Annotated in this window: 58 protein-coding genes (2 of these 58 running past the window's edge); 30 read left to right on the top strand and 28 right to left on the bottom strand. The window is 42.8% G+C overall.

The window, feature by feature from the left end; genetic code table 11:
* The 7 genes from lptM to ACOSVQ_RS12085 all read left to right on the top strand — a co-directional run.
* Positions 1–85, top strand: the 3' portion of a protein-coding gene (gene lptM, locus ACOSVQ_RS12115) for an LPS translocon maturation chaperone LptM (RefSeq protein WP_491982812.1). The gene continues 32 nt to the left of window position 1, outside the view; 85 of the gene's 117 nt are visible here — the last part of the coding sequence; its start codon lies off the left edge, out of view; it ends in the stop codon at positions 83–85.
* 63 nt (positions 86–148) lie between these two features.
* Entirely contained in the window at positions 149–1,402 is a 1,254-nt protein-coding gene (gene lysA, locus ACOSVQ_RS12110) for a diaminopimelate decarboxylase (RefSeq protein ID WP_491982811.1), read from the top strand.
* A gap of 11 nt (positions 1,403–1,413) precedes the next feature.
* The gene (gene dapF / locus ACOSVQ_RS12105; protein ID WP_491982810.1) at positions 1,414–2,244 is read left to right on the top strand and encodes a diaminopimelate epimerase; all 831 of its coding nucleotides are present in this window, start codon (positions 1,414–1,416) and stop codon (positions 2,242–2,244) included.
* 113 nt (positions 2,245–2,357) lie between these two features.
* Positions 2,358–3,110: a DUF484 family protein gene (locus ACOSVQ_RS12100; RefSeq protein WP_491982809.1), complete on the top strand. Its 753-nt coding sequence runs from the start codon at positions 2,358–2,360 to the stop codon at positions 3,108–3,110.
* Positions 3,079–4,056 (top strand): tyrosine recombinase XerC, encoded by a 978-nt coding sequence (xerC, locus tag ACOSVQ_RS12095; RefSeq protein WP_491982808.1) that lies wholly within the window; start codon positions 3,079–3,081, stop codon positions 4,054–4,056. The genes ACOSVQ_RS12100 and xerC overlap by 32 nt, the downstream gene beginning before the upstream one ends.
* 3 nt (positions 4,057–4,059) lie before the next feature.
* Positions 4,060–4,779 (top strand): 5-amino-6-(5-phospho-D-ribitylamino)uracil phosphatase YigB, encoded by a 720-nt coding sequence (gene yigB / locus ACOSVQ_RS12090; protein ID WP_491982807.1) that lies wholly within the window; start codon positions 4,060–4,062, stop codon positions 4,777–4,779.
* Positions 4,780–4,881: 102 nt separating this feature from the next.
* Positions 4,882–7,365 carry an EAL domain-containing protein gene (locus ACOSVQ_RS12085; protein WP_491982806.1) on the top strand — a complete coding sequence of 828 codons (2,484 nt, stop codon included), beginning with the start codon at positions 4,882–4,884 and terminating at the stop codon, positions 7,363–7,365.
* A gap of 58 nt (positions 7,366–7,423) precedes the next feature.
* On the opposite strand, the gene ACOSVQ_RS12080 is transcribed toward ACOSVQ_RS12085, so the two are convergent.
* The 4 genes from ACOSVQ_RS12080 to ACOSVQ_RS12065 all read right to left on the bottom strand — a co-directional run bounded on the left by ACOSVQ_RS12080 (position 7,424) and on the right by ACOSVQ_RS12065 (position 11,243).
* Complete coding sequence (locus ACOSVQ_RS12080; RefSeq protein WP_491982805.1) at positions 7,424–8,053, bottom strand: tRNA-uridine aminocarboxypropyltransferase; 630 nt, start codon at positions 8,051–8,053, stop codon at positions 7,424–7,426.
* Positions 8,054–8,071: 18 nt separating this feature from the next.
* Positions 8,072–9,097 (bottom strand): COG3650 family protein, encoded by a 1,026-nt coding sequence (locus ACOSVQ_RS12075; RefSeq protein ID WP_491982804.1) that lies wholly within the window; start codon positions 9,095–9,097, stop codon positions 8,072–8,074.
* 167 nt (positions 9,098–9,264) lie between these two features.
* A complete protein-coding gene (locus tag ACOSVQ_RS12070; RefSeq protein ID WP_491982803.1) occupies positions 9,265–10,092 on the bottom strand; it encodes a Cof-type HAD-IIB family hydrolase in 828 nt (275 codons plus the stop codon).
* Positions 10,093–10,241: 149 nt separating this feature from the next.
* On the bottom strand, positions 10,242–11,243 hold the full coding sequence (locus ACOSVQ_RS12065; protein WP_491982802.1) for an alpha/beta fold hydrolase: 1,002 nt from the start codon (positions 11,241–11,243) through the stop codon (positions 10,242–10,244).
* A 296-nt stretch (positions 11,244–11,539) separates the two neighbouring features.
* Between ACOSVQ_RS12065 and ACOSVQ_RS12060 the strand changes: the two genes are divergently transcribed.
* The 6 genes from ACOSVQ_RS12060 (at position 11,540) to ACOSVQ_RS12035 (ending at position 17,334) form a co-directional block, all read left to right on the top strand.
* Positions 11,540–12,766: an EAL and HDOD domain-containing protein gene (locus tag ACOSVQ_RS12060; RefSeq protein ID WP_491982801.1), complete on the top strand. Its 1,227-nt coding sequence runs from the start codon at positions 11,540–11,542 to the stop codon at positions 12,764–12,766.
* A gap of 126 nt (positions 12,767–12,892) precedes the next feature.
* Complete coding sequence (locus tag ACOSVQ_RS12055; RefSeq protein WP_491982800.1) at positions 12,893–13,231, top strand: metalloregulator ArsR/SmtB family transcription factor; 339 nt, start codon at positions 12,893–12,895, stop codon at positions 13,229–13,231.
* A 78-nt stretch (positions 13,232–13,309) separates the two neighbouring features.
* Positions 13,310–14,314: an ArsJ-associated glyceraldehyde-3-phosphate dehydrogenase gene (locus tag ACOSVQ_RS12050; protein ID WP_491982799.1), complete on the top strand. Its 1,005-nt coding sequence runs from the start codon at positions 13,310–13,312 to the stop codon at positions 14,312–14,314.
* Positions 14,314–14,841 (top strand): cyclin-dependent kinase inhibitor 3 family protein, encoded by a 528-nt coding sequence (locus ACOSVQ_RS12045; RefSeq protein WP_491982798.1) that lies wholly within the window; start codon positions 14,314–14,316, stop codon positions 14,839–14,841. The genes ACOSVQ_RS12050 and ACOSVQ_RS12045 overlap by 1 nt, the downstream gene beginning before the upstream one ends.
* 49 nt (positions 14,842–14,890) lie before the next feature.
* A complete protein-coding gene (arsJ, locus tag ACOSVQ_RS12040; protein ID WP_491982797.1) occupies positions 14,891–16,108 on the top strand; it encodes an organoarsenical effux MFS transporter ArsJ in 1,218 nt (405 codons plus the stop codon).
* Positions 16,109–16,320: 212 nt separating this feature from the next.
* Positions 16,321–17,334: an acyltransferase gene (locus tag ACOSVQ_RS12035; protein WP_491982796.1), complete on the top strand. Its 1,014-nt coding sequence runs from the start codon at positions 16,321–16,323 to the stop codon at positions 17,332–17,334.
* Positions 17,335–17,368: 34 nt separating this feature from the next.
* Here ACOSVQ_RS12035 and ACOSVQ_RS12030 read toward each other — a convergent pair whose 3' ends face one another.
* Positions 17,369–17,713: a DUF2500 domain-containing protein gene (locus ACOSVQ_RS12030; RefSeq protein WP_491982795.1), complete on the bottom strand. Its 345-nt coding sequence runs from the start codon at positions 17,711–17,713 to the stop codon at positions 17,369–17,371.
* A 190-nt stretch (positions 17,714–17,903) separates the two neighbouring features.
* Between ACOSVQ_RS12030 and ACOSVQ_RS12025 the strand changes: the two genes are divergently transcribed.
* From ACOSVQ_RS12025 to ACOSVQ_RS12010, 4 genes are all read left to right on the top strand, one after another.
* Positions 17,904–18,272: a DUF4145 domain-containing protein gene (locus ACOSVQ_RS12025; RefSeq protein WP_491982794.1), complete on the top strand. Its 369-nt coding sequence runs from the start codon at positions 17,904–17,906 to the stop codon at positions 18,270–18,272.
* 898 nt (positions 18,273–19,170) lie between these two features.
* Positions 19,171–19,815 (top strand): lysoplasmalogenase, encoded by a 645-nt coding sequence (locus ACOSVQ_RS12020; protein WP_491982868.1) that lies wholly within the window; start codon positions 19,171–19,173, stop codon positions 19,813–19,815.
* Positions 19,816–19,910: 95 nt separating this feature from the next.
* Positions 19,911–20,147, top strand: a complete 237-nt coding sequence (locus ACOSVQ_RS12015) for a YecH family metal-binding protein (RefSeq protein ID WP_491982793.1) — start codon at positions 19,911–19,913, stop codon at positions 20,145–20,147.
* 111 nt (positions 20,148–20,258) lie between these two features.
* Positions 20,259–20,846: a YhgN family NAAT transporter gene (locus ACOSVQ_RS12010; RefSeq protein ID WP_491982792.1), complete on the top strand. Its 588-nt coding sequence runs from the start codon at positions 20,259–20,261 to the stop codon at positions 20,844–20,846.
* A 6-nt stretch (positions 20,847–20,852) separates the two neighbouring features.
* Here the strand turns inward: ACOSVQ_RS12010 and ACOSVQ_RS12005 are convergent, their stop codons facing one another.
* Both ACOSVQ_RS12005 and ACOSVQ_RS12000 read right to left on the bottom strand, forming a co-directional pair.
* Complete coding sequence (locus tag ACOSVQ_RS12005; RefSeq protein ID WP_491982791.1) at positions 20,853–22,553, bottom strand: sensor domain-containing diguanylate cyclase; 1,701 nt, start codon at positions 22,551–22,553, stop codon at positions 20,853–20,855.
* Between the two features lie 295 nt (positions 22,554–22,848).
* Positions 22,849–23,715 (bottom strand): YicC/YloC family endoribonuclease, encoded by an 867-nt coding sequence (locus tag ACOSVQ_RS12000; protein ID WP_491982790.1) that lies wholly within the window; start codon positions 23,713–23,715, stop codon positions 22,849–22,851.
* Between the two features lie 219 nt (positions 23,716–23,934).
* Between ACOSVQ_RS12000 and rph the strand changes: the two genes are divergently transcribed.
* Both rph and pyrE read left to right on the top strand, forming a co-directional pair.
* Positions 23,935–24,657 carry a ribonuclease PH gene (gene rph, locus ACOSVQ_RS11995; RefSeq protein WP_491982789.1) on the top strand — a complete coding sequence of 241 codons (723 nt, stop codon included), beginning with the start codon at positions 23,935–23,937 and terminating at the stop codon, positions 24,655–24,657.
* A 74-nt stretch (positions 24,658–24,731) separates the two neighbouring features.
* Positions 24,732–25,379, top strand: a complete 648-nt coding sequence (gene pyrE / locus ACOSVQ_RS11990) for an orotate phosphoribosyltransferase (RefSeq protein ID WP_491982788.1) — start codon at positions 24,732–24,734, stop codon at positions 25,377–25,379.
* A gap of 43 nt (positions 25,380–25,422) precedes the next feature.
* On the opposite strand, the gene lpxM is transcribed toward pyrE, so the two are convergent.
* The 4 genes from lpxM to coaBC form a co-directional block, all read right to left on the bottom strand.
* Positions 25,423–26,424, bottom strand: coding sequence for a lauroyl-Kdo(2)-lipid IV(A) myristoyltransferase (gene lpxM / locus ACOSVQ_RS11985; protein ID WP_491982787.1), 1,002 nt, complete (start codon positions 26,422–26,424; stop codon positions 25,423–25,425).
* A 16-nt stretch (positions 26,425–26,440) separates the two neighbouring features.
* Positions 26,441–27,388, bottom strand: a complete 948-nt coding sequence (gene lpxL / locus ACOSVQ_RS11980) for an LpxL/LpxP family Kdo(2)-lipid IV(A) lauroyl/palmitoleoyl acyltransferase (protein WP_491982786.1) — start codon at positions 27,386–27,388, stop codon at positions 26,441–26,443.
* 5 nt (positions 27,389–27,393) lie between these two features.
* Positions 27,394–27,984, bottom strand: a complete 591-nt coding sequence (gene slmA, locus ACOSVQ_RS11975) for a nucleoid occlusion factor SlmA (protein WP_042488100.1) — start codon at positions 27,982–27,984, stop codon at positions 27,394–27,396.
* Positions 27,985–28,117: 133 nt separating this feature from the next.
* The gene (coaBC, locus tag ACOSVQ_RS11970) at positions 28,118–29,350 is read right to left on the bottom strand and encodes a bifunctional phosphopantothenoylcysteine decarboxylase/phosphopantothenate--cysteine ligase CoaBC (RefSeq protein ID WP_491982785.1); all 1,233 of its coding nucleotides are present in this window, start codon (positions 29,348–29,350) and stop codon (positions 28,118–28,120) included.
* A gap of 202 nt (positions 29,351–29,552) precedes the next feature.
* Here coaBC and ACOSVQ_RS11965 point away from each other — a divergent pair, with 202 nt between their 5' ends.
* From ACOSVQ_RS11965 to ACOSVQ_RS11935, 7 genes are all read left to right on the top strand, one after another.
* The gene (locus ACOSVQ_RS11965) at positions 29,553–31,232 is read left to right on the top strand and encodes a methyl-accepting chemotaxis protein (protein ID WP_491982784.1); all 1,680 of its coding nucleotides are present in this window, start codon (positions 29,553–29,555) and stop codon (positions 31,230–31,232) included.
* A gap of 152 nt (positions 31,233–31,384) precedes the next feature.
* Positions 31,385–32,059: a RadC family protein gene (gene radC, locus ACOSVQ_RS11960; protein WP_491982783.1), complete on the top strand. Its 675-nt coding sequence runs from the start codon at positions 31,385–31,387 to the stop codon at positions 32,057–32,059.
* Positions 32,060–32,511: 452 nt separating this feature from the next.
* Positions 32,512–32,748 carry a 50S ribosomal protein L28 gene (gene rpmB, locus ACOSVQ_RS11955; protein WP_165312557.1) on the top strand — a complete coding sequence of 79 codons (237 nt, stop codon included), beginning with the start codon at positions 32,512–32,514 and terminating at the stop codon, positions 32,746–32,748.
* A gap of 13 nt (positions 32,749–32,761) precedes the next feature.
* Positions 32,762–32,929 carry a 50S ribosomal protein L33 gene (gene rpmG / locus ACOSVQ_RS11950; protein WP_002535344.1) on the top strand — a complete coding sequence of 56 codons (168 nt, stop codon included), beginning with the start codon at positions 32,762–32,764 and terminating at the stop codon, positions 32,927–32,929.
* A gap of 193 nt (positions 32,930–33,122) precedes the next feature.
* Complete coding sequence (locus ACOSVQ_RS11945) at positions 33,123–33,605, top strand: hypothetical protein (protein WP_491982782.1); 483 nt, start codon at positions 33,123–33,125, stop codon at positions 33,603–33,605.
* 24 nt (positions 33,606–33,629) lie between these two features.
* Positions 33,630–34,442: a bifunctional DNA-formamidopyrimidine glycosylase/DNA-(apurinic or apyrimidinic site) lyase gene (mutM, locus tag ACOSVQ_RS11940; protein ID WP_491982781.1), complete on the top strand. Its 813-nt coding sequence runs from the start codon at positions 33,630–33,632 to the stop codon at positions 34,440–34,442.
* A 61-nt stretch (positions 34,443–34,503) separates the two neighbouring features.
* Positions 34,504–35,505, top strand: coding sequence for an NAD-dependent epimerase (locus ACOSVQ_RS11935; protein ID WP_491982780.1), 1,002 nt, complete (start codon positions 34,504–34,506; stop codon positions 35,503–35,505).
* Between the two features lie 49 nt (positions 35,506–35,554).
* On the opposite strand, the gene coaD is transcribed toward ACOSVQ_RS11935, so the two are convergent.
* Positions 35,555–36,049 carry a pantetheine-phosphate adenylyltransferase gene (gene coaD / locus ACOSVQ_RS11930; RefSeq protein WP_491982779.1) on the bottom strand — a complete coding sequence of 165 codons (495 nt, stop codon included), beginning with the start codon at positions 36,047–36,049 and terminating at the stop codon, positions 35,555–35,557.
* Positions 36,050–36,149: 100 nt separating this feature from the next.
* Between coaD and ACOSVQ_RS11925 the strand changes: the two genes are divergently transcribed.
* Positions 36,150–37,181 carry a glycosyltransferase family 9 protein gene (locus ACOSVQ_RS11925; RefSeq protein ID WP_491982778.1) on the top strand — a complete coding sequence of 344 codons (1,032 nt, stop codon included), beginning with the start codon at positions 36,150–36,152 and terminating at the stop codon, positions 37,179–37,181.
* 38 nt (positions 37,182–37,219) lie between these two features.
* Here the strand turns inward: ACOSVQ_RS11925 and ACOSVQ_RS11920 are convergent, their stop codons facing one another.
* Together ACOSVQ_RS11920 and ACOSVQ_RS11915 are read right to left on the bottom strand one after the other, a co-directional pair.
* Positions 37,220–38,008, bottom strand: a complete 789-nt coding sequence (locus ACOSVQ_RS11920; RefSeq protein ID WP_491982777.1) for a glycosyltransferase family 2 protein — start codon at positions 38,006–38,008, stop codon at positions 37,220–37,222.
* Positions 38,005–39,060 carry a glycosyltransferase family 9 protein gene (locus ACOSVQ_RS11915; RefSeq protein WP_491982776.1) on the bottom strand — a complete coding sequence of 352 codons (1,056 nt, stop codon included), beginning with the start codon at positions 39,058–39,060 and terminating at the stop codon, positions 38,005–38,007. Before ACOSVQ_RS11915 ends, ACOSVQ_RS11920 begins: the two co-directional genes overlap by 4 nt.
* A gap of 105 nt (positions 39,061–39,165) precedes the next feature.
* Between ACOSVQ_RS11915 and ACOSVQ_RS11910 the strand changes: the two genes are divergently transcribed.
* Complete coding sequence (locus ACOSVQ_RS11910) at positions 39,166–39,873, top strand: 3-deoxy-D-manno-octulosonic acid kinase (protein WP_491982775.1); 708 nt, start codon at positions 39,166–39,168, stop codon at positions 39,871–39,873.
* Here the strand turns inward: ACOSVQ_RS11910 and ACOSVQ_RS11905 are convergent.
* Genes ACOSVQ_RS11905 through waaF form a run of 8 tightly spaced genes read right to left on the bottom strand, consistent with a single transcriptional unit; the run spans position 39,870 to position 47,623 of the window.
* Positions 39,870–40,793, bottom strand: a complete 924-nt coding sequence (locus tag ACOSVQ_RS11905) for a WavE lipopolysaccharide synthesis family protein (protein WP_491982774.1) — start codon at positions 40,791–40,793, stop codon at positions 39,870–39,872. The genes ACOSVQ_RS11910 and ACOSVQ_RS11905 overlap by 4 nt on opposite strands.
* Positions 40,794–40,797: 4 nt before the next feature.
* The gene (locus tag ACOSVQ_RS11900; protein WP_491982773.1) at positions 40,798–41,532 is read right to left on the bottom strand and encodes a glycosyltransferase family 2 protein; all 735 of its coding nucleotides are present in this window, start codon (positions 41,530–41,532) and stop codon (positions 40,798–40,800) included.
* A complete protein-coding gene (locus tag ACOSVQ_RS11895; RefSeq protein ID WP_491982772.1) occupies positions 41,529–43,112 on the bottom strand; it encodes a capsular biosynthesis protein in 1,584 nt (527 codons plus the stop codon). The genes ACOSVQ_RS11900 and ACOSVQ_RS11895 overlap by 4 nt, the downstream gene beginning before the upstream one ends.
* The gene (locus ACOSVQ_RS11890) at positions 43,103–43,483 is read right to left on the bottom strand and encodes an HAD-IIIC family phosphatase (RefSeq protein WP_491982771.1); all 381 of its coding nucleotides are present in this window, start codon (positions 43,481–43,483) and stop codon (positions 43,103–43,105) included. The genes ACOSVQ_RS11895 and ACOSVQ_RS11890 overlap by 10 nt, the downstream gene beginning before the upstream one ends.
* Positions 43,484–43,495: 12 nt before the next feature.
* On the bottom strand, positions 43,496–44,764 hold the full coding sequence (gene waaA / locus ACOSVQ_RS11885; RefSeq protein WP_491982770.1) for a lipid IV(A) 3-deoxy-D-manno-octulosonic acid transferase: 1,269 nt from the start codon (positions 44,762–44,764) through the stop codon (positions 43,496–43,498).
* A 2-nt stretch (positions 44,765–44,766) separates the two neighbouring features.
* Complete coding sequence (locus ACOSVQ_RS11880) at positions 44,767–45,543, bottom strand: glycosyltransferase family 32 protein (protein ID WP_491982769.1); 777 nt, start codon at positions 45,541–45,543, stop codon at positions 44,767–44,769.
* 12 nt (positions 45,544–45,555) lie between these two features.
* Positions 45,556–46,587: a glycosyltransferase family 9 protein gene (locus ACOSVQ_RS11875; RefSeq protein ID WP_491982768.1), complete on the bottom strand. Its 1,032-nt coding sequence runs from the start codon at positions 46,585–46,587 to the stop codon at positions 45,556–45,558.
* On the bottom strand, positions 46,568–47,623 hold the full coding sequence (gene waaF / locus ACOSVQ_RS11870; RefSeq protein ID WP_491982767.1) for a lipopolysaccharide heptosyltransferase II: 1,056 nt from the start codon (positions 47,621–47,623) through the stop codon (positions 46,568–46,570). Before waaF ends, ACOSVQ_RS11875 begins: the two co-directional genes overlap by 20 nt.
* Before the next feature lie 191 nt (positions 47,624–47,814).
* Here waaF and ACOSVQ_RS11865 point away from each other — a divergent pair, with 191 nt between their 5' ends.
* On the top strand, positions 47,815–48,540 hold the full coding sequence (locus ACOSVQ_RS11865) for a glycosyltransferase family 25 protein (protein ID WP_491982766.1): 726 nt from the start codon (positions 47,815–47,817) through the stop codon (positions 48,538–48,540).
* Positions 48,540–49,727 carry an O-antigen ligase family protein gene (locus tag ACOSVQ_RS11860; protein ID WP_491982765.1) on the top strand — a complete coding sequence of 396 codons (1,188 nt, stop codon included), beginning with the start codon at positions 48,540–48,542 and terminating at the stop codon, positions 49,725–49,727. The genes ACOSVQ_RS11865 and ACOSVQ_RS11860 overlap by 1 nt, the downstream gene beginning before the upstream one ends.
* On the opposite strand, the gene ACOSVQ_RS11855 is transcribed toward ACOSVQ_RS11860, so the two are convergent.
* The 6 genes from ACOSVQ_RS11855 to ACOSVQ_RS11830 all read right to left on the bottom strand — a co-directional run.
* Complete coding sequence (locus tag ACOSVQ_RS11855; protein WP_491982764.1) at positions 49,717–50,277, bottom strand: acyltransferase; 561 nt, start codon at positions 50,275–50,277, stop codon at positions 49,717–49,719. The two genes, ACOSVQ_RS11860 and ACOSVQ_RS11855, sit on opposite strands and share 11 nt — an antisense overlap.
* Before the next feature lie 9 nt (positions 50,278–50,286).
* Positions 50,287–52,053, bottom strand: a complete 1,767-nt coding sequence (locus ACOSVQ_RS11850; protein WP_491982763.1) for a bifunctional glycosyltransferase family 4 protein/polysaccharide deacetylase — start codon at positions 52,051–52,053, stop codon at positions 50,287–50,289.
* A gap of 93 nt (positions 52,054–52,146) precedes the next feature.
* A complete protein-coding gene (gene rfaD / locus ACOSVQ_RS11845; protein ID WP_491982762.1) occupies positions 52,147–53,088 on the bottom strand; it encodes an ADP-glyceromanno-heptose 6-epimerase in 942 nt (313 codons plus the stop codon).
* Positions 53,089–53,398: 310 nt separating this feature from the next.
* Complete coding sequence (locus ACOSVQ_RS11840; RefSeq protein WP_491982867.1) at positions 53,399–55,315, bottom strand: polysaccharide biosynthesis protein; 1,917 nt, start codon at positions 55,313–55,315, stop codon at positions 53,399–53,401.
* 2 nt (positions 55,316–55,317) lie between these two features.
* Positions 55,318–55,875, bottom strand: a complete 558-nt coding sequence (locus tag ACOSVQ_RS11835; RefSeq protein ID WP_491982761.1) for a sugar transferase — start codon at positions 55,873–55,875, stop codon at positions 55,318–55,320.
* Positions 55,876–55,902: 27 nt separating this feature from the next.
* Positions 55,903–56,385 carry the 3' portion of a class I SAM-dependent methyltransferase gene (locus tag ACOSVQ_RS11830; RefSeq protein ID WP_491982760.1) on the bottom strand. The gene runs 162 nt beyond the window's last position, so 483 of the gene's 645 nt are visible here — the last part of the coding sequence; its start codon lies off the right edge, out of view; its stop codon occupies positions 55,903–55,905.

Genomic DNA, 56,385 nt, shown 5'->3' with positions numbered 1-56,385 from the left:
GTCTGCCCTTGCATTAGCAGGATGTGGGCAAACCGGACCACTTTATATGCCTGATGACGCTCAAAACAGTGAGCTCAATAAGTAACAAACTAAAAAGTAAATAAAGCACTAATAATAAATAACGAATGAAAAAATAAGGGAAAGAATTTTGGATTACTTCAATTATCAGGATGATGGCCAGCTTTGGGCGGAAAACGTCGCTTTAACGCAACTTGCAGAGCAATTTGGCACTCCTTTATATGTGTATTCTCGCGCAACTTTAGAACGTCACTGGCATGCGTTTGATAAATCTGTGGCAGATCACCCACACCTCGTTTGTTATGCGGTTAAAGCAAACTCAAACATCGGTGTGTTGAACACCTTAGCTCGTTTAGGCTCGGGCTTCGATATCGTATCAGGTGGTGAACTTGAGCGTGTTATCGCTGCTGGTGGCGATCCTGCGAAAGTGGTTTTCTCTGGCGTTGGTAAAACCGAAGCTGAGATGAAACGCGCTTTAGAACTGAAGATTAAGTGCTTTAACGTAGAGTCAGAGCCGGAATTAGAGCGTTTAAATAAGGTTGCGGGTGAACTCGGTGTTAAAGCTCCGATTTCACTACGTATTAACCCTGATGTGGATGCTAAAACTCACCCTTATATTTCAACGGGCTTGCGTGATAACAAGTTTGGTATTGCTTTTGACCGTGCAACACAAGCTTATCGCTTAGCACAAAGTCTAGAGAACCTAACGGTTTGTGGTATCGACTGCCACATTGGTTCTCAGCTAACCGCGATTGAGCCATTTATCGATGCGACCGATCGTTTGCTAGCATTAATTGATGAATTAACTGCTGCGGGCATCAAGATTAAGCACCTTGATGTGGGCGGTGGCTTAGGTGTGGTTTATCGTGATGAGCTACCACCTCAGCCTTCTGAGTATGCGAAAGCACTGTTGTCACGTTTAGAAAATCATCAAGACCTAGAGCTGATTTTCGAACCAGGTCGTGCGATAGCAGCTAACGCCGGTGTGCTGTTGACCAAAGTTGAGTTCTTGAAACACACAGAGCACAAAAACTTTGCCATTATTGATGCAGCAATGAACGACTTGATTCGTCCAGCACTTTACCAAGCTTGGCAAGACATCATCCCATTAGTACCACGTGACGGTGAACCAACAACGTATGATTTAGTTGGTCCAGTTTGTGAAACGGGTGACTTCTTAGGTAAAGACCGCTCTCTAGTTTTACAAGCTGGTGATCTGTTGGCTGTTCGTTCAGCGGGTGCTTATGGTTTTACAATGTCATCCAACTACAACACTCGTACCCGTGCGGCAGAAGTGATGGTCGACGGCGATAAAGTGCATCTTGTACGTAAGCGTGAAGAACTGAGTAGCCTTTGGGCTCTAGAAAATATTTTACCGGAGTAAAGTGACTAATTATGCACTTCCACTTTTCTAAAATGCATGGTTTGGGTAATGACTTCATGGTTGTGGATTGCATTACTCAGAACGCCTATTTTTCTCCAGACTTGATCCGCCGTTTGGCGGATCGTCATACTGGAGTGGGCTTTGACCAACTGTTGGTGGTTGAGGCTCCTTATGATCCAGAAACAGACTTTCACTACCGTATTTTTAATGCTGATGGCAGTGAAGTAGAGCAGTGCGGCAACGGCGCGCGCTGTTTTGCTCGTTTTGTGCGTATGAAAGGTTTAACCAACAAATACAGCATTAGCGTCAGCACCAAAAAAGGCAAGATGATCCTCAATGTCGGCGATGGTGATGAAATCACGGTCAACATGGGTGTGCCTGAGTTCGAACCGAGCAAGATCCCATTCCGCGCTAAGCAAATGGAAAAAACTTACATCATGCGTGTCGAAGAGCAAACGTTGTTTTGTGGTGCGGTAAGCATGGGTAATCCACATGTTGTTACTGTGGTGGATGATATCAACACTGCGCCGGTAGAGACGCTAGGTCCATTGCTAGAATCGCACGAGCGTTTCCCTGAGCGTGTGAATGCCGGCTTTATGCAGGTGGTGAGCCGTGAAGAAGTGAAGCTTCGTGTTTATGAGCGTGGAGCGGGCGAAACTCAAGCGTGCGGAAGTGGCGCTTGTGCTGCTGTCGCCGTAGGTATTCTGCAAGGTCTGCTGGATGAAGAAGTTGTTGTTCATCTACCGGGCGGTAGTTTAGAAATTGAGTGGAAAGGTTTAGGTCACCCACTTTACATGACCGGTCCTGCAACTCACGTCTATGACGGTCAGGTTTCTTGCTAATTTCTTTCCCCTGAGTCGCTGATATGATTGGCGACTTAGGAGACAAAGTTTCTAAAAAGAAGTTATTAATGAACTGGTTTTAACGAATCAGTTGCTCTAAGGAAAACATTGTTTTGTCACAACTGGATGCCGATGCTCTGACAGCGGAAGTTGTTGCTGAGTATCTAAAAGATAACCCAGATTTTTTTAAGCACAGACCTGAGTTGGTGGATAGCTTATCTTTACCGAGTCAGCAATCTGGTTCCGTTTCTCTTGTTCACGTTCAAATGGCTCGTCAACGCCAGCGAATTGAAGATTTAGAAGAAGAAATTACTTCCCTGATGTCACTCGCTGCAAGCAATGATCGCACTTTCCATGAGTTCATGGATTTACAAGAACAGATACTAAAGTGTGAATGCTTTGCTGATGTCTGTGCCATGATTGAAGAGAAGGCGCGTACATTGAACCTGATTGGTTATGTCCGCCTACTAAACAACTCAGATACGAAATACAGCCTGACGAAAGAGCAATGGAGTCGTTTTGCGACCAACCATTTCAATGGTAAGAGCGCCTATCTCGGCAGATTGAGAAAAGCTGACCGTCACTTACTTTTTGGCGAGCAGCTTTTTGGGGAACAGCTTTTTGCTGGCAAAGTGGTTGGTGAAGGACGAATTGCGCCGGAAATGGGATCGTACGTTATTCTTCCGCTAGTGAAGCGTAACCCATTGGGTATTTTGGCTTTTGCTAGTGAAGATGGTGGTCACTTCCAGCCATCAATGGATACCTTGTTCTTGCGTCATCTTGCTTTGGTTGTTTCTCATCTAATCGAAATTTTGCCTTGGCAGCAGGAGTCTCATGAACGAATCAGCACCTCATTTATCAACTAGCCTTCATTTGGCAACGAACCCTCAGTTGACTACGAACTTTGCTGAACCGTTAGAACGCTTCTATGAATATCTGCGCAGTGAAAAAGGCTTGAGCCTTTATACGCAGCGCAATTACAAACAACAGCTGGAAACCATGGGCTTGTACCTGATGTCTGTAGGTGTCGACGGTTGGGTCAATGTAGACGCAGGCTGGGTTCGCCAGCTTGCCAGTAAAGGCATGCGTTCTGGAATGAAAGAGAGCAGCATCGCCACACGTCTTTCGTCACTTCGCAGCTTTTTCGATTTCCTGATTTTACGCGGTGAAATGAGCGCCAATCCTGCAAAAGGGGTTTCTGCACCACGGAAAAAGCGTCCTCTCCCTAAAAACCTCGATGTCGATGAAATGGCGCAATTGCTCGAAGTCAACGAAGACGACCCACTGTCGATCCGTGATCGCGCGATCATGGAGTTGATGTATGGTTCTGGGTTGCGTCTGGCTGAGCTTGTCTCTATTGATGTCAAAGATGTTAACTTCAGCGCTGGCGAAATTCGTGTGGTGGGTAAAGGTGACAAAGAACGTGTAGCGCCATTTTCCGGTATGGCGAAAGAGTGGCTCAACAACTGGCTGAAAATTCGTGGTCAGCTTGCACATCCTGATGAAACAGGGTTGTTTGTGTCCAAGCTCGGTGTGCGCATTTCCCATCGCAGCGTACAGAAGCGTATGGCGGAGTGGGGACAGAAGCAGGCGGTACCGAGTCATATTAGCCCTCACAAACTGCGTCATTCCTTCGCCACTCATGTACTTGAATCGAGTAATAATCTGCGAGCTGTACAGGAATTGTTAGGTCACGAAAATATCTCGACCACACAGATCTATACTCACTTGGACTTTCAACATTTAGCTCAAGTGTATGACCAAGCTCATCCGAGAGCCCATAAGCGTAAGCAAAACAAAGATAAGGAGTGAGTGATGCAGATTTATCGCAGCCTTTCACCCATTCATGCGATGTCATTTGATTTGGATGACACCCTCTATGATAACCGTCCAGTCATACGTCATGTGGAAGAGCAAGTCGCCCTTTGGCTGTTTGAACATCATCCTGTGACGGCGACCAAACCTATGGTTTGGTGGAAAGCTCTCAAAGCACAATTGGCAAAGGATAACCTTTGGCTGCCTCATGATGTGAGTTTATGGCGTTTTGAGCAGATTCGTCACGGCTTGATGCAGTTAGGCTATGGTGAGCAAGATGCAAGAATTGCTGCAACGGATGCTATGCAAGAAGTGCATCGCTTAAGAAACTTGGTGGACGTGCCTGACGTAACACACCGAGTACTGCGTGAGCTCGCAGCAAAAATTCCTCTGGTCGCGATCACCAATGGTAATGTTGACCCCGAGAAAATAGGTTTGGCTGAGTATTTCCAATTGATACTCAGAGCAGGTCCGGATGGACATGCGAAACCGTATCCGGATATGTTCCTGCGTGCACAAGAATTTTTAGAACTACCTGCGAAATCAATTTTGCATGTGGGCGACCATCCGATAAAAGATGTCATGGGAGCGAAAAAGCATGGTTTCCAAGCATGTTGGTACAATGACCGAGGTCTCACATTACGTGCAACACGCAAGGCAAAAATCCTTCCAGATCTAGAAATCAATCAAATTGAACAATTATCTCAACTCATAAGATGACTATCTTATGCATCTATGCGGTATAATTATTAACAATAATAATAAGAGATTCATATTGTCTTGATATGAATCTTTCACCTTCAGTTGGGTTAGTCGAAGTCCATGTTCACGTCGTCGTTATTAATCACTGCGCAGCAATCTGTTAAAAGTGTTGTTAATGAAAATGCTGTCGCTAATGATGGCGTTACACTCATACAGCTTTTTTCTAATCAACCGCCCAGTGACGTTGTTGATATTGCCAACCAACTGATAGGGATGTATCCGAATGCTCATATCATAGGTATGAGTTCATCTAATGTGATACATCAGGGTTCTATCCACCAGAATGCCACTTTGCTGGTCTTTACTCAGTTCAAGAATGTGTCACTGACGTCAACGGTGGTGAACTATACCGATCAACTGCTTGTTGATAGCAGTAAGCTTGCACAAAGACTCAAACTTAGGACCGATTCCAAAGCGATCATTTGCTTCACTGATCGTATGGAATTTACTCGTCGTGAGCGAATTACTCAGTTCAGCCAATTTTCAACAGTGCCTATTTTTGGTGGCGCATCATGTCCAACAGACAACGGTCGTTGGGTTCTGCTTGGCAACAAGTTTTATGAAAACGCTTTGGTTGGTGCTGCGCTTCACGGTGAATCTTTGCATATCACGGGTGATAGCTATACCGAATGGAACCCGATCGGGCGTCCATTTAGGGTCACGAAATCTTCCGAGAGAAATTTACAGTGTTTGGATGGTGAACCTGTCCATACCATTTACGATCGTTACTTGGGAGACTCTAAATCCGTTCCGGTCGAGTTACTGCAGCACTTCCCACTGATTAAAGGCGACAGTAAACAGCAAGATGTCTATTTACCGTTAAGCCTGACTGAAGACGGAATTCTACTGAATCGCGAATTGCAGATTGGTGATGAAGTGAGATTTTGTTTCGATCATCCTTCATTAACTTTGGGTCAGGTTCAACTTGGCGCTGAGCGGTTACTTAAATTTCAGCCAGAGCAGATTTTTGTCTATAACTGTTTGTCTCGTCTGCAATTTATGGATGAGAACACGGAGTTACTTCCACTGCAGCGTGTCGCCAGTTCTTACGGTACTTATTGTGCCGGAGAGTTGATTCGTATGGGTGAGCATCAGCAGGTGTTGCACCACAGCATGACTTATTTGGCGTTACGAGAAGGTGATGTGGAGATAAGCGAAGATAACTCTTCGAAAGAGCTTAAAGAGCATAACGTTATCGCCCCTTTATTCTGCCTGATTCGCAATGCGCTGGCAGATGTAGACAGAATGACTCAAAACCTTGAACAGAAGGTTCAGTCTCAAGCCTCACTGCTCACATCGAGTTATCGCGTTGATAAACGAACGGGTTTACCGAACCGCGAAGTGCTGCGCGAACGTTTGTCATTGATGGGCAGTGATGACCATCTTATCACTCTGAAATTAACCAACTTTAGCCGCATTAACGAAAAATACGGTTACCAAGTGGGTGACCAGCTTCTGCAAGATTTGAGTGACCATTTTCAGCAATACATGAATCAAATGCTGGCAGGTCGCAGCAAACTGTACGCAATTGGCGTAGGTGAGTGGGCGTGTGTGTTCCGTAGCGAATTTGACAGCGGTTATATCCACCAGCAATTTTCGATGTTTGTTGAGCAGCTAGAAAATTTCAACTTTGAACCTTATGGTCTGCCGGAGGTGGATTACTTATCGGTTTCTCTCTGTGCAGGTTTTGTCAGCCGCAGAGATTTCCCCGATTTAGGCAAAGATGACTTATTGCTGCGTTCAATTGAAGCGCGCCGTTTCGCGCAAAACCAGAACCGCCATTTCTATTGTGCCAGTGATCTAAGAGCTCGCGATCAAGTAAGGCAAGAGCAGTTAAGTTGGCTCTCGTGTGTGAGCCGAGCAGTGCTTGGTAATAATGTTCAGGTGTTTGCTCAACCGATTGTTAAAGCGAAAACCCACGAGGTTTCCTCTTATGAGTGTCTGGTTCGAATTGAAGATGACGGTGAAATCATATTGCCGGGGCGTTTTCTGCCCATTATCGAAGGAACTCACCTTTACTCTCGCTTGAGTCGTCAGATGATTTCGCGCACCTTTGAGCTCATGCGGTCTCGTAGCGAGTCGTTCTCTATCAACTTGTCACCACAAGACTTTATGAGCGACAGAACACTGAGACATCTCGAAGAGGCGATTCAACAACTAGCAGACCCAACAAGAGTGGGTTTAGAAGTGTTGGAAACAGAACAAATTAAAGACTACGGACACATGATTGAAGTGTGTAACCATTTCCGCTCTTTAGGCGCTTCTATCATTGTGGATGATTTTGGCTGTGGCTATTCCAACATCGATGAGATTGTGAAACTAGAGCCTCAAATTATCAAACTCGACGGTAGCTTGATTCGTAATATCGACAAAGACCTCAAGCAGCGAAAAATTGCTCAACAGTTAGTGAGACTGTGTCAGGTACTAGACGCTAAAACCGTTGCGGAATTTGTTCATAACGAAGAGGTGTGCCGTATCAGTGAAGATATGGGAATCGACTATCTGCAAGGGTTCTATCTAGGTCAGCCAAGCCGTCTACGTTAAAGTTGTAGAGACTACGTTAACGTTTTAGAAGATAAAGCATTACACGATAAAGCGAACATCAAAGGACGTGTCCGCTTTTATCTGCCTGAAAAACCCTGCTGAAATAAGTAAGAAAGTTATTCAATAGTTGCGCTTGGGCAGCATTGCCATGCAGTGCCAGAATTTCACTGGCTACTTCTAACGTACAGAGATGTCCCTCACTTTGATTGCGCCTCAACTGGTAGTTGGAAAGCTGCGTTGGTGTGAGATGCACTCTTGGCAAATTATCAAGCCAAGGGCTTTTACGCTCCATTTTCTTCGCTTCCTGCCAAGTGCCATCAAGAATAATAAAGTGAGCGGTTTTATTGTGTTGTTTGGCTGAATCTAACGCTTGCTGCAAAGGAATACTCTCTTCACTCGGGTAAACCAGAAAAGAGAGATAATCTTTGTTGTGGATTCTCTCATCGAGTGCAGCGCTTTTTTCCACTCGACTCCATTTGAACGCTTGGCACAAAGGCAGGGCTGCAAGCAGCCATTTGCCAGTGTTGGTATCTCGCAGATATTCGTTTTCATGCATCAGCAGCGACAAGGGTAAGTCGCTACTGATTTTGGGGATAGACTGGCAGACACATTGCCATTGCAATCCGCAGCTTGGACACGCTGAGTTTGAAGTCGGTGACGTATTTAGCGACTTAGACGTTGATGACATTCGAAAACCTACTGAGCGCTATTCTTTTGCGGAAAATAGAACTAACCCGCCGTTTGCGATTGGATAGACAACCGTACCAACACGTTCTTTTTCAGCAATAATCTGCTTGTCTTGCTTGGTAAAAATACGCTCTGAGACTAAGTATTGCTGCTGGTGGCGTGTCATGACCACCTGTACCTGTGTTTGGCTGAGTTGTTGCCAATACCCTTTTTCAATGATCGCTGGTTCGCCATTATTGTAGGTGTATTGAGTGGTAGCAGTGTGGTCACTGTCTAATGTAAGCGTGACACTGAAGTTGGTATTTTGTGTAGAGCTGGCAAAGTAGTCTCCAACCCACGATAGCGTTGGGTCACTGTTACCTAAAGTTGCACAGCCTGTGTAGCTGCGATTTGCTAATGTAAGGTTTGAAGACCAACCGTACAAACTGTCGCTCATGCTGTCGGTACAGGTTTGACGTGCAAGAGTAAGTTCGCCGCCCTTGAATTGGTAATGGCGGGTGGCTGGTGAAATCTCACTGCCTTTTAAGGTGGTGATCTGCGGCTCTTCGCCCATAGGTTGGAACGATAATTTGTCTTTGCCTATCTTCATTGCCCAGTTAGGTTCATTACCAAAAGCTGTAGTTGGTGCGAGAGGTTTTTGGCAGCGTTTAGGGTTTTCTGCACTGATAATATTGATGTTCTCAACCACAAATTTGGCAATGTAATCACCCTTATAGCTGGTTTTGCTTGGCGGTGTTAAATGCCCAATCAGCTCTCCATACATCGCCTGATAAGGGGAGTTCGATACTTTCATCGCTTCTTGAGTTAATGATGCAGGTATCTCAAGCAGGAATTGTTGATTGCTTCCGCAAGGCGTGAATGTTCGCGTGTCATTTCCGATCACTACTTCGCCACGTACGATGAACGTTTGCGGTTTAATGCTTGAAGGCTGATCTAAGCTGGCTTTCAAGCTATTTTGTGTTGACTCCGGTGCAGAGGATGTTGTTGAACACGCTTGCAAAAGACAAGCGGCGAGAATAGCTATTGGGGTAATCAGCACCTTCATGGTTGCTTTTCCTTGAGACAGAAAACGAACGGACTTGATTATGGCATATCCATGATTGAAATCTGAATAGCAGGCAAAAAAACAGGCAGCGATGGCTGCCTGATTAAAGAGTAGGGGGACTCTTTAAAACGTTTAACTTTCAGAGCGCTTTAAAACAGCTCTGAAAGTTAGAACAGATGATCGTGCAGGTAGTGAGCGACAGCATCATCCGCGTGGCTGCCAATCACTTCGACTTCAGGTAGTGCTTTCATCACTTTTTCATGGGCAGTACCCATAACCAGACCTTTTCCTGCCATTGATAGCATCTCTACGTCGTTCATGCCGTCGCCAAATGCGATACAGTTTTCCAACGTCAGGTTTAAAGATTCCGCCACAGCTTTAAGAGCGTCGCCTTTTGAAACACCAGCGCCCATCACTTCCAAGCAATATGGGGTAGAGAATGCAACGTTCACTAGACCTGCGAATTTTTCGTTGATCAGATTTTCATACACAACAAGCATTTCATGGTCGTGGTCTTCATTAGTGAAGAAGACTTTTGCGATGCCATCGTTAGGCGCATTATTGATATCAAACAGCTGATAATGGAAACCTGATTCGTTGTGGTAAGCGCGTAGCGCCTCGTCTTCACGGCTCATCAACCAAGTATCGTTGCGGTAAATATGAGTGACGATTCGCTCATCATCTTTGACTAAATCAACAATCGCTTGAACCAATTCTTGTGGGACGTTTTTGCTGTACATCTGCGCATCGTTTTGGTCATGCACGCGAGCACCGTTAGAGGTGATCATATACGCCGGAATTCCAGCGATTTCACGAATACCGGCAACATCAACATGGTGACGACCTGTTGCGAAAATGAAAGTAAAGCCTTTTGCATGCAGTTCTTTTAGCGTTTTCTTTGAGAAAGCACTGAGCTTGTGGTCCGGTGCTAGCAGGGTGCCATCCAGATCAGAAGCTACGATTTTGATTGGGTTTTCGTTACTTACTACGCTCATGTTGCTCTCTTTACTACGTCAGATGTTGATATCAGTTGCTTGTTTATTGGGCTTAAGTGTATGTCAAAAAAGATCGAAAAAAGAGGGAAAACCTTTTTATCAGTCATTTCCCTATTTGTTCTCAGACAGACATTTTTATACAAAATTGCTTAATTCGGACTCTTCGCCACTTTTTCGAAGTGTTTCAGTGTTGCGTCCAGTGCTTGGTTACGAAATTCATCTTTCTCAAACAGAATTTCGTGCTTTGCATCGTGAATCATTAACAGCTCACTGTTTGGATTGGTTCTCGCTAGGCGGGTAACGAACTTTATCTGCGCGGCATTACTCACCACGGTGTCTTTACCACCTTGCAACACTAAAGTTGGGATAGTGATTTGTCGTGTCAGCTGAATGCATTGTTTGGCAGCCATCAAGCTTTGCCAGACCCAGCGTGTACTAGGACCACCCAGTTTCAGTTCTGGTTTTTGTTCATATAATTCTCTAAACCAACGGTAGCGCACTTCACATTGAGTCAGTGGGTTATCTTCAAATGGCTTGGGATAGTAGTCACTGTAGCCAGGAGCATAGGTCGGTTTACTTGCTGTAGCTGCGAGTACCTGAGTCAGCGTAATGGCGATTGGTCGAATTTGCCATGGAACGTTAATACCGAACATCGGAGCGCTAAACGCCACCGCATCAAAAGAATGGTTTGGATGGGTTTGTAAATAGCGAGCTGTTACCGCGCCTCCCATTGAGTGCGCCAGTAAGAAACGTTGCTCGTAACGGGTGAGGTTAAAATGCGCAATCAAATCATTCATATCTATCAGATAATTCTGAAATTCTTCCACATATCCCATCTGTTTGTTGTCAATTAATCGAGCTGACAAACCTTGTCCGCGATGGTCAAAAGAATAAATGTCATAGCCTTGTTGGAACAAATCGTAAAACAGTTCTTGGTACTTCCAGCAAGATTCAATTCTGCCATTGACGACAACAATTGCTTTGGTGTGCTGTGGTGATGTGATTTGACACCAAAAAAGTTGTTTTTTATCAAAAGATTGCAGGAAACCTTCTTGTCTTTGTTCCCACAACGTTTTGATTTCATTTTCGATTCGTTGGGAAAAGTTTGACTCTTGAGTATAAGAGTGACAGCTTGTATTTGTTTGGATCATAATTTACGTGCTAGAAAGCCCGTTCTCTCTGAAATTGAATGTTAAGAATAAGGGAGTTAGGCGGAATTGCAATCAATTAGCCTACTTGCTTTTAGGGGTATAGATGTTATTTTTATTGCCCTTGTGGAGAGTAAAAATAAAGCAATTTTGTTATCAATTTTAGCTTCGGTATTAGAGAGTTACTGATTGATCACATAGAGTCGTATCACCCAGCTCGTTTGGTTCTATAGTTATGAGTAGTGATGCAATACTGAGCACTTATTGTGTTTAGCTTATCTGTAATCGTTGAAGATAATATGAATACCACTTATGTAGCACGACAGCCGATTATGAACTCGAAGCGACATACCCTAGGGTATGAATTGCTGTTTCGTGATGGCGAGCAGAATAGTTTTCCTCAGCATGTGGATGCTGACCGTGCTACTTATCGCTTAATTGTTGAAAACTTCCTTTCGATTGGCACCAATCCTGCGATTGAGAATTCTCGTTGCTTCATCAACTTTCCATACAACAGTCTTATCCGTAGATTGCCTCTCACGCTGCCAAAGCAAAAAATCGTTATTGAAGTTCTGGAAACTTGCCGACCAACCGACGAACTGTTGGAAGCGATTATGGAATTGCATGGCAAAGGCTATTTAGTTGCACTGGATGACTTTGTCTATTCCCCAGAATGGGAGCGATTTCTGCCATACGTGCACATTATTAAGCTCGATATCATGGCGATGGGAATTGATGCCGCATGTGCGATGGTGAAAAAGCAACTCGCTAGCGGTAGTCGCAAACGCTATCTGGCTGAGAGAGTAGAAACCGAGCAAGAGTTTCGCACCGCTCGCGAAGCGGGATTTCGCTTTTTCCAAGGTTATTTTTTCAGTAAACCGGAAATCATCAAACAGCGCTATGTAAGTCCAAAGCATGTTATTGCTATGCAGCTTTTCCAAGAAGTGTGCAAAGAGCATGTGAATTTTGATCGCGTTGAACAACTGGTGGCGAAAGATGTGGCGCTTTCTTACAAGTTATTGCGTTTTGTAAACAGCATGACAGAGCGATTAGAAGTGCCTATTTCATCTTTTCGCCAAGCATTGGTTTATCTAGGTCAGGATAGACTTAAGATATTCGTCTCATTGGCGGTCGCTTCGTATATCTCCACACATAAACCGAAAGAGCTTTACAACCTCTCTTTACAACGTGCGCAATTCTGCCAATTAATGGCGATTCGACGTAAGTTCACCGAACATAAAGATCAGGCGTTTTTGATTGGCTTGTTCTCTGTGTTAGATGCGCTACTCGATATTTCACTCGACATTATTGTTGATCAATTGCCTCTCACTGAATCTGTAAAAGATGCGCTCAACAAGCGTTTAGGGCCATTTGGGGAGTTGCTGAACCTTGAAGAATGCTTTGAAAAAGCCGATTGGCAAGGCGTGCAGAATTACTGTGAGTTACTTGGCCTTCAATATGAAGATGTAACTCGTGATCTAAACGAGGCGCAGCGTTGGAGTCACGAAACAAGCAACTTAATCTAAGTAGAAGATAGATCTAAACAGTAATAAGTTGAAACATGAATTTTTGATGACAGTAACGGCACGCGCATTGACGCGTGCTTTTTTATATCTAATATATCTGCATATCCGTATATGTGGGAGATAACGATGTTACCTCATCAGTTTTTCAAACTTCTCGCCGACGAAACACGAATGAGATGTTTATTGCTCATCGCACGTGAGCAAAGGCTATGTGTGTGTGAATTAACTCATGCACTTGACGAGAGTCAGCCGAAAATTTCTCGTCATCTAGCACAGCTGCGTCAGTCTGGTGTCTTGATTGACGAGCGCCAAGGGCAGTGGGTGTATTACAAGGTATCAGATCAGCTACCTGGCTGGTTGAACAAGATTATTGACGGTTTGAAGCAATCAAACTGTTTGCAGCAGCAATACAGCGTCGACACACAGCGTTTGAGTGATATGTCGGACAGACCGTCTTGCTGTTAAACGACTTGCTGTTAAATGACTTGATTTTAAATGAATTGATTAAAAAAGCTTATTTTTACAAGAATTGGGGAAAATAGAATGACGATTAAAGTAGGTATCAACGGCTTTGGCCGTATTGGAAGACTTGCAATGCGCGCAGCGTACGATTGGCCAGAGCTTGAGTTCGTGCAAATTAACGATGTCGCGGGCGATGCCGCAACACTGGCGCACTTATTGGAGTTTGACTCTATCCAAGGACGCTGGCACCACGAAGTTGCAGCAGAAGGCAACGAAATTGTGATTGGTGACCAGAGAATCAAAACCACTCAAGAGCGTGATATCGCTGCGATTGACTGGTCTGGTTGTGATGTTGTGATTGAAGCAACGGGTGTGCATCGTAAGACATCATTCCTGAATAAATACCTAGAGCAAGGCGTAAAACGCGTTGTGGTTTCTGCTCCTGTGAAAGAAGACGGTATTGCTAACATCGTTGTTGGTGTGAACGACCATATCTTTGATGCTGCAAAGCACCGTATTGTGACGGCTGCTTCCTGTACCACTAACTGTATTGCGCCAGTGGTCAAAGTTATTCACGAGAAACTCGGTATCGAGCAATCGTCTTTCACTACCATTCACGATTTAACTAACACTCAAACCATCCTTGATGCGCCACATAAAGACCTACGTCGTGCTCGTGCATGTGGTATGAGCCTAATTCCAACCACAACGGGCAGTGCAACCGCGATTGTTGAAATCTTCCCTGAACTAGCAGGAAAGATTAATGGTCATGCGGTGCGTGTACCACTTGCTAACGCATCACTGACGGACATCATTTTCGACGTGAAACGTGATACCACAGCGGAAGAAGTGAATGCTCTGCTAAAAGAAGCCTCTGAAGGTGAGCTAAAAGGCATTCTAGGCTTTGAAGAAAAACCTCTAGTATCTATCGATTACCGTGGCGACCAACGCTCTACCATCGTTGACGCGTTATCAACCATGGTTGTGGGTACTCGCATGGTGAAAATCTATGCTTGGTATGACAATGAAATGGGCTACGCAACCCGTACGGCAGAGTTGGTACGTAAAGTAGGAGAGGCACAATAATGACGAATTCAACAATGTCTAGTTCAACAAAAGTGCACCCAACTTGGGAGCTATCTGTAGAGTCTTCCGCGCTAGTATTGATGCCGTGTCCTGGCACTAAAGAGTTAGGTTTGACGGAAAGCATTCAGCAGCTAAAAGAGAGTGGTGTAAAAGCGATTGTCACGGCAATTACTCGTGAAGAGATGCATGAAAAGCATGTTGAGGAGCTGGGCAATATCGCACAAACCAACGGTATTTCTTGGATTCATCTACCGATTGAAGATGATGCCGTGCCGGATGAAATGTTTGCAGAGCACTGGCCAAGCGTGAGCCCGCAGCTTCGTAGCCTTCTCAAAAAAGGCGACAAAGTGGCACTTCACTGCATGGGCGGTTCGGGTCGTACTGGTTTGCTCGCTGCACATCTTCTGCTGGATATGAACTGGGAGCTTGAAACGATTATTTCTCAGGTTCAAGCATTGCGTCCGGGGGCATTTACCAAGCCGGAACAACGTGAGTATATTGAACATGTAGCCGCGGTGATCAGCTAATTTAGCTTTGGGATCATTATGATCCCAAAGCTCTCTTTGGATCAGTATTATGTTGAAAGTGATTTCAAATTTGGATTCGTCGATCCGCCAATACATGTTAGTGACGTTTAATTACTGGAACTTCACTCTTACGGATGGCGCGTTGAGAATGCTGGTGGTGTTGTATTTCCATCAATTGGGATACGGCACATTAGCGATTGCCTCATTGTTCTTGTTCTACGAGTTTTTTGGCGTGGTAACCAACCTGATTGGAGGGTGGTTAGGCGCGAGGTTAGGGCTCAACAGAACCATGAATATCGGTCTTGCGATGCAAATCGTTGCGCTGCTGATGCTCGCGGTTCCTGCCACATGGTTGACCATTCCTTGGGTTATGGCGGCTCAAGCTTTGTCGGGCATTGCTAAAGACCTCAATAAAATGAGCGCAAAAAGTGCGATTAAGACATTAGTTCCTGATGAGCAGCAAGGCGCTCTCTATCGCTGGATTGCGGTGTTAACCGGCTCGAAAAATGCTCTCAAAGGCTTGGGTTTCTTCCTTGGCGGTTTATTGCTAACGACACTGGGCTTTAAAGGTGCGGTACTGCTTATGGCCGCCGTGCTAGTTCTGGTGTTGTTCGGTAGTCTTACTGGTTTAAAACAAGAGCTCGGTAAGGCAAAGAACAAACCGAAGTTTTCTGAGATCTTCTCCAAATCTCCTACGGTCAACATTCTTTCCGCAGCGCGCATGTTTCTGTTTGGTGCTCGTGACGTTTGGTTTGTGGTTGCACTTCCTGTTTATCTTGGAACCGTGTTCGAGTGGGATCATCTGTGGGTAGGCGGTTTCCTTGCCTTATGGGTTATTGGTTACGGAGTTGTACAAAGCCAAGCACCGAGAATTACTGGTAAAGCGCAGGGCAGAGTGCCCGATGGTCATGCCGCGTTTCGCTGGGCTCTTGGATTAAGTATCGTAACAGCGGCTGTGGCTTTAGGTATCAGCCAAAACTGGCATCCTCAGTGGGTAATCGTGATTGGTTTGATGTTGTTTGGCGCCGTATTTGCCGTTAACTCGTCTCTGCACTCTTATCTTATCGTCAGTTATGCAAAAGGTGATGGTGTTTCTCTTGATGTTGGCTTTTACTACATGGCCAATGCGATGGGACGTTTAATTGGAACCATTTTGTCTGGTTACCTTTTTCAGGTCAGCGGATTAGCCGCTTGTTTATGGGTATCGTTAGCGTTCTTGGTTCTGACTACCATTATCTCCTTGAGACTGCCAAGACTCGCGAACTAGCGTTGCTGAATGATCTAGTCTTACCATCTCTATTTCATAGCCCTCGTTGGAGGGCTTTTTTACGTCAATGTTCTTGTTACTCAACAAAGTGATATTCAATAAGTGTAACCTTGGCTAATGTTTACCACTGACTGACGTATTATTTTAATTGTGCTTTATAGTTGTAAATGAAAAATGGTTTCGAGTGCAGATTGGCTAGAGAGAATCGTTGAATGAGCAAACGAGTAATATTTTTTGATTTGATGCGCTGTGTTGCTGCGGTGGCAGTTATTGCGATCCATGTTTTAGCGCCTTATCGAGAGCTACAAAACTCAATTCCTTATGGTGAATGGCTCACAGCGGTTACAGTAAACGGGATGACGCGCTGGGCTGTCCCCGTGTTTATTTTGATTTCTGGTGCTCTAATGCTCAGTGATACACGACCTTTTGACTTTGGCTATTATGTAAAACGACGACTAGGTAAGGTTTTGGTTCCGTTTATCGTTTGGTCCCTGTTTTATGCCTATCTTTCAGGCTGGAGTGCTGAGGGTTTCGACTCTGCGATTGCTGCTGATGTCCTGAAAAACAGCCCACATCATGAAACCTATTACCATCTGGGATTTTTCTACTATTTCATTCCTCTCTATTTTGTTATTCCAGTACTGCAATGGCTGATGAAGAGCACCGACGATACAGCGTGGTATGTGTATCTTGGATTATGGCTCATTACCACAACCTTATTCTTGTTCCATATTGATGGGCCTTGGAGTTATGAGATTTGGCTGTACACCGGTTATTTACCACTTGGGTATCTGCTTTATAAAAAGCTACCGATGAATCCTCTCACGGTTGGAGCAGCCGTGATTCTTGGTGGGATCTCTTTCTATTTTACTGTGAATTCTGTGGTGGAACTTAGTCTGGCAAATGGCGAATACAGCGTTGGAAGATGGTTCTCTTACAAAACGCTTAACGTTGTGATAGCAGCAAGTATGGTTTTTGTGGTGTGCAGAGCGGTTGGCGAATCACTGTCAGAAGGGGCTAAGAAAGTGGTCGCAGTGATAAGCCAGCATAGTTTAGGGATTTATTTACTTCACCCAATCTTCCTTTGGCCGATGAAGGAATTTGGATGGTATCAAGGGCACCCTGCTTGGGTTATACCTATGTGGATAATTATTAGTGGAGCAGGTGCTCTGGCTGTGAGTTGGCTACTGTCTCAATCGTCCAAGACTCGCTGGCTGTTACCTTGATAATTATCTTGGACGTTTATTGTTAATCGTTGATTTAACGCTGTAAGGCAAAATGGATGAATTGAGTTCCTCGATAAGTGAGTATGCCTTTGTCGCCCGGATTAATAGCGTGAAAGTAATGAACACCTACTTGGAACTCACGTTTTGGACCGATTCGACCTTTTTGAACGTAAATCCAAAACTCTTGGTCGTCTTCTCCAATGAAAGGATTGTCTACCGCAATAGACTGCTTATCGAGAATAGTCACTAGTGCTTGTTTCTCTGGTGCATTTTCACCTTGCATGTGGCGACGGTAGAATCGAGAACTACAAGCAAGGTGATAAGTGTTGCAAGTAAAGTAATCTGCATAGTGACTCCTAGAACAAAATGACGGTTTCATTGTACGTATTCGTTTGATTTTTGAAGTTGCGTAACGTTATAAAAGGGATGTAGCGCGTTGATTGGTCTTATTTTTTCGGCGCACTTCACACTTTGTTATTGGTCTTTGCTAATACTTAAGTGTCCTACGTATAAATAGAATATGAATAAATGAACAGTCGACTGATGGTGATTTTAAAGGGAGAACTTCGATGTCAGACATAGAACAAGTTGTTCTTCGCACTCGGAAATTAGAAAGACTATTGCGTGAGCAATACCACGCGCGAGGTAAAGGCTTACATCAATTAATCACTAGCTGTGAAGAGCGTTTGCCTCATGATGTCATTGCTAAGCTGCGTTTTGTTGCAACCATCCGCAACAAAGTTGTTCATGAAGATCGCTATAAGCTCGAAGATCGCAGAGCATTTTTATCCGTCTGCAATGAGTGTGAAAAAGAACTCACACCTCGTAGTAGTCGTTTTGTATGGAGAATTGTAATTTCGCTAGTCATGTTCATGACAGTTTTAGCGCTTACCTTCTACTACATCCATTGGGAAGAGTTGAGTAAACACATACAATAATGGTCGGTTTTTCTTGAAAACTGAAAATAAAAAAGGACGCTATGGCGTCCTTTTTTATTTGTATAACATTAGGTTAGTACATCATTGGCAGTGTCATTAAGCCAACGATTACTGCGATCATTACTAAACCTTGTTTCTGAGATGAAGAAATCATAACACTGCTCCTATTCTGTCCTATTCACCTGTGGATTTAGATTAGCACTAATTTATTGGCTTGATCAACACATTCTTTGGTAGTTGCTTAAAATAATAACTTTAACCTGCCAAATGTGCGCTTTTTTGGTGAGGTTTATGTGTGTTTTTGGTGCGTTCATATAATCACCTTTTTGGTTTATTATTGGTCTATTTTGTTTTAACTATATGAAATGTATTAATATATATGTGGTTTATCACTGCTCTATTTATGTTTACTTATTCTGTGGGTAGTTTGGTTTTGATTGTGTTGTCTATCTTACTTTTGTCATGGTTTGTTGTGATTCTTGTTCTTTTGTTGATATTTATTCTCATTAATAATTACAATTTGATGATAATTCTGTATTAATTGGCTCTAACTTTGTGTTTTATCATTATATGGTTTTGTTGTGTGCTTTTTATGGGGTTTGTTTTTTAAGTTATTGTATTTAAATTGGTATATGTTTGTTTTTTTTGTTTTTATTTCAATTAAGCAAACGTTTGCTATATTGTTTTTCTTTGTGAGTTTACTGTTAGGTCTTGTTTATCTTTGTTATTGCCGGAAGTTTGATGTTTAATAGTTCTGAGGGTTATAGAGTGAGGTGGTTGGATTGGATGAGAACTGCATCACGTAGATAATGAATCACAATCAAGATCCAATTTTTGTCTTTCATTTCTGGACATCCGATCTAACCTCTCTACACTGGCGGCAGATTGTTAATGAGGTATAGGCATGTTGGGCTGGATTTCGGCTGTAATATCTGGATTTATCAGCATATCTGCGTTTGAAAGCAATAAAACGAAACTGGCGGTGGTATTCAACACACTGTGTTTAGGTCTGTTATCGTTGATGCTGTTATTGTTGGTAACAGGTAATGATCAGAATGATTGGTCGGTAGCATCCTTATGGATTCTTGCCGGTTTGGTTGTTTCGGTCGTTGCAGATATTTATCGAATTCGACAAAAACAGGCGAAAGCTTGTTTTAGTGCTTTCCTCGTTGTGCAACTCTTTTATAGTAAAGCGTTTTGGATTCAACTAACCGGACCTATGGTTTGGTGGTTACCTGCTTTGCTTATTGCTGCAAGTATCGTTGCTTTTTTTCTCTTATTACCTCAAATCGATACGCTTATTTTCCCTGTCACCATCATGGGGATGATGTTACTGCAAATGACATGGGCTTCTGGAGAGGTGTGGATTACTAATCCATCGCATGCTTCGTTGCTTGGTTTTGTCGGTAGCCTGAGTTTTATCGTCTCTGCCATCGTTTTGGCAATTCATGACTATCGCCAACCGCTGCGCTATGGAAAAGCCCTAATCGGTGGCAGTTATTTGTTGGCTCAATTGCTAATTGTTGCGTCAGTACTGATTTAAGGCTGTTTTAAATCAACACTCGCCATTCATAACAGAGATAAGCTGTTACTCCATTATTTAGATGTTAAATCCTAACAGCCTATTGGAGAATCACGGTGGAACAGCAAGTACATGCCCATAAAATTCTGAACCAGTTGAAGGTTCAGCCAATGACTGAAGAGCAGCTACGTCAATTTGTTATTACAGAATTCGGGTCAAAAGCGCTTTTTCATACTTGTAAGCTCGATAGTATGGATGTCGATGCTCTACTGGCTTTCTTTCAAGCTCAGCAAAAAGTGTTAATAAAAGATGGTGTGTGGTATCTCAATCAGGCAGAAATCTGTCAGCATTAATCAATGTGCTAGTGCCAGAGTTTTCGCTCGTCTGGCTACGATTGTTCTTAATCGTCAAATCTAAGGTACGTTGATATACTGCGCCATTATGCTTATTTACTCTGAGGCACTATGGACATCTTATCTGCAGCAACATTGTTATTTCTAATCATGGATCCATTGGGCAACCTGCCTATTTTTCTGTCGATCCTGAAACACATTGATGCGAAACGCAGACGTATTGTTCTGATTCGTGAAATGCTATTTGCTCTCGCGATTTTAATGTTGTTCCTATTTGCTGGTCAGTCGATCATGGACTTTTTGCATGTCCAGCCAGAAACATTGAGCATCTCGGGCGGTATTATTCTTTTCATCATCGCGATTAAAATGATTTTCCCTAGTGCTGGCAGTATTACTGGTTTAGCCGCAGGTGAAGAGCCGTTTATTGTGCCCCTAGCGATTCCATTAATTGCTGGCCCAACCGTGATTGCGACGTTGTTGCTTCTTTCCAGTCAAAACCCAACGCAGTTGTTCGAGTTATCTGCAGCTGTGATGATCGCTTGGACTGGTACTTCCATTATTCTTATGTTCAATGGCTTCTTCCATAAAATACTTGGTGAGCGAGGCTTGAAAGCGGTAGAGAGACTGATGGGCTTGCTACTGGTGATGATTTCCACCCAGATGTTCCTAGACGGTATTAAAAGTTATGTTGGTATGTAGAGCTACTTAAAGCTCTACAATTTCTCTTGTGCTGACATGGACGCTGTTTCTGCCACTATCTTTGGCTTGATATAGAGCTTCATCTGCAATTTTAATCGATTGTTCTAGCGGTTGACTCAGGGCGACGGAAGAGACTCCCAAACTAATTGTCACAGATAATGTTTGCCCACCTTCATTGACGGTGAGGTGAGAGACCGCTTTGCGAATTCTTTCTGCACAAGTTTCAGCGTCTTTGATATCCGTATTCGGCAGCAACATAATATATTCTTCGCCACCATATCGGGCGGTAATGTCACTTTTACGAGCGTGCTGCTTTAGTATGTTCGCGACTTCAATAATGACTTTATCGCCTGTTGCGTGTCCATGTTGGTCATTTACCTGTTTAAAAAAATCGATGTCACAGATGATGACTGCCATAGGCGATTGATACAATCTTGCCTGAAGATAAGCTTTCTCGGCTTCAAGTCGGAAATGTCGGCGGTTGTATAACAAGGTTAGAGGGTCAGTTGCAGCTTGATGTTTAAGTTCTTCTTGAGAAGCTTTAATCTCTTCGAGCAGACGAATTCGATAAGCAATGATAAGTGCCAATACTAAGGCTTCCAGCATGATACCGATACCCACACCGTGGCTAGTGATGTAGGTAAACTCAATTCTTCCTTGATAGTAGAGAACGGCAACCCCGTTAAAGCCAACGAAACACCCATGACCAATTAAGAAATACCACGCAAGTGGATGTTTTCTAACTACGAGTGAGATACTGACAGAAAGCGTCGTTAATATCATCAAGCCAGCGAGCATGCTTGAATAACGAAGCGCCCCAAGAATATCAATTAAGCCATAAATAAACTCTCCCGCTAGCAAGCACAGGATAACCAACAAGGCTAAATGTTCTTTTCGATATTGCTGACGCGTTTCAAAGATATTCATCATGAATAAAATTAAGAACATTGGCATTGCCATTAACGTTAAATGCCAATGAAGCGTTTTCGAACCGTAAAAGTCGAACAGCTCTGCAAGCAATCCATAGGATAGTGCTATCCATATAGCGGCTGAAATGAGGTAGCACGCATAATAAAGGTTTTCCGTTTGCTTCGAGTAAACATACAGCAGCAGGTTATAGATGATTAGCGCAATCAACATGCCCGTTAATAACGCTATATCTGTAAAGCTGCCTAACAAAGCTCTTTGCGAAAATTCATCATCGTAGAGGTTGATTGAAAACCATTGATGGGAAAATGAAACGCTGTCGACGTACAGCGTTTTTGTTTGTCCAGGTAATAGGTCAATATTGAACACGGCGGCTCCGCCGTATATCCAAACGTAAGTATCCGGATTGTCCAGATCCAAAATGCGCGCTTTTCTTACGTTGTTATCGACCACTTCATAAAGACCAACTTGTCTATTGTGATAGGCGTAAGGGTGATGAAGATAGACAGTTCTTGGACCAGCACTCGTATTGACGATCTTAATTCGAGCCCAGGTATGCTTTGCTTTGGTACCCAAAGAGATTTTGTTTGGTGAAGGAATAAACGTTTGTTGCATAACCTGATTGATGGACATGCTCTCAGAGCTATCAACAAAGTAATCCATTTGAAAGTCAGTGAGCGATGAAGTGGTTTCACTCCATTTAATGATAGAACTTTGAGCATTGGCGGAGAATGCACTGCATATCATCAGCAGTATTAAGAATAGGCGCAGTTCTAGCATCTTGACGTTATTAATAATTTCTTACACAAGTGCCATACAGTATGTCAGAAGTTGCTTACAAGTCACCATTTGAACAATGACCAGCTTTCTAAAGTTTGATCTGGCTGAAATATCCGCTCTCTATTTGACATTCATGTTCTAAGGTATCGTTAATATATTTTGATCCTTAGTCACCAAACGCGTCACCATTTGTAATCACACTACTGGGGTAAAACAAAAGCCTCAAAAAACAAAAAAGCCCCATTTTTAGGGGCTTTGAAGACGGCTTTGAAACCGACAGAAACAATAGAAAGCCTTATTCTATGTTCTGAATTTGTTCGCGCATTTGCTCGATAAGCACTTTCAGCTCAACACCAGAAGCGGTGATATCTGTGCTGATAGATTTAGACGCTAAGGTGTTTGATTCACGGTTGAACTCTTGCATCATGAAGTCCAGCTTGCGACCACAAGAACCACCTTTTTTCATCACATTACGTGCTTCTTTCACGTGAGAATCTAAGCGATCTAGCTCCTCAGCTACATCTGACTTTTGAGCAAGGAGAATAAGCTCTTGCTCGACACGCGTTGGGTCTAACTCAACTTTTGCTTCTTCAAACTTATTGAACAGACGCTCACGTTGCCACTGCAGAATTTCAGGCATGCGAGCACGAACTTTGACGACTTCATCACTGATAGCCACAAGACGCTGCTCAATCAACTCCTTCATGTTTTCGCCTTCACGACCACGAGCTTCAATAAACTCTTTTACCGCTTCGTCGAATGCTTCTAAAAGAGTCTGGTTAATCGCATCCATATCTTGCTCAGGCGTTTCCATCACACCTGGCCATTGCATCACTTGGAATGGGTTAATACGAGTCAGTTCGCCAGTCATGTGCATAACCTGACCTGCAGCTTTGATCACCTGATGTGCCAATGCTTCGTTGATTCTTAGCTCACTTTGCGCTGCTGGATTCGCTTCAAAACGCAGATTACACTCGACTTTACCGCGCGCTAAACTCTGACGAAAACGCTCACGCAATACAGGCTCTAGGCTACGAAACTGTTCTGGTAAGCGGAAGTAGGTTTCTAGGTAACGTTGGTTTACCGAACGAATTTCCCAAACGGCGCTTCCCCAGTCGCCTTTGACTTCTTTGCGTGCATACGCAGTCATACTGTAAATCATCAGTGTTTCCTTGGTATTAAGCTGATTAATTAGCGCTAATAGTAGCATACAAATCTTACCGATAGGTGAGCGCGAATCTCGTTGTTGAAGATTCAAACCTAGGAACTGAATTGGAATTCCTATATAATCTTCGCCCAATAAATTTCGGTTACCGACTGAGTTTTTACGGACTTAGTTTCATTAACACCGCTTTGTTTCCATAACACAGGTAGATACCTTATGCGTCCAGACAATCGTGCTGCAGATCAAGTTCGTCCAATTAAAATCACACGTCAGTACACGGCATATGCAGAAGGCTCAGTGTTAGTTGAATTTGGCAATACTAAAGTGCTTTGCAACGCGAGCGTTGAAGAGGGAGTGCCACGCTGGTTGAAAGGTCAGGGTAAAGGCTGGGTAACAGCAGAATACGGTATGTTGCCACGTGCGACGCACTCACGTACTCGTCGTGAAGCTACTAGTGGTAAACAGGGCGGTCGTACTATGGAAATCCAACGTCTGATTGCGCGTAGCTTACGTGCGGTTGTGGATTTAGAAGCGATGCCAGAAGTGATGATCACCGTTGACTGTGATGTTATCCAAGCTGATGGTGGTACTCGTACAGCATCAATTACTGGTGCAAGTGTTGCGCTGGCGGATGCGTTTACTAAATTGGTTGCTGACGGTCGTCTGAAAAAGAACCCAATGAAAGGCCATGTAGCCGCTGTGTCTGTAGGCATTTTAGGTGATGACGTACTGTGTGACCTTGAGTATGTAGAGGATTCTGCAGCAGACACGGACATGAACGTTGTCATGACTGAAGAAGGCAAGATGATTGAAATTCAAGGTACTGCCGAAGGCGAACCGTTTAGCCATGAGCAGCTACTTGATTTACTGGCTGTTGCCAAGAAAGGTATTGCCGATATCGTTCAGGTTCAGAAATTAGCTCTGGCAGAATCGGAATAATGTTTTTATAGCTCCCAATTGGGGGCTATTTTTTTAAGTAACGTTTTTTAGTAACTACGGAAGAGAAGAGAAAAATGAAAGCATACCAGCGTGAATTTATAGAGTTTGCCCTAGAGAAACAGGTGCTGAAATTTGGTGAGTTTACTTTGAAATCAGGCCGTAAGAGCCCATATTTTTTTAATGCTGGTCTGTTTAATACTGGTCGTGATTTGGCTCGCCTAGGTCGCTTTTACGCGGCTGCGTTAGTCGATTCTGGTATTGATTACGATGTGCTGTTTGGTCCTGCATACAAAGGTATTCCAATTGCGACTACAACTGCGGTGGCATTGGCTGATCACCATGATGTGGATACGCCTTATTGTTTTAACCGTAAAGAAGCGAAAGACCACGGTGAGGGCGGTAACTTAGTGGGTAGCCCACTAGAAGGCCGCATTATGTTGGTGGATGACGTGATCACTGCTGGTACTGCGATTCGCGAGTCAATGGAAATCATCAAAGCGAACGGTGCTGATTTGGCGGGCGTGTTGGTTGCTATTGACCGCCAAGAAAAAGGCAAAGGCGAGTTGTCTGCAATTCAAGAAGTGGAACGTGATTTCGGTTGTGCCGTGGTTTCAATCGTGAGCTTAACTGACCTTGTGACTTACCTTGAAGAGAAGGGTACCAACAACGAGCACTTAGATGCAGTGAAAGCTTACCGCGCTGAGTATGGTATCAATGCTTAATTGATAGCGTGATAGATATGAAAAAGCCCCTAACGGGGCTTTTTTAGTTTTGAGTCGGTGGTAACGGTCTTTCTTGGTCACCATCATGAGAGTTGTCGTAAATCTCAATGCCATCACGGCGAGTTTTTAGCAGCGACAACTGCCACATGTACTGTTCAGGATGAGGACGAACTAAGTCTTCAATCGCTTGGTTCATTGCACGTGCATCGGTCTCTTCATCACCACTTGGGAAGTTTTCAAGCGCAGGCAATATATGAACTTCATATTTTTGAGTTTTGTCGTTGTACGCAGGCAACACTGGAACGACTTTCGCTTTAGAAAGGCGAGCCATTTTGCCAAAGCCTTTTAAGGTTGCTTTTTCTGTACCGAAGAAAGGGACAAAAACTGAGTTCGCTTCACCGAAATCTTCATCCGGTAACCAGTAACCTAGATAACCGTCTTTTATTGAACGAACAAACGGTTTAACCCCTGCTTCACGTGCGAAGATACGGCCACCATACTGCATACGCTGAACCTGCATTAACCAGTCACCGATAGGGTTACGCTGAGGCTTCATAATCGTTGTGACTTTATAACCTTTCGCTGCCAGCATTACGGCTGGATAATCAACAGCCCAAGCATGTGGAGCAAGTATGATCACCTTTTCACCCGCATCCAGAAGCGGCAACAGGTTCTCTTCGCCAATCATCACGCCGCGATTTTGGTTATGTTTGGTTGAACGAGCCAAAAACTCTGAATAACCAAGCATATACTGAGCAGCTTTAACAAATGTCTCTTCTAGGATCTCTTGGCGTTCTTGCTCGGATTTTTCTGGGAAACAGTAAGCCAAGTTAACGCGAGCACGACGAACCACTCGACCATTTTTCTTAATGGCAAATTTAGAAAGTTTACGTGCTAATCCGTCACGCCATGATACAGGCATAAAAGCAAACAGCGCCGCGAATGCGATACCTATCCATGTCCCCCAATGCTTAGGATGCAGAAAAGACCACTCAAAAGTGGGATTGTGTAAGTATTTATTGATGCTGTTGTCGTTATCGCTCACGAGCAGAACCTTTTATTTATTGGTATCGGGCATTGGTTTGTGTTTCATCTGGTAGCGATTTAAAACGCTTATGAAGCCACATCCACTGTTCTGGGGCGCGAAGTATAATCTCTTCAACAAATTTATTCATGTAGGCTGCTGCAGCTTTTTCATCTTGTTGAGGGTAATGATCCTCAATTGATTTATCAGCTATAAGCTCGTATTTGCCTTGTGAATTTCTAAAGCCGGAGCCCGGTATAATGGCACACTTACTAGTGTATGCCAGAATGCTAGTGCCAGTTGTCGTACACGCTTCTTCTACTGCAAAGAAGGGAACGAAAACAGATTTGTTATGACCGTAGTCTTGGTCTGGTAAGTAAAATAGACGCTCTCCTTGGCGAAGTACGCGAATCATCTTTTTCAGATCAGTACGATAAATCAGCTGGTTGCCATTACGTGTGCGACCTCGGTACTGAATGAATTCATACGCAGGGTTGCTGTGAGGACGATAAGCACCAAAGCCACCGAGACCAATGACAGCAAACGCGCGAGCGGTGATTTCTAGGTTCAGAGCATGTACACAGCACAGCAATACGCCCTTACCTTGTTCAGCGTGTTTACGCATGACTGAGACGTCTTTCACTTCCAAAATACGCTTAAATCGCCAAGTAGGCCAAAACCAAGTGATACCCGTTTCGATCAGTGCCATACCTGTATTCTTGAAGTTCTCGAGTACCATTTTATCGATATGTTCTTCAGACATATCTGGAAAGGCGAGCTCCAAATTACGCTTGGCGATAAAGACCCGTTTCTTACCGAAACGCATGCCAAAAGCCCCAATACCGTGGCCGAGTTTCAGCAACAGAGGGTAGGGTAATAAGTTGACAGTGAGAGCCAGTAGTCCGAATCCGAACCATACACCCCAATATTTCGGGTGCAGTAGGGACATAGAGAACTCTGGTTTGCCGGGTCTTTTTGTGCTCATTGTGATTACTTAATTTGTGCGCTGAGTAATGCCCAGTATTCTTCAAAGTTTTCGGTTGGTTGGTATTTGAAGTCGGAACGTACGAAACGGTTCAAACTGCCTTCAACTTGGCCGAGCAACTGGGCGGCTAGTGTTTTTTCGTCTACTGGGAATGATTTGCCTTCACGAATTTTACGTTCTCGCAGGATTTGGCGCAAAGAGGTTTCAATTCGTTCAAACAGTTGGTTAATTCTGTCACGCAGACGCTCATTTTCAAACATTAGAGCATGTCCGGACAAAATTCTTGTCAGGCCAGGGTTACGTTCTGAGAAAGCCAGAATAAGTTGCATCACTAAACGAATGCGATTGAGAGTGTCTTTCTCTTCATCAACGATACGGTTAATGCGAGACATTAAAGACTCTTCAATAAACTCGATAAGACCTTCGAACATGCGCGCTTTGCTTGGAAAGTGGCGATATAAAGCGGCCTCGGACACACCCACTTGAGCGGCGAGTTTCGCGGTCGTGATGCGTGATGCACCTTCGTTTGACTCAAGCATTTCAGCAAGAGCTTGGAGAATTTCTTCGCGGCGATTAGTTTTTTTATTGCCGGCCATAACCCGTATCTTCCTTCTGGTTATCACTGCTAATAACGAGGCAATGGTTGCGTGGAATAGACGCCATTGCCTCGTAAGTTCGAGATTATTTTAAGAGGAAGTAGGTGTTGTATTGCCCACCTACGATTTGCGTTTAGCTATTTGTTTTACTGATGAAGCTGTTGATCAATAGCATTAATGCGTTAGCAAGCTCAGCTTTGCTTGTTAGTGGCAACGTTTGTTCCCCTTGTTGCCAATATACGGTTAATGCGTTGTCATCACTATTAAAACCTTGCCCTTCAACCGACACATCATTAGCACAAATCATATCGAGGTTTTTGTTTGTTAGTTTACCTCGAGCATATTGCTCAACATTTTGTGTTTCAGCTGCGAAACCAACAGTAAACGGACGTTTTTCTGTCAGAGCGGCAACCGAAGCGACGATATCTGGGTTTTTCACCATAGTGATAGTCAGAGTGTCATTATCACCCGTTTTCTTGATTTTCTGTTCTGCTACTTGTTCTGGGCGGTAATCAGCAACCGCTGCGCAAGCAATAAAAACATCATGTTCTGTTGCCTCTTGCATCACAGATGCATGCATTTCCAGAGCACTTTGCACATTGACTCGTTTTACTTGGTCAGGCGTCGCTAAACTTACTGGCCCTGAAACTAATGTGACTTGCGCGCCCATTTTTGCGGCTGCGTCTGCAATTGCAAATCCCATTTTTCCAGAACTGTGATTAGTCACGTAACGAACCGGATCAAGTGCTTCACGAGTTGGACCAGCGGTGATCAGTATGCGTTTTCCAGCTAACGGTTTTTCAGTAGATAGCGGCTTTGAATCAAAGAATGATTCACAGTGATGAACCAGATCCATCGGTTCTAACATGCGGCCTTTACCTACATCGCCACAAGCTTGTTGACCAGAAGCAGGGCCCCAAATCATCGCTCCACGACGAGCCAGAGTGACGAGGTTTTCTTGAGTCGCAAGGTTGCCGTACATCTGCTGATTCATCGCAGGTGAGACCGCAATAGGAGCATCTGTTGCCAGTACTAAAGTCGTCAATAAATCATTACCCATACCAGCAGCCATGCGAGCAATAAGATCTGCGGTTGCTGGTGCAAGTAAAACTAAGTCTGCCCATTTTGCCAGCTCAATGTGGCTCATTGATGCTTCTGCTGTTGGGTCAAGCAAGCTGTAAGACACAGGGTTACCGGATACGGCTTGCATAGTAAGAGGCGTGATAAACTCGCGCGCTGCGTCAGTCATTACCACTTGAACTTGTGCGCCACGCTCAATCAAACGTCGCGTTAATTCTGCGCATTTATAGGCGGCAATGCCCCCGCTAATGCCAAGCAGAATTTTCTTTCCTGCCAAAGTTTGCATTCTGGATTCCTCAAAAAATCTGCGGGTTATGTTAGCACAACTCCCAGAATATGTATGAGTCGAGTGATTTAGAGCTTTCACACTAAACAAATATATGAGAGTACGTCTACAAAATAGCTAAATTTACTTTTAGATCGCATAACTCGCAGCCGATAATATCAACAATATTATTAAAACCACTATAAATGCATTAGGGTGAGCTATGTTTCGATCGATGAGAAGTCGTACCAAGTTATTATTGCTGACGGTTGTACCGCTAGTATTAATAACCAGTGTAAGTTCGATGGTGTATTACTGGATAGGCATGAACAGCTTGCAACAAGAGCTGACTCAATACCGAGAGCCGTTAGTTAACAACCGTAAACAAGAGCTTAAAGCCTATTTGATGATGGGTGTTACGGCAGTGAAGTCATTGTATGAAGCAGATAGCAGTGACGAAAATAAAGCGTTAGCGAAAGAGATTTTAAAATCGATGCGCTTTGAAAGTGACGGTTACTTTTTTGCGTATGATTCCCAAGGTGTAAATACACTGCATGCTATGAATGCTTCTTTGGAAGGTAAAAATCTTTACGGATTGAAAGATGACAATGGTGTGCCAGTGATTGCTGGGTTGATCGATGCAGCTAAAACCGGTGACGGCTTTTTGTATTTTTCTTGGATGAAACCGTCCATTAAAGCTCAAGCTCCTAAGTTAGGCTATGCAGAATATCTTCCTAAATGGGATTGGATTTTAGGTACTGGTATCTACATCGATGATATCGACACTCAACTTGCTGAGTACCAACAGCAACGTTTGGCAGTTTTGCATGACCAAACTTATTCAGCAGTAGGGTTCTCTTTCTTAGGCTTACTCATTACCAGCTTGCTGGTAAGTTTATTGGTTGCACGTGGCGTGGCTCCATTACAACACATCGTTAGCTCTCTAAAAGATGTGGCTGCGGGTGGTGGTGATCTCACCGCTCGCTTGAAAGTAGAAAGTCAGGACGAGATTGGTGAAGTTGCAAAAGCATTCAATGATTTCATGGATAAGCTTCATCCGATGATCGCAGACATTCAACGTTCAGCTGAAGATGTAAGCTCCGCAGCAATGGAACTTGATAAGCAAACCTCCAAGTCGAGTAAGCAGATGAATGATCACTGTCTCGAAACAGACAAAGTGGTTACTGCTGTGACGGAGATGAGTGCAACGTCCCGCGAGGTAGCAAACAACACTAACTCAACGGCACAAGCAATTGAGTCTGCAAATCAGCAGATTATTGAAGCTCAGAGAGAAGTGAACCTAGCTATCGAAGGTATTGGTGCCTTGGTTAATGAAGTGGATTTAACTTCAGATGCGATTCAAGAGCTTAGCCAAGAAGCAAACAAGATAACTCAAGTTCTGAAAGTGATTGGTGACATTGCTGACCAAACAAACTTACTCGCACTTAATGCTGCGATAGAAGCTGCGCGTGCTGGCGAACAAGGTCGCGGTTTTGCTGTTGTGGCGGATGAGGTTCGCTCATTGGCAAGCCGCACTCAAAACAGCACCAAAGAAATCGGCAACATGCTCGATGCGTTGAATCAAGGCGTAAACAAAGCCGTGACTAGCATGAATATCAGCCAAGAGCGCGGTGAGAAGACGGCACTAGAGTCGGTGCAAATCAAAGAAACGCTCTCTGGTATTTCGCACGCAGTGTCGGTTATTCAAGATATGAGTACTCAAACGGCTTCTGCTGCTGAGCAGCAAAGTGCGGTTGCAGAGGAGATTAACCAGAACTTGGTTACTATCCAGCATATCGTTAATGATCTGAGTGGCAACTTGAAGTACTCAGAGTCGATCAGTCATCGTTTAACTCAGTCGGGTGATAAAGTTGGAAGTTTGGTGGGGCACTTTAAGGTTTAGTTAACACTCACCATTCATACAATATTGAGTTGATTCTAAAAATCCTCAAAGTCGGTTGCGATTTTGGGGATTTTTTCGTTTCTGTATGCCAAATATCCTCAAACGACTTGGAGTTGCAGCTTCAAGCAGGAAGAGTACATACAGGAGCTGAAATGAAGCGAAAATTCCTTCCTAACGATTCGATGCCTCGCGAAAAATTGCTTGCTCGAGGACCGGAAGCTCTTTCCGATGCTGAATTGCTTGCAATATTGCTGCGTACCGGTACTCAAGGTATGAATGTACTGGAGCTGGCTGATTTCCTATTAAGAGAATTTGGTTCGTTGCGATCGCTCTTTTCCTCGTCCAAAGATCACTTTTGTCAGCACAAAGGGCTAGGGGAAGCCAAATATGTACAAATGCAGGCATCTTTGGAGATTACCCAACGTTTTTTGGCGGAAACACTCAAACGTGGCGAGGCACTAACAAGCCCTCAACAAACGCAGCTCTATCTTTCCAGCGTGCTGCGGGACCGACAGCGGGAAGCATTCTTTATCCTTTTTCTCGATAATCAGCATCGGGTGATACAGGATGAAATTTTATTTGAAGGCACAATTGATGCAGCGAGTGTTTACCCAAGGGAAGTGGTTAAACGTGCCCTTTACCATAACGCTGCGGCGCTCATTCTGGCGCATAATCATCCTTCAGGAGTTGCAGAACCTAGCCAATCAGATAAAAGGATCACCAATCGAATCTGTGATGCTTTAGCTTTAGTGGATATTCGCGTTCTCGACCATTTTGTTATCGGTGACGGAGAAATTGTTTCTTTTGCCGAGCGAGGATGGATTTGAACATTGATCTGCACTTTTTATTTGCTAGAGCTCTGGGTAATACGTAGCAAATAAAGTGAAAACCTTTGTTACAACGGGTTATCTTACTTTAAATAGGTTGGCTAAAATTGCAGCGTTACACCTATCATTATGTTTAAAAACAAGGCTTAAAAGAGATTTGATGATGATTTCGCCTGAATGCGTAAAAAATGCTTAGCTTTCTCTCGTTTTCTGGTATGATTCGCACACATTTTTTAACACTAATTCAGCTCGCCAGAGAAAAAAGATCAGCGAATCCTGCAAAAAGGATCTGTTCGGGTCTTGAGCAATGCATATCAAGTTAGTATAATGCGCGACCTTTGATAGCCTTGCGTGGATTTTCCATAGCGGTTTTTACCTCAGTTCATTTTGAGCATTAAGAGGTTCAGCCAGCAAGGTTGATATCGAGCTGAAACGATTTGGAGAAGACATTCATGTCCCGAGTATGCCAAGTAACTGGTAAGCGTCCAGTAACGGGTAACAACCGTTCACACGCAAAAAATGCTACTAAGCGTCGTTTTCTGCCGAACCTACAAACTCATCGTTTCTGGGTAGAGAGCGAAAAACGTTTTGTTAAACTACGTCTAACTGCTAAAGGCATGCGTATCATCGACAAGAAAGGCATCGACGCTGTTCTTGTTGACATTCGTGCACGTGGCGAAAACGTTTAAGAGGAATTAGGCAATGGCTAAAGGCATTCGTGAGAAAATTCGTCTAGTATCATCTGCTGGTACTGGTCACTTCTACACTACTGACAAAAACAAGCGCAACATGCCAGGCAAATTCGAGATCAAAAAGTTTGATCCAGTAGTTCGCCAGCACGTTATGTACAAAGAAGCAAAAATCAAGTAATTGATTGCTCTCTTTAAAGTAGTAAGAAAACCCAGCCTATATGGTTGGGTTTTTTCTTTTCTGCTTTTCTCTCTTCCTATCTCAGCTTGTTCTCTTCACTCTTCGGAAAGTCCTCACTAGGATCTGCATTTTCTTCCTGTTAATCTACAGCCACGCTTTTACTAAGGATCTCCTCTGTTTTAAGGATAGTTTCATGCGTGTTTCTCCTAGCCGCCGTCGTCGGTGGAATAATATTCTCATTCTGGCTGTAATACTTTTCATTGGGGTATTAAATCTACCTACAGTGATTAAATCCTATCTGATGGAACCTCCGGCACCAGCTTATCCGACGTTGCTAAATTCGGAGTGGCAGCTACAAGCGATACATTTCTCTAATTTATCGTTGGAAAAGAACCAAGGGCGCTGGAGAGCGACACCACCAAGTAGTGTTGCGCCAGAAGTATTGGTAGAACGTTGGAAGACTCTCGTAGGCACGGAAGTAGATGACGATACTTACCAGTCGTTTCTTCCAATTTTGCGTAACCCACAAACGATAGAAGTGTGGTATGTCGACCAAGAAGAGCCCCAAAGGATCACTTATTATCAGACGCCCCGTTTTTGGTTGTTTAAAAACTGGCAAGACAAGTGGATAGCCATATCGGTGGAAAAAGGCTATTTGTTGCCTGACAGCGAATAATCAAAAAATCAGACAGGAACAGTTATGCCAGAACTCCCAGAAGTAGAAGTCAGCCGTTTGGGTATTTCTCCCCACCTTGTGGGGCAGAAAGTTCAATCTCTTGTTTTCCGCGCTCCTAAATTGCGCTGGGATATTCCAGCAGAGTTGAAGCAGATGGAGGGGCAAGTTATTCGTTCCATTTCCAGAAGAGCAAAGTACTTACTGATTGAAACGGATATAGGCTCAGCCATCGTCCATCTTGGAATGTCAGGTTCTTTACGCGTATTGGATGGATTCATTACTGCTGGTAAGCACGATCACGTTGATCTCACGCTGAGTAATGGCAAGGTGTTGCGCTATAACGACCCACGTCGCTTTGGTGCTTGGTTGTGGTGCCCCGTTGGGGAATCGCATCCAGTCTTAGGTAATATTGGACCAGAGCCTCTGACTGAAGAATTTGATGCAAAATATATTGCAGATAAAGCCAAGAACAAGCGTGTAGCGGTTAAGCCGTTCATTATGGACAACAAAGTGGTTGTCGGAGTGGGGAACATCTATGCCAGTGAATCGCTTTTTAGTTCTCGAATTCATCCACAACGCCCAGCGTGTTCTTTATCTCTGGATGAATGGGCGAAGCTGGTGGCTGAGATAAAGTTGGTTTTGACCGGAGCGATAGCTCAAGGTGGTACGACGCTTAAAGACTTCGCTCAAGCAGATGGTAAACCTGGGTATTTTGCGCAAGAGCTGCAAGTATATGGTAGAGCAAATCAGCCTTGTCCTAATTGTGGTAATCTCCTGCAGGAATTGAAGATAGGGCAGAGAAATACGTTTTTTTGTTCACGCTGCCAATCGCTATAATTAAGAAAACCAAGCGAAATTGTGGTATAAATTTTTCAAATTTTATTCTGAGAATTGATAGATGAAATATTTAGTGACTGGCGCTGCTGGCTTTATTGGTTCGGCAGTAATTGAGCGTCTTTGTGCTGAAGGACACGAAGTGGTTGGCATTGATAATCTCAACGATTACTACGATGTTGCTTTAAAAGATGCACGTTTAGAGCGAGCTGCGCATGACAACTTTTATTTTATTGAAATGGATATCGCTGACCGTGAAGCGGTAGCCGATCTGTTTGCGATAGAGCAGTTTGATAAAGTTATCCATTTAGCGGCTCAAGCTGGTGTTCGTTACTCGATTGATAATCCAATGGCGTATGCAGATAGTAACCTTGTAGGCCACTTAACCATCCTTGAAGGCTGCCGCCACCATAAAATCAAACATCTAGTTTATGCATCTTCAAGCTCGGTCTATGGGTTAAATCGCAAAACACCATTCCATACTTCAGATAGCGTGGATCACCCAGTGTCTTTGTATGCGGCAACCAAAAAATCCAATGAGCTAATGGCGCACACTTATTCTCATCTTTACGGAGTTCCAACGACTGGACTTCGTTTCTTCACTGTTTACGGTCCTTGGGGACGTCCTGATATGGCGTTGTTCAAGTTCACCAAGGCGATCATTAGTGGTGAAGCAATTGATGTGTATAACAACGGTGATATGCAGCGTGACTTCACTTATATCGACGATATTGTTGAAGGTATTTTACGTATTAAAGATGTGATTCCACAGGTTAACCTTGAGTGGAGTGTAGAAGCCGGCACTCCTGCAACCAGTTCTGCTCCTTACCGAGTATACAACATCGGTCATGGAAGCCCTGTGAAGCTGATGGACTTCATTCAGGCGTTGGAAACTGCTCTAGGTATTGAAGCTAAGAAAAACCTTTTACCAATGCAACCGGGCGATGTGTATATAACTTATGCAGATACAGAAGATCTGTTCAAAGTCACTCAGTATAAACCTCAGGTGGATGCCGAAACTGGCGTTGCACGGTTTGTTGATTGGTATAGAAGTTTTTACTCTTAATTCTTTTGGTTGATAAAAATGGGCAGTTTTCTGCCCTTTATTACTAATTTTAAACCTTTTTCTTGGTATGCAGGGCGGTCGCGACAACTTCCGGCACGAATTGATCAACATTACCACCATGGATCGCCACTTCGCGAACAATGGTCGAAGAGATAAACGCATGCTCTTCGGCTGGGGTGAGGAATACGCTCTCTAAGCCGGGCATTAAGCGTCGATACATATTGGTTAGGCCAAACTCATATTCAAAGTCCACTGTTGTGCGCAAGCCGCGAATCAACACGTTGGCTTGCTCTTGCTTGGCGAAATCGACTAATAGCCCCGAAAAACCTTTCGCGGTGACATTATCAAGATGTTTAGTTACTTCGCGGGCGAACGCTACTCGTTCATCTAAAGTAAACATAGTTTGCTTACTAGGACTTGCAGCCACAGCGATGATGACCTCATCAAACATGTTTGCTGCACGTTCAACCAAATCTAAATGACCATTGGTAATTGGGTCGAAGGTGCCTGGGTAAAGCACTCGAGAAATACGTTTTTGACTCACAATCTATTGCTCTTTAGTGAACGGAATGGTCGTCATACTAACAAAAACACTTTGAAGTCGGTATGATTGAACCAGTTAATTTGAGTATAAACAGAACAGAATGAAAAAGTTACTTGTTATCCGAAATGATAAAATTGGCGACTTCATGTTAGCGTGGCCAAGTTTTGCGATGTTGAAAGCTTCTATGCCTGATTGTCATATTACAGCTTTAGTACCTAAGTACACGGCAGCGTTGGCTGATTTATGTCCTTGGATTGATGATGTGATGGTTGACCCTACGGAAAAGTCAGATAAAAGCGCTCAGAAAGGGCTAATTGAAGAGATTAAAGCGCGAAAATTCGATGCATCAATTAACTTGTTCTCAACTACCTACAACGCGTTGTTAGTGTGGAAGGCTGGAATTCGTTACCGTCTTGCACCTGCGACAAAACTGGCTCAAATCTTTTATAACAAACGCATCAAGCAGAAACGCTCTCAATCGGCCAAACCGGAGTATGAGTACAACTTGGATTTAGTCAGAGCATTTTTGCGTGATACAGGTGTCACTATCGTTGAACCTGCCGCACCTTATTTGTCATTTAGCGACGAAGTATTGAAAGCTCAGCGAAACAAACTTTCAGAGCAACTTGTTCTTGATGCCGAGAAACCTTGGGTATTTGTTCATGCTGGAAGTGGTGGCTCGGCAAACAATCTAACCTTGGAACAGTACGCAAATTTAATTCAGGGTTTGGAAGGTGAACATGAAGTTGTGTTAACCGCAGGCCCGGGTGAAGAAACGAAAGCAGCAGAACTAAAGGACATTATTGAACAGCTTGGCGGTAATGCGGCTCTGTATGATAAAAACGATGGTCTGGTAGATTTCACTCGTTCTATAGCTTGCGCTCAGCTATTTATTGCGGGCTCAACAGGACCACTGCATATTGCTGCGACATTAGATGTACCCACGGTTGGTTTCTTCCCTGCCAAGCGTTCTGCGACACCTCTGCGTTGGCGTCCTCTAAATTCAGAAGGTCGTCATATCGCGTTTTGCCCACCACAAGCAGAAGACAAGCAGAGTCAAGAGAACATGACCCGAATAGATATTGCTACGGTTGTTGGGCAAGTGAATCCTTGGTCGAAAAATTTCCTCTAAGACACAAAAAAGCCTGAGTTCGATTCAGGCTTTTTCAATTATTTTTTATAGTTACTGTCGTTGTTTCGAGCCCACAAGTCGGCATATTTGACGAATGTTGAATGAGCAGATAGCAATGAAATCAGAAAGCCTTGCTTTCCATCTAAAAATCCACGTTTTAGTACATACATTTTCAGGAAGCAGCCGATGGCATGCCCAATACCTTGTGATAGAGAGGCTTTCTTACCTTTAGCCTGACGTTGATCTGCCCAAGCTTTGGCATAACCCGCTGACTTTACCAAATAATGATTTAGGTTTTGATAAGAGTAGTGGAGGATATCTCCATCTAACTCTGCAATCTGACAGCCTTGTGGAATGATGACTGACTCATGGACAAGGTTATCATTGTATTGGGTCAACTTGTTTGGATAGAGACGTACATGACGGTAGTACCAACCAGAATGTTTGAGAAAACGACCAAATACCCAAGTGAGCTCGTTCAGGTTATAAACAGTGTTTTGTGGTGGGTTTTTCAGCATGCTAAGGATGTTTTCACGTAAGGTATCATTAATACGTTCATCAGCATCAACCGCTAAAACCCAATCACTGGTGGCATAGCTTTGTGCCAACTGCTTCTGTTTACCAAATCCTGGCCATTGATCATTCACATAGAAATGCTCAGTATACTCACGGGCAATAGCTTCTGTGTTGTCGGTACTGCCTGAGTCGACGATGATTATCTCATCGACCCAACGTAAGCTCTCTAGGCAGTCGCGTAAACTGTCTTGCTCATTTTTAGTGATGATGACGGCGGCTATCGTCGCTCGGTTCTGACTGGCTTGATTCATAATAATGACTCTTTTTCACAGACCAAGTCGAACATGGATATGACTTGGTCAGAGGTGATTTTATTCATGGCGTGCTTATCTTTAACTCGCGAGCGCCAACTTAGTTGTTGGGGGGATTTCCCAGTTTGCTCTTCGATCGCCTGTTCCCATACACTGACAACATAATCGAGATATTGATACGGACCGGTTCGCTGCGGATTATGGTGTGCATACAAGCCAATCACTGGTGTGTTCATCGCATTGGCCATATGGGCAGGACCTGTATCTGGAGCGATGACTAAATCACACTTATCCAATAGGGCTAGCATTTGCATCAATGAGCTTTTACCTACAAGGTTGGTCGCTTCATCTTGGTATAGGGTTAGTATGCTTTCTGCTAAGTCTGTCTCAACCTTTGCAGGGCTGCCTGCCAAGATAACGTTCCAACCTTTGCTTCTTACATGCTGGATAAGCTGGCTATAGCCTTCAGCATGCCAGTTTTTATATGACTTGCTCGCTCCCGGTACCAGTACAAGATTGCGCTTGCTGGTGTTTAAGTGGCTTTGCGCCCATAACTCATCTTGTTGTGAGTAATTTATGTGCCATTTAGGCGTAATATCCTCAACACCAAGCTCGTGAACAAAAGCCATTAACCCATCAAGAACATGAGGTTTATTTGGTGATGGCACTTTGACGTTAGTAAACAGGGTTTGAAAATCTTGGCTGCGTTTAGCATCAAAGCCCAACTTGTATCGGGCTTTGATGCCTAATGTAGCAATGCTTGCTCTAAAAGCGTATTGCATGTGTAGCAAAGCATCAAATTGACGCCCTTTGAGTATGGACCAAAGTTGTTGGTATGCCCGCCAACCTTTTTTCTTATCAAAAACAATTAGTTCAACTCCGTCGATGTTCTCAAGTAACTTAGCCTCTAGTGCTCCAGTTATCCAAGTAATATGGGTAGTTGGCCACTGATGTTGGATTGCCTGCACTGTAGCGATGGTATTACACACATCGCCAATTGCAGAAAGGCGCAATATGCATAGAGATTGTGGAGCTGTATCAAAAAGGGCCATGGCATTGAATAACTCATTGTTAGTGATATCGAATTATGCAGAGCTAACGAATAAATGTAAAATAGAACCGATTTAAGCTAATTTGAGGTTGCGTTGCTAAATACAATGAAGAGTGTCACCAAGAAAAACCATGCGTTTTGGTATGATGAACAACTGCTGAAAGAGCCAGTAGAAAGAGCTTTTGATGTCGAGTATTGGCACAATGCTGTAAAAGTTATTGGCAGTGCGACAGGGCGAGGGACTACTTGGTTCGTTCAAACAGAGACTGTGGCAGCAGCACTACGCCATTATCGTCGTGGTGGCTTGTTTGGTAAGTTGGTGGCAGATAGTTACTGGTTTAGCGGCTGGGAAAAGACTCGCAGTTATCAGGAGTTTCGGCTTTTACAGCAACTGAGAGCGTCGGGTGTTAATGTGCCAAGACCAATAGCCGCACGTGCGATCCGAACGGTTTTTACTTACCAAGCCGACTTGCTTAGTGAAAAGGTCGCTAACGCACGTGATTTAGTAGCCATTTTGCAACAAGCTCCACTTTGTACTGAGATGTACAAAAAAATTGGTCGAGAAATCAGAAAAATGCATGATGCACAAGTCAATCACACGGACCTCAACATTCACAACATCTTGATTGATGAACAACAACAGGTTTGGATCATCGATTTTGATAAGTGTTACCAGCAATCCGGCGATAGTTGGAAGCAAGGAAACCTGGAAAGATTGAAGCGATCTTTTATTAAGGAAGTGGGTAAGCGTGATATTTCATGGTTAGAGAACGACTGGCAACCACTTTTAGAAGGTTACCAGACTAAGCGCTAGCCTTTTAGTTTACGAAGTAAAGTACCCGTAAGGTTTTTGTAGCGTCGATAGATACGTTTTTTGTCGCGAGGCTTACCAGATTGATTGTTAAGGTAAAGCCAGTCAGCTAGGTCGTATTCTAGAGCTAGATTTCCGCGCTTATAGAATCTCTCAGTTACATCTAAGCCCAATTTTTCCGGTGTATCCACAATGATGTTGTTGGCAATAAACTGAGGCCAAAAATCAGTACCTAATCCTGCATCTTCACCGGTCAGATTATTAATCTTAAGTTGTTTCCCAATGAGTTTGGATAACCAGTTGAGGGTTAGAAATTGCTCAGTCGTTGTGTAACGCGCTTTGTAACCAGGCTTTAGTGTAAAGCTCAACTCTTCTATCCAGTTTGAGGACCAAATTGTTAGTAAGTCTTCAGTTATTCCAAAGTCAAATAGGTCGCTTTTATGGAAGTAGACTGGCCTACCGTGATGACAAGAGATAAAGAAGGCACTGCTGGTTAAGGTCCGTTGTTTAAAAAAAGAGTATTGTTCTTGCCTTGGTATGTCTACGTATTGGCAGTACAAATCGACAAACTGTCGGCCGATAAGCTTGTTGTCTGAACGCATTTTGACAGCATATTGGGTGGCAACGGCTTTTAGGCCGCAGTGGGAGCTGACCATTTGGCGGTTGTTGTTTAAGATCTGCGGTTGCCCATCGTGATAGATGATGTTTGAGCCAGGGTCATCGAGCTCTATTACTTGGTCATAATCTAAACCTTGATGAGGTTGTCCCTTCCAAGTCGATAAAATGATGGTTGAAGTTGGAAAATAACTACGTATAGAACTCAAACATTCACTAGTGATATTAGATATCTGAGTCCTGCCATCGCTCGCTTGAACTGGACCTTGTACAACAAACGAAATTTCGTGGTCTGCAATCTTAATCATTTCGCTACCTATTAAGAAAGTCCGTGTACTCTTGTGGAACACCACAGAAGATCACTTCACTTCGTTTAATGAGGTGGTAGTGAACTTCTAAGCCTTTCTCTATCAGTAAGTTATATAAGGGTGCAATATACAGTTCACCTTTTTCCCACTCTTGTTGCGGCTTAGCAACATATGCTTGATAGGCATCTAGGTAGGCTTGCTTGCGATTAAAATGATACAGGCCTGTGCTGCAAAGATCGGAAATAGGATTCTTTTCAGCTGTTTTGATGACTTTGGTTGAGCCTTCATTCTCTGGTAGCGCAAAAGACCAGTTATCACCAGAGCCTCTAAAGACTTCCAAGTAACCATCACCTCTATTACTTACCTCAGGAAATTTAAAGTTAGGTCTGAAAGTATCAATGTTAAAAACGGTAATTGGTCCCTGATAGTCTGGACGTTGTTGCTCTAATAGCTCCAAACCTAAAGTAACAGTTTCCGCTTGTCCTTTTGTCTCTTTGTCTAGAACAACAATGTAGAACTCTTTGATACCAAGCTTCTGTGCCTGCTCTTTAACAAAGGTTTCTGTTTCATAGACATTTCGCACGATAAACAGAAAAGGCAGCGTAGAGAAGTATGCTTGAAAGCTCTTGACTGAGTGTTCAAATAAGGTTTGCCCATGAGCTTCAAGCATATACTTAGGTTTGGTGTAGCCAGCTTTGAAAAATCGCGAGCTCATACCCGCCATCGGGATCACTATCATTGTTCTAGTCTCTGTAAAATTTGATGTAGTCGGAAAGCGTTGGCGAACAACGCGTCCTGTCTACGTTTATCATCGGCATGCAATGGTAGCATGGACAGAAAGAGCTGGATCTGCATGGCATATAAGTTTCGTGCTGTAATACCAAATTCATCTGCGACCAACTGGATAAAGGCTTGCTGTGTTTCTCTATGTGCGCCGTTTTCTTCAATAGTTAAGGTGATTTCTTGCTTTTCCAGTGAGACGTCATAGTAACCAGCAATGATCCAATCATATAGTCCCAAAATGGAGTGACTCAACTTTGCTAGATCATAGCGAATATCACCATAGATAGTTTTGCGTCCATCTGGAGTCATCCCCCGCGGGTCAATAGTTTTGACCTTACCTGCTCTAAAGTCATACAGAATGTTACTGAAACAGAAGTCTCCGTGTAAGACACTAAGCTGCTCTTGTTTAGTCGGTAGGTGTTTTTCACTTAACGCTAAGACTTCTTTAAGACTTATAGTTTGCTCTTGATAAGTCCATTTTCTGCCAATGTCGATATTGCGCGCTTGGCAAAACTCAGCTAATCGATCCGGAGTTTTTCCGCCAAAGAGAATATCCAACGTGTTGGCGTGAGTATCAGCTTCAGCGCACTGTTTGCTGCACGCCGATAGGAATTCAATACAGCCAGAAAGGATTTGTTGCCAAACCTGTGTCGGCAATTTGGAAAAGACGAATAATTCGTTTAAAGCCGTAAGATGGAGGTATTCAAGCTTGTATGAAACTTTACCTTTCTCGTTGCTACTGCCTAAATACTGCGGGATGTAACCACGTAGTGGATACGGGAGTTGTTCAAACCAATTTGCTTCCGCCGCTATTTTGTCGCTTTTAATGCTCGATTTTTCAATCCATTTTGGCGTTATTGTCAGTTCATTAAACGCTCTTTGAGTTGTATGTTCTGCCTTTGAGCGGTAGTAAGTGTTTACATGACCGAAGTCGAGCCAACCATTGGCATCAACAGGGGTAAGCCCGACAGATTGATGGTAACGATTGAGCCCTGCGATGAAATTCCATTCACTTTGGGTAATGCAGCGTACTAGCTCACGTGGTTGGCTGAACTTAAAGTAACCATCAATGACGCGATTGGTTTCAGCGCCCAATTTTTGCTCTGTATCTTTGAGCCAATGGGCCTTATCATCAGTCAACACCGCCCAGTTATAGCTGTCTTTAGTCGTCGACACACTGGCTATATCATCACCGATAGGCAATTGAGAAAAAAGGGTATCACCATAGAGAACATGCAAAGGCGTGTTTAGCGTGTGTCCACTGATATTAATTGCGGCAACCAAAGATGCGCCTAAACTTAAGCCATCAGGTGTACCGATTAGAGTCACATCATGTTGTTCAAGCCATTTCTTATCCAATGCAAATACTGAGTAAGTCTCAGGCACCGATAGATAAATGCCAACGCCGTTAGGAGCTAGAGCGATTTGATGTTGAAACAATCGTCGGTTTCCAAGTGGTAAAAAGCTTGGTGGAATATGTCCAAACTCTGATTCTAGCTCTTGCCCAACATAGGCTCCAGACATTATTAGAAACATTGTTTTTCCTTTTCAAATAACAGGTTAATTTGCTCGTAACTCAGTTCAGCAAATTCCGACGGACGTACTGCTCTATCGTCAATATAGAAACCTTCTTGACCACACCATGGTTTACCAACAAGAATTTCGTCATATGGCACATTATGCTTGTCTAACCATTCAGTGATGATTGGTAGAGTATGAATATTAATTTTTCCTACATTACCTTCATAGGTACGCATGTTGCGTGCGGTGGCGATGACTATCTCAAATCCTTGCTCTTTATAGTTTTTTAACTGCTCAATCACGTCTGTACGAGGTAGGACATTTTTATAGTCCGAAGTATTGGCTTGTGTAAGTGTTCCGTCTAGGTCGACGATTAGCTTTTTCATAATATTAAATTCCTAAACTAGAGCTATTTGATCTAGAGAACGCTCTATGGCTCCAGTATTTTTATTGACCACAGATAGGGCTTGTTGACCGCTAATCTCGCTCTGTAGTTTATCTGTCAGCCATATGTTCAGTTGAGTTAAAATATCCACTTGATCGTGTACGATTTTACATGCGTTTGCTTCGACTAGCGCGTGAGTGATATCAGTAAAATTGTAATAACTCGGACCTATTAGAATAGGCATGCCAAGAGCCGCTGGCTCAAGTAGGTTATGACCACCAACCTTTTTTCCTACCAAGCTACCGCCCATAAAGCAGACGTCACTTGCCTGCATCAAGGTAAGCATCTCGCCCATGGTATCGCCAACGTAAACGTGAACATCGTGACTGACTGCACTACCACTACTTCGGGTCACTGTTCGAAAACCAAACTCTTTAGATAGCTTAGTTACATTAACAAATCTTTCTGGGTGTCTTGGCACCAACACGAGCAGAGCTTCTGGAATAGTGGATAAAAGTTGTCGATGAACTGATAGTAGCTGTTGATCCTCATTGTCGTGAGTACTAGCTGCGATCCAAATAGGACGTCCTTTACCAAGCTGCTCTCTCAATTGGTTTCCTTGAGTTAGGACTGTATCAGTTATTGATATATCGAACTTTATCGAGCCAGTAACGACTAGCTTTGCCTGAGCGACTCCAAGTTTTGCAAAACGTGCCGCATCATCTTCGTATTGGCACAATACTTTGGAGAGTTGTTTTGCCATAGGAATAAATAGCGGCAGAACCTTTTTATAACCGCGATACGATTTCTCTGACAAGCGAGCGTTAAGTAATGTAATTGGGATATTAGCCAGACTCACTACGTTAAGTGTATTGGGCCATAACTCCGTTTCAACAATGATCAGCTGTGTTGGTTTTATGATTTTAATGAACTTCTTAATCGCAAATGAAAAGTCGACAGGGGTATAGCGATGTGTGACTAAGTCTCCTAGCCGCTCGACTTGTTCGGCTCCAGTAGAAGTGGTGGTAGTGAGTACAATTTTTATCTCAGGGTGGCGAGACTTTAGTTGTTTAATAAACGGAGTGACAGCGAGTGTTTCACCGACAGAAGCTGCGTGAATCCAAATCGGATTATGGTAACTTGGGATATGAGGAGTGAAACCAAAGTGCTCCTTCCACCTTTTGCCCACACTTGGCTTGCCCCGTTTCTTTTTATAGAGACTATAGAGAAGGAACGGGGAGAACAGTGTTAAAATAAGTGAATAAAAGAATCTTGCTAGCACAGTTATTTAACTAGATCTTCAGGGTTTATGTGTGTCCATTTGCCACGCGGTTTATCAATGTACTGAAAATGCTCGTTGGTAAAGCTACCTTGGATACAAACGTATTTTCGATCTTGAGTATTGACGAGCTTACCTTTGAGGGCTTGGTTAAGCACAGTAGGACCAGTTGAGTGGTAGACTCCCATCTCAGGTTTATAGTGGTTGATGTTATAAACCACTTGGTCAATCGTTGCTTGCAAGTCTTCGTTGTTCGGCGCAGATGCAATAAAGTAGTTAGTTATTTCTGTATTATCACTTACTTTAATGTACAACTCTTTGTTGTTACCTAATAGTTTGTCTAAAGACCAAACTAGTGTTGCGTCGATGTCCATGTACACACCACCCTGAGTATTTAGTACCACGAGACGCCAAAGATCGGCTTGTGCTGCTCCATTTGTTAGACGAGAGTATGCAGCGTAAACGTCAGGGGATGCATTTTCCTTAAGAAACTCGCCTCTAGCTTCAGTGCTAACGTAGCGGTAGTCACAGTTTAATGACATTAGGCGATTAAAAAGGTAGTTCATATAAACGGGAAGACTCGCTTGGTCGGTAAAGTTGGTTTGCCAAATGGTTCGAGGAATGGCTTTGCCACTACTTAGCTTTAATTTACTTGGCGAATGGGCCGGAATAGTAAAGCGAAGCTTTGGAAACACCCAGTGAAACGGATAGGAAAGCACCTTAAAAATATTTCCTGTAAGGCGAATTAATCGGTTGGCGACCAATATCTTAAGTTGGCTCATGTTTTTGATGTCCTATCGTTTATTATTTACTGGGTTTAATGCGTTGCCGATTGTAGCAATAATTTTATCGCTTGTTGGTTTACTGCCATTTGCGTTCATTACAACCCAATGTTTCTCATACAAAGGCGTGTATCGGAATGGCACAGTAGCGTAGAAAATACCAACGGTTGGTGTATGCGTTGATATTGCGACATTGCGTATTCCGGTATCTGGGGCAACAACCAAAGTAGCTTTGGCGATAAACACGACTAGTTCGTTCAAGGGCAGACAGGGTTGAATAGTGAGCTTTCCTGCATCAGCCAGATCTTGTAAAAACTCACCTTTTTCAAAGTCATTCTTCCCTTCAAGGTAAACGTGTTGGATATCTGGTTGATGTTCAATCGCCTGTTCGATAACCTTGCGCATCTCTTGTTTCGAAAGTATCTTCCTTAACTGTGAAGCACCACTAAAGTACACCACATAGGGTTGATTGGAGTCTTTTAACTCACGGTGATCAGGATAAGCGAAGTCAAGAGGGTAGGTTGGATTGTGTCCAAGGATCTTTAGCATGTCGAGCATGCACTCCACTTCCGGCTGAAAGTCTGAACGAAACACTGCTAAATTGTAGAGCTTACCGCATAAGAAAGAAGTGTAAGGGAAACCGACTTTTAGTTTTGCCTTGGTGAACAGAGTTAACCAGTAAGAACGGTTAGTTCCAGCAACATCGAACACAATATCTTGTTCTTCAAGTTGGTTGTAGTCCTGGTACTTTTCTTTAAGCGACAATCCTTTTGAGTCCTCACGACTCTTCATCACGACTGTATTATCTGCTAGCTCAGACGGGGTTCCATACAGGTAGTTGGAAACAGTGACTAGAGTAATTTCAGCATTAGGAAAGAACTTTCTCGCTTCAACTAAAAAAGGGCGTACGATAACTTGATCGCCTAGAGCAGCATGGCGAATGACAGCTATTTTTTTAATATTCTTGGGTTCGAACTCATTTTCAATATATCGACGAGCACTTTTTGCGGCATAAGCGCCTTTCTCAAACCAAAGGTGTTTCATTATTTTCTTTTCCAATAAATGTACTTAGAGCTTGGATAACTTGTTCGGGCATCAGCTTATTGAGGCAATCAAGGTGTCCATATGGGCACTCTCGCTTAAAGCATGGGCGACATTCGATATCGGTATGCACCATAGCAAGATTATCTGTAAGCGGAGGCGTGTATTCTGGAGAACTAGAGCCATAGATGGCAACAATATTACAGCCAACGGCAGCAGACACATGCATCAGGCCTGAATCGTTAGTGACTACGGTATGGCATGCGGCTAGTAAGTCTACGGCTTCAATCAGCGATGTTTTACCTGAGAGATTGTGTGCATATTGTTGCTCACTTTCACTAAGCGCAGAACGAATGAGTTCACAGACATGATGGTCCTTTGCTGAGCCAAATAGCCAGATCTGATAACCAGATGTAATAGCGTGCTTTGCTACTTGGGCGTAATAGTGATCAGGCCATCGCTTCGCAGGTCCGAATTCAGCACCAGGGCATAAACCAATAACGGGTTTCTCTGATGTAAGCTGCAATCTTGCCTTAGCGCTTAGCTGGCTTTCAAAATTTACGGTTAACTGAGGTTTTGGGCAGTTTTTTATGTCCACGTCTTGTCGCATCGTTGCTTTGTTCGCAGATAATGCGACGTATCTTTCGACCATATATTGGAAGATACGTTTGTCGGGTCTTAAATCTGTAAGTAGGCCATAGCGGAATTCCCCTTTCCACCCCGTTCTATTTGGTATACTGGCAAACAACGGGATTAACGCTGATTTTGCTGAGTTTGGTAATACAAATGCATGAGTATAATGGCTGTTCAGCATATCTTTGCCGATTTTTCTTCGAGCAAAAAAGTCAAATTTACCATGTCCGATAGGCATTTCGATTGCGCGAGACACCTGTGGCATACGCTCAAGAATAGGCTTACACCAAGCGGGAGCAAGGACATCAATTTCTGCCTGTGGATACTGATTTTTAAGCGATATATAGAGACTTTGAGACATTACCATGTCTCCTACCCACGAAGGGCCAATGATAAGAATTTTCATCTAACTGTTATCTGCATGTAAATCGACGTTGAGAATAGCATATTGTTGGCGTGATGATAACGTCACCGATTTATCTACTTTTATTAAAAATGTGTTTTCTTGTATGGAAAATAATTCAAACAGAAGCATGATTATGGTCTAATTAGCGCCCAGTTTACTGCAATTAGTTCGTGTAAGTGAGACATCAATCAATGAAAATCTGCGTCATCAGTTTGAAACGCTCTCCTGAAAGAAGAGAAAACATAAAGAAACAGCTCGACGCCTTAGGGCTAGAGTTTGAATTCTTTGATGCAGTAGATGGTAGGGCTGAACCTCCTCACCCACTATTTGAAAAGTATGACTACTTTAAACGTCTCTGGTTCACTAATGGTCGTATGCCTTCAAAAGGTGAAATGGGCTGTTATGCTAGTCACTTTCTTCTTTGGCAGAAGTGTATAGACTTAGAGCAGCCTATTCTGGTGTTAGAAGATGATGTGATCGTTAAAGCTCTCTTGAACCAATTTCTTGTAGCTATCGAGAATATCACGCAAAAATATGGGTTTGTACGTCTTCAGGAAAAAGGCGAACGAAGCCAAACATATATCAAGGAAAAAAAAGACGAATTTTCGGTTAGTTTTTTGGATAACAACTTTGGTGGATTACTCTGTTATGCTATCTCGCCATCTGCTGCTAAAAAGTTAGTAGATGGATGTGCTAGGTGGAGTCTTCCGGTTGATAACTATGTCGGATCTTTATACCTACATGACACCCCATCTTACCTTTTTTCTCCTAGTATGGTTGAAAGTATTCAAGATTTTGATACGACTATTCAGCTTGGAGAAGAGCGAAGACCTCCAATTTATAGGAAGTTGACTAGAGAGTTATATGTCATTTACCGCAAGGTGATGATGAACATATATAACAATAGATACAAGTAATGAAAAAAAATATTGAATCGTTATTTTTTCTTTCGCCAGCATTTATGGTATTTGCTGTTATATTTAATGTGCCAAACACAAAGTTTATAGTATCCAGATTAACGGTGTTAGTTTGCCTATATTGTTTGTTCTATTATAGGAAAGCAGTTTTTTCTAACTTTGAAAACCAACGATTTAAATCATTTATTCAAGCTTCCTGTACCGTGATAGGTTATTTCTCTCTGTTATTTATAATGAGGGGGGACGACTTCTCATTTGCGAGATCGTTGATAGTAACGACATTCTATTTAGCTTTGGTTCCTTGGTATAGAATTGAAAGAAAAATGTTCATTTCTTTAATATTAGGTTCGGCGCTTGTAAACTGTAGTTGGGCTATTTATGAGCATTTTGTTATTGGTCATCAGAGGGTTGGTACGGCTGTAAACCCTATACCATATGCTTTATATTGTGTGTCAATGCTATCTTGTTGTTTGTATTGTCTCAGGACAGTACAACTGAGATTATGTATTAAAGTAATTACTGTGTTAGCCGCTCTGGGATGTACCTATGCATTATCGCTCACTGCTGTTAGAGGTGTTTGGGTAGCATTACCATTTGCTCTATTGCCGCTATTTGTAACAAAGCTCTCTTTCGATCGAGTAAGTAAAAAGAACGTTATAAGCTTAACGTTAACGTTATTAGCCTTCGCTAGTATTGTATCAACCAGTACAGTTCAAGAACGTTGGGAGAGAACAACTCAAGAAGTTAATAGGATCAGTCAAGGTGACTATGGGTCATCTATAGGAGTTCGTTTAACATTATGGAAAAATGGATTAAGTTTAGTCGGCGATGGCCCAATTATTGGGATCGGTTCTGAAAAATTAAGGATTAGAATAGACAACAGTACTAATCAATGGATTCGAGGTTTCGCGCACTTGCATAATCAATACCTGCAGATTCTAGTAGAAAGTGGGTTGCTAGGGTTGTTGTTTGTGGCGATATGGTTTACTTCATCTGTAATTTGTTTTAAACGTAACAGGGTAGATATTCGTTACGATTCGCTATGCTGTTCTATTATAGTACTTTTTGCAATAGCCTCATTAACTGATGTCCCTTTTATTCATGGACATATTGTTTATTTAATAAGTTTAATTCTCGGTGGTTCGATCTTGATAGATGAAAAATCATCTTTATCGCCTAGAAAGTAAGCTCATTCTCCCAGCTAATATCTTCTTGTATAACTCTAGCTGGGTTACCAACAGCAACTACGTTATGGCTAATGCTCTTAGTTAAAGTAGAATTAATTCCCACAACAGAGTTATTGCCAATCGAGGCACCTTTTAGCACAGTGACATTATCCGCCAACCAGACATTATCACCAATATGAATGCTCTTCGCTGGGTTTATCCGTTGGCCTAGTTTTACAATATTGTGTCCATCGCTGGTCATCACTTTTACGTTACGTGAAAACATACAGTTATCACCAATCGTAAGTTGAGTATCTCTTTCCCGACAAGATATAAAGCAGTTTTCACCAATAACGCAGTTCCTGCCTATTACAAGTGTGCAGTTATTGCCATCCAGTTCAATACAAACACCTTTTAAGTTAGCCCCATCTTTGAACACTAACTTATTACCACTGCCAGTGACATGGATGTCGCAGTAACGTATACGAGTATTTTGGCCAACTTCTACTGTATTGCCTGAATTAATTCGAATTTTGTTGCGAAGACGCGCTAGTAGAGAAAAATTCGCCATGGAAACCTGCTATTTATTTTTACGAAATACATAATTGCCGGTTATTTTTCTCCATAGCCCCAGTACTGAGGTTTTAGGAAAAATAGCTATACGGCGTATTTGATATAAGTCTTGATGAAATGCAAGAGGGCCGCTATTAGTCGCTACCGCAAAGTCAAAACCTAACTCGCGAGCGATGGTTTTTGAGTTATCGTCTAAGTCACCATATGGATAAGCAAATGAAGTTAGCTTCTTACCAATAATTGACTCTAGCTCGCACTTGTTCTGTGCAATTTCACGCTTTTGCTCTTCATATGAAAGTTTACTTAAGAATGGGTGGCTAAGTGTGTGGGCACCAATCTCAATAAAACCAGAGTCAGCCATTGCTTTAATTTGCTCACTACTCATAAGTGGAAATGGCTTGTCTGGATTTTCGTTTGCTTCCACATCCCAGCGATTGTAAGTTTCGCCTGTTACAACATAGACTACCGCTTTGAAATTATACTTCTTCAATAGTGGTAGCATTAGCTCATAGTTGTCGACGAAGCCATCATCCACAGTTAACATAAAGTAACGCTTATTTGGATTTAATCTTTCGATAGAACCTTTACGTGCGAGTTCTTCAAAAGTGAGGCTCTCAAATCCCATTCGCTTAAGAAGTTTTAAGTGCTTTTCAAAAAGTTGAATGTCTATGTATGGGCCGCGTGTGCCTTTTTTCGCTTCGTTGTCGATAAAGCGATGATACATCAATACGGGCATCTCTTTTTGAAGTTTACTGACGACCACATCTTGGTAAATAGTTTCTAACTGAGAGACGATATTATCGAGATTGTAGTAGTCACGAATTTTTTCTGTTACGGATGGACTGCATGATGAATGACCAAACCCTTTTTCAACCTCGTGAGCGATAGAGTCAAAATCGATATCGAGTATATTAGGCCCTATATCACCAAAGTTGGTAGCCATAGCATGTGGTAGGTTGTTTTCATCGACAATTCCAATCGAGATAGCTTCGCCAATCGCGAATGTTGGGCGGCCACAAAGTAACGACTCCATAGACACTCGACCTGCGCCAATGACTAGGTCTGACTGATGCAGTACTTGAGCGACATCGTTGGTATAACCAAGAAAAGAGGCTTTCTTGGTAAACTTCTCAAACCTTGTTTCCATTGCTGAACCAGTTAAAACGCGCACATCATACTTGCCTAGATCGAGGCATTCATCTAACAAGCGATAACATAAATCACCTTTAGGACCGGTTAAGCGACCGACAATGGTGATGATAGGTTTAGCATTGTTAGGTGGTTCTGCAGGCGAAAAAGCTTGGGTCTCGATGCCATTACGACTGACGGTTAACTGGGATGCCGGTACATCCAGTTCTTCAATAAGTTGCTGCTCGATTGCTTCACACACTGGTAGTGCTTTATCTCCCATAGCATGAAACGCTTTACGTGAGCGGTGTACTGGCTGTCGGCCGTGCACTGTTGTAACCATTGGCGTGCCCGTTATTTTACAGGCCACGTGACAGCTCCAGCTTGATGCTCGCGAGTGGGCATGTACAAGTTGAATATGGTGTTTTTTGATTAGATAAACAAGATAAGCAATGTGCCAGAATCTGCGTAGGATACTGCGCTTATTGAAGCGAAGTTTAAAATATTGACCAACGAAAGGTTTAGTCAGTGTGTCTGACACATAATGGACTGTATGGCCACGTTTAGTTAGCTGATTGCCGACAGTTGTTGCATACACTTCCGCACCAGTTACTTCGAGCTGCGACAGTGCCATTAAAATATTCATCAGTTAACCCACGATACTTTTGTAAACGCTGTATTCTAATCTGCAAATATCCAGAGTTCAAAGCAGGAACTCTAGATATTTGAAGTCGTGGTGTTACTTATTGATAATCGACATATACTCTGCAACGCCTTCTGCCACCGTTTTGAACTGGTGGTCGCAGCCTGCGGCGCGCAGCTTAGTTAGGTCTGCCTGAGTATATTCTTGATATGCGCCTTTTAGGTGCTCAGGGAACGGGATTGTTTCTACTGAGCCTTGACCGTGGTATTTGATCACCGCTTTGGCTACTTCGTTAAATGACTCCGCGTTCCCTGTTCCAAGATTAAAAATGCCTGACTTACCGTGCTTCATAAACCAAAGGTTTACAGCTGCAACATCACCTACATAAACAAAATCACGTTTAAAATGCTCACTACCAGCAAACAGTTTAGGGTTCTCTCCAGCGTTCATTTGATTATTTAAATGAAATGCAACAGATGCCATTGAGCCTTTATGTTGCTCGCGGGGCCCATAAACATTGAAGTAGCGGAAACCAGTTACTTGAGAAAGTTTTTCACCGTGCTCTTCTGCGTCTTGCCAGATACGGCGAACGTAATTATCAAACTGCTGTTTTGAGTAACCGTATACGTTTAATGCGCCTTCGTATTCTTTCTCTTCGATGAAGGTATCTGTTTCGCCATAAGTTGCCGCTGATGAAGCATACAAGAATGGAATCTGACGATCTAAACAGTAATGTAATAGCTCTTTGGAATATTCATAGTTGTTGAGCATCATGTACTTGCCATCCCACTCTGTAGTAGCAGAACATGCGCCTTCATGAAAAATAGCTTCGATTGGGCCAAAGTCGTCGCCAGCCATGATTTGAGCTAAGAAATCATCGCGATCAATGTAATCAGCTATATCAAGATCGACAAGGTTTTGAAACTTCTTACCGTTCTTTAAGTTGTCAACAACTAAAATGTCATTAATACCTTGTCTGTTAAGCTCTTTTACGATGTTGCTGCCAATCATGCCAGCGCCGCCAGTTATAATAATCATATTAAAAACCTATTGATTTGTTTTAATTACACTATACCACAAATTAATATAGGAACTGATAAGAACCCGCCGGGAAGTGTTAATTAAATAAGCGATCAGATTGTTTACTATGTTTTTGTTAAATCGTTCTAGTTTACTTTATCTAAAGTAGCTTAAGCTCTTCGTACGTGAAAAATATTTACCCTCAAGTACCATAGATAGAACTAAATTCAACTCGCACTTTCAATCGGATAGATATGGTGTAGTTTGAATGTACTAGTTCAGCGTACATATAGTTATAATTAGTATGTGTTGTCCAAGTTATTCACTTTTAACTATTAACTATGCTAGTGTTAATGTTTTGTTGCTTCCATATTAAATCACTAATACCATCTGTTGGTTTAAATCCAGTTGGGGCGTCTAGAAGCAATTGTCTAATTTTCTCATGGTCCATATTGTGGCATGCGAAATCTAGTTGCTCTAATAGTGCATTGTATTCAATTTCTGGAAGGTATACTTCTTGAGCCGTCATAATCCTTTCGTGAGCTGTTTGCTTCACATTATCACCGATGAGTAACTCTTCGAAAAGTTTCTCTCCTGGGCGCAGCCCTGAGTATTGAATTTCAATATCACCACGAGGATTTGCTTCTGTTTTGACTTCTAATCCTGAAAGTTTGATAAGCTTTTCAGCTAAATCAGTTATTCTTACAGGGTGTCCCATATCTAAAACAAATACATCTCCCCCTTCCGCCATTGCTCCCGCCTGAATAACCAACTGAGCTGCTTCTGGGATAGTCATAAAATATCGAGTAATATCAGGGTGTGTTACTGTTAATGGACCACCATTTGATATTTGACGTTTAAATAAAGGAATAACTGAACCTGATGAACCAAGAACGTTACCGAATCTAACCATGCAAAAGCGGGTCGTATTGTCTGCAAGCTGATAGTTATCATCTAATGCTTGCAAAGCAAGTTCAGCCATGCGTTTAGTTGCGCCCATGACGTTGGTTGGTCGAACCGCTTTATCTGTTGAAATTAATACGAAAGATTCAACTTTTGCTTCAATGGCTGCTTTGGCGCAGTAGTATGTACCAAAGATGTTGTTTCTTACTCCCTCTATGACATTAAATTCCACCATAGGAACATGTTTGTAAGCGGCTGCATGGTAGACGGTCTGAACCCCAAATGCTCGCATAGTTGTAACTAAGCGGTGAAAGCGTTGAACAGAACCTAGTAGAGGAATGATCTCAATGTTGCTATATGTAGCATTGAGTTCTCGGTCAATTTGATATAGTGCGAACTCTGATACCTCAAAAAGAACCAATTTCCTCGGGGTATATTTTGCAATTTGGCGGCAAAGTTCAGAGCCAATTGAACCACCAGCTCCAGTAACCATCACTATTTTGTTCTTAATATTTGCTTCCATAAGTGATTGTTGTGGCGAAACCGAGTCTCGCCCGAGAAGGTCTTCGATCGGAACCTCTTTAAGTTGGTCAATACTCGCAATTCCTGCGACAATATCAGTCATATCCGGAACTGTTTGAACTTCAACTGAGAGTTCAGCTAACTGTTCGAGCACTTCTTTTCTTCGAGCTCTTGAAGCTTTGGGTATTGCGAGTAAAACCTGATCTATATGGTATTTTTCGATGAGCTTTTGTGCTTCTTGAATCGGTTTTACTTGAAGTCCGATAATTATTGTATTTGTTAGTGTTTTGTCTTCGTCAATAAAAGCACTTACTTTGTATTTTCCAGAGGCCCGTAATGCAACAGCAAGTTGGCGACCAGATGAACCTGCACCATAAATTAGAACATTGATTCTATCATCGTTAAATGTCTTAGATACCATCGCTCTAATAATAAACCTAGCCCCTCCGCAAGAGATAATGAGTAAACCTGCATATATCACAGGTACTGAACGAGGCATAAATTGTTGAAAATAATAGGTTGTGACTGCAAGGACAATGGCGGACATTACAGAGCCAAGCGTAATAATGTATAGGGCGTGCGCTGTTAGGTAGCGAAGTATTGCCCTGTAGAGCCCAAGTTTTGTAAAAATGACAACCGTGATGACCCCGGTGACTCCTGCCGTTAGAAAGAGCTCGTGAGTAATCAAGTCAAATGTATCGCCCAACCTAATCCATAACGCTAAATATAGGGAGAAAGAGACTAAGAATAAGTCAATGAATACACTGATAATTTGCTTTTTAGTTCTAGAAAGTTGCCAGATAGGCTCAAATCTTATCATCATTATTTTCCAGGTTTTATAGCATCACCACTGCCGCTTCCCATTACAGTCAAGACAATGTACCGGAAATAATTTTGAATACTGAGTGTATCAATCATTTGCTTGTCTATTTGGGCAAGTTGTTTTGGCGTTGACATATCGATATTTTGGATTTGTGCTAAGCCTGTGATTCCCGGCAATACGTCATAAACACCTAGTTTTTGGCGTTCATCCATAAGCTCTGTTTGATTGAAAAGATTCGGTCTTGGTCCAACAAGGCTCATTTCGCCTTTCAATACATTAATTAATTGAGGGAGTTCATCAATTTTAGTTTTTCTCAGAATATTTCCAAGCTTAGTAACTGCAGATTTACTTGCAAAATGACTGGCAACGGATTCGGTATCTTTTGCCATTGTTCTGAATTTTATCAAACGAAACTCGCGCTGGTTCTTTCCAACACGAGTTTGGATAAATATTGGCGAACCGGTGTCAATTAATCCTAGAATAAAAGTTCCCATTATAATGGGAGATAATACTATAATGCCGATTGTAGCTAGTGTTAGGTCAATAAATCGAATCATTCTTTATCCCTTGTTAATAATTTTGGGTTATATTTTATTGTTTTTTTTCCATGTGTACATGATGAGGTTCTTGTTATCGAGAGGGATTTTTTCTATGTTGATAAACAAATCATTGTAGTCATGATTATAAGTGAAGTTATTTATCTCTTTGATGTTTTTGTCGTCATGATGTTCCTCAATGCCAATAATAATTTCTTTGCTAATTCTTTTTAGTTCACTTACCGCAGATGTTACATCTGAAGATGATAAATGCATTAACACACCATGAACAATAATGATATCAAAAAAGTCATCAGGATAGTTAGTTTTGGTGATGTCTTTCTGAGTTAATTCTCCGAGATGGGTATTATATTCAGAAAGGTATTTGTTAGCTTGTATTATCATTTCTGAAGAGAAATCAAACGCATATATATTTTGAGGCGCTACTTTACACTCTTCAATAAGAAATTTGGTATTTCTTCCAAATCCACATCCTGCATCAAGTACTCGCTTATATTTTAAATGTGACAA

The sequence above is a fragment of the Vibrio sp. HM8-C genome (genome assembly GCF_058630515.1).
The sequence above is the reverse complement of the archived record's forward strand: the minus strand, read 5'-3'. Positions and strand labels throughout refer to the sequence as shown.

What these genes read in the sequence shown, in the direction of transcription:
- ACOSVQ_RS12070 (WP_491982803.1), bottom strand. Translation starts at nt 10,092, where the DNA reads ATGAGCGTAGTAAGTAACGAAAACCCAATCAAAATCGTAGCTTCTGAT.
- ACOSVQ_RS12065 (WP_491982802.1), bottom strand. Translation starts at nt 11,243, where the DNA reads ATGATCCAAACAAATACAAGCTGTCACTCTTATACTCAAGAGTCAAAC.
- ACOSVQ_RS12080 (WP_491982805.1), bottom strand. Translation starts at nt 8,053, where the DNA reads ATGTCATCAACGTCTAAGTCGCTAAATACGTCACCGACTTCAAACTCA.
- ACOSVQ_RS11880 (WP_491982769.1), bottom strand. Translation starts at nt 45,543, where the DNA reads ATGAGCCAACTTAAGATATTGGTCGCCAACCGATTAATTCGCCTTACA.
- ACOSVQ_RS12055 (WP_491982800.1), top strand. Translation starts at nt 12,893, where the DNA reads ATGTTACCTCATCAGTTTTTCAAACTTCTCGCCGACGAAACACGAATG.
- ACOSVQ_RS12035 (WP_491982796.1), top strand. Translation starts at nt 16,321, where the DNA reads ATGAGCAAACGAGTAATATTTTTTGATTTGATGCGCTGTGTTGCTGCG.
- ACOSVQ_RS11935 (WP_491982780.1), top strand. Translation starts at nt 34,504, where the DNA reads ATGAAATATTTAGTGACTGGCGCTGCTGGCTTTATTGGTTCGGCAGTA.
- ACOSVQ_RS11965 (WP_491982784.1), top strand. Translation starts at nt 29,553, where the DNA reads ATGTTTCGATCGATGAGAAGTCGTACCAAGTTATTATTGCTGACGGTT.
- ACOSVQ_RS12000 (WP_491982790.1), bottom strand. Translation starts at nt 23,715, where the DNA reads ATGATTTACAGTATGACTGCGTATGCACGCAAAGAAGTCAAAGGCGAC.
- ACOSVQ_RS12085 (WP_491982806.1), top strand. Translation starts at nt 4,882, where the DNA reads ATGTTCACGTCGTCGTTATTAATCACTGCGCAGCAATCTGTTAAAAGT.
- ACOSVQ_RS12050 (WP_491982799.1), top strand. Translation starts at nt 13,310, where the DNA reads ATGACGATTAAAGTAGGTATCAACGGCTTTGGCCGTATTGGAAGACTT.
- ACOSVQ_RS12025 (WP_491982794.1), top strand. Translation starts at nt 17,904, where the DNA reads ATGTCAGACATAGAACAAGTTGTTCTTCGCACTCGGAAATTAGAAAGA.
- ACOSVQ_RS11895 (WP_491982772.1), bottom strand. Translation starts at nt 43,112, where the DNA reads ATGTTTCTAATAATGTCTGGAGCCTATGTTGGGCAAGAGCTAGAATCA.
- ACOSVQ_RS11890 (WP_491982771.1), bottom strand. Translation starts at nt 43,483, where the DNA reads ATGAAAAAGCTAATCGTCGACCTAGACGGAACACTTACACAAGCCAAT.
- rpmB (WP_165312557.1), top strand. Translation starts at nt 32,512, where the DNA reads ATGTCCCGAGTATGCCAAGTAACTGGTAAGCGTCCAGTAACGGGTAAC.
- ACOSVQ_RS11840 (WP_491982867.1), bottom strand. Translation starts at nt 55,315, where the DNA reads ATGATAAGATTTGAGCCTATCTGGCAACTTTCTAGAACTAAAAAGCAA.
- waaF (WP_491982767.1), bottom strand. Translation starts at nt 47,623, where the DNA reads ATGAAAATTCTTATCATTGGCCCTTCGTGGGTAGGAGACATGGTAATG.
- ACOSVQ_RS11860 (WP_491982765.1), top strand. Translation starts at nt 48,540, where the DNA reads ATGAAAAAAAATATTGAATCGTTATTTTTTCTTTCGCCAGCATTTATG.
- radC (WP_491982783.1), top strand. Translation starts at nt 31,385, where the DNA reads ATGAAGCGAAAATTCCTTCCTAACGATTCGATGCCTCGCGAAAAATTG.
- ACOSVQ_RS11920 (WP_491982777.1), bottom strand. Translation starts at nt 38,008, where the DNA reads ATGAATCAAGCCAGTCAGAACCGAGCGACGATAGCCGCCGTCATCATC.
- ACOSVQ_RS11900 (WP_491982773.1), bottom strand. Translation starts at nt 41,532, where the DNA reads ATGATAGTGATCCCGATGGCGGGTATGAGCTCGCGATTTTTCAAAGCT.
- ACOSVQ_RS12060 (WP_491982801.1), top strand. Translation starts at nt 11,540, where the DNA reads ATGAATACCACTTATGTAGCACGACAGCCGATTATGAACTCGAAGCGA.
- ACOSVQ_RS12075 (WP_491982804.1), bottom strand. Translation starts at nt 9,097, where the DNA reads ATGAAGGTGCTGATTACCCCAATAGCTATTCTCGCCGCTTGTCTTTTG.
- pyrE (WP_491982788.1), top strand. Translation starts at nt 24,732, where the DNA reads ATGAAAGCATACCAGCGTGAATTTATAGAGTTTGCCCTAGAGAAACAG.
- ACOSVQ_RS12005 (WP_491982791.1), bottom strand. Translation starts at nt 22,553, where the DNA reads ATGCTAGAACTGCGCCTATTCTTAATACTGCTGATGATATGCAGTGCA.
- ACOSVQ_RS11945 (WP_491982782.1), top strand. Translation starts at nt 33,123, where the DNA reads ATGCGTGTTTCTCCTAGCCGCCGTCGTCGGTGGAATAATATTCTCATT.
- lpxL (WP_491982786.1), bottom strand. Translation starts at nt 27,388, where the DNA reads ATGAGCACAAAAAGACCCGGCAAACCAGAGTTCTCTATGTCCCTACTG.
- ACOSVQ_RS11865 (WP_491982766.1), top strand. Translation starts at nt 47,815, where the DNA reads ATGAAAATCTGCGTCATCAGTTTGAAACGCTCTCCTGAAAGAAGAGAA.
- xerC (WP_491982808.1), top strand. Translation starts at nt 3,079, where the DNA reads ATGAACGAATCAGCACCTCATTTATCAACTAGCCTTCATTTGGCAACG.
- coaBC (WP_491982785.1), bottom strand. Translation starts at nt 29,350, where the DNA reads ATGCAAACTTTGGCAGGAAAGAAAATTCTGCTTGGCATTAGCGGGGGC.
- slmA (WP_042488100.1), bottom strand. Translation starts at nt 27,984, where the DNA reads ATGGCCGGCAATAAAAAAACTAATCGCCGCGAAGAAATTCTCCAAGCT.
- yigB (WP_491982807.1), top strand. Translation starts at nt 4,060, where the DNA reads ATGCAGATTTATCGCAGCCTTTCACCCATTCATGCGATGTCATTTGAT.
- ACOSVQ_RS12045 (WP_491982798.1), top strand. Translation starts at nt 14,314, where the DNA reads ATGACGAATTCAACAATGTCTAGTTCAACAAAAGTGCACCCAACTTGG.
- mutM (WP_491982781.1), top strand. Translation starts at nt 33,630, where the DNA reads ATGCCAGAACTCCCAGAAGTAGAAGTCAGCCGTTTGGGTATTTCTCCC.
- ACOSVQ_RS11910 (WP_491982775.1), top strand. Translation starts at nt 39,166, where the DNA reads ATGAAGAGTGTCACCAAGAAAAACCATGCGTTTTGGTATGATGAACAA.
- ACOSVQ_RS11855 (WP_491982764.1), bottom strand. Translation starts at nt 50,277, where the DNA reads ATGGCGAATTTTTCTCTACTAGCGCGTCTTCGCAACAAAATTCGAATT.
- ACOSVQ_RS12030 (WP_491982795.1), bottom strand. Translation starts at nt 17,713, where the DNA reads ATGAAACCGTCATTTTGTTCTAGGAGTCACTATGCAGATTACTTTACT.
- ACOSVQ_RS11875 (WP_491982768.1), bottom strand. Translation starts at nt 46,587, where the DNA reads ATGAAACACCTTTGGTTTGAGAAAGGCGCTTATGCCGCAAAAAGTGCT.
- ACOSVQ_RS11905 (WP_491982774.1), bottom strand. Translation starts at nt 40,793, where the DNA reads ATGATTAAGATTGCAGACCACGAAATTTCGTTTGTTGTACAAGGTCCA.
- dapF (WP_491982810.1), top strand. Translation starts at nt 1,414, where the DNA reads ATGCACTTCCACTTTTCTAAAATGCATGGTTTGGGTAATGACTTCATG.
- ACOSVQ_RS11850 (WP_491982763.1), bottom strand. Translation starts at nt 52,053, where the DNA reads ATGAATATTTTAATGGCACTGTCGCAGCTCGAAGTAACTGGTGCGGAA.
- arsJ (WP_491982797.1), top strand. Translation starts at nt 14,891, where the DNA reads ATGTTGAAAGTGATTTCAAATTTGGATTCGTCGATCCGCCAATACATG.
- rph (WP_491982789.1), top strand. Translation starts at nt 23,935, where the DNA reads ATGCGTCCAGACAATCGTGCTGCAGATCAAGTTCGTCCAATTAAAATC.
- ACOSVQ_RS11925 (WP_491982778.1), top strand. Translation starts at nt 36,150, where the DNA reads ATGAAAAAGTTACTTGTTATCCGAAATGATAAAATTGGCGACTTCATG.
- ACOSVQ_RS11915 (WP_491982776.1), bottom strand. Translation starts at nt 39,060, where the DNA reads ATGGCCCTTTTTGATACAGCTCCACAATCTCTATGCATATTGCGCCTT.
- ACOSVQ_RS11835 (WP_491982761.1), bottom strand. Translation starts at nt 55,875, where the DNA reads ATGATTCGATTTATTGACCTAACACTAGCTACAATCGGCATTATAGTA.
- rfaD (WP_491982762.1), bottom strand. Translation starts at nt 53,088, where the DNA reads ATGATTATTATAACTGGCGGCGCTGGCATGATTGGCAGCAACATCGTA.
- rpmG (WP_002535344.1), top strand. Translation starts at nt 32,762, where the DNA reads ATGGCTAAAGGCATTCGTGAGAAAATTCGTCTAGTATCATCTGCTGGT.
- ACOSVQ_RS12010 (WP_491982792.1), top strand. Translation starts at nt 20,259, where the DNA reads ATGGACATCTTATCTGCAGCAACATTGTTATTTCTAATCATGGATCCA.